Below are 57467 nucleotides of genomic sequence, written 5' to 3'. Positions count from 1 at the left end.
CGATGCGCTGTTCCGAGAACGAGAACACGTCATCCCAGAGCCGGGCTTCCTCGCTCGATTCGAGTTTGGCAAGGTAGAAGTACGGCCCACGGCCCGAGTCAATCAGCGCCTGTGCGTTGGAGAAGAAGTACAGGCCGAAGTCGACGAGGCTTCCGGATGCCGCCATCTCGGAACCTGCAGAATCGACGAACTTCAGGTGCTTCTCGACGAGGTGCCAGCCGCGCGGCCTCATGACGATCGTCGGCATCTCCCCCGTCGTGAGGGTGTACTCCTTGCCCTCCGGGCTGGTGAAGTCGATCTGGCGGCGGATCGCGTCGAACAGCGAGATCTGACCGCCGATCACGTTCGTCCAGGTGGGGCTCGTCGCGTCTTCCTGGTCGGCGAGCCACACCTTCGCGCCTGAGTTGAGGGCGTTGACGGTCATCTTGCGGTCGGTGGGTCCGGTGATCTCGACCCGGCGGTCTTCGAGGCCGGGGCCCGCCCCGGCGACCCGCCAGGAGGCATCCGCCCGGATCGACGCGGTGTCGTCGCGGAACTTCGGGTCGCGGCCGTTGCCGATCTCGAAGCGACGGCGCATCCGGTCGGCGAGCCGGTCGTGGCGGGGGCCGGCGAAACGCTGGTGCAGCTCGGCGAGGAACGTCAGCGCTTCGGGCGTGAGGATCTCGTCGAATCGGTCGTGCATGCGTCCGACGACCTCGATGCGCGGGCCGGCGTGCTGCTGGGTCTTGATGGGGGAGGTGGTCGGTGCCGAGGTGTGCTCGGCGAGCAGTGTGTTCATGATGGGATTCCTTTGAGTGCTGGTCTAGTGGAACTGGTCTTCTTCGGTCGAACCTACGAGCGCGAGGGTGGCGCTCCCGGGGTTCAGGGCCGTGGCGATCCGGTCGAAGTAGCCGGTGCCCACTTCGCGCTGGTGCCTGGTCGCGGTGTAGCCGTCCGCCTCTGACGCGAATTCGGCCTCCTGCAATTCGACGTATGCGCTCATGGCGCGGTTCTTGTAGTCCTGGGCGAGCGTGAACATGGAGTGGTTCAGCGCGTGGAAGCCGGCCAGCGTGATGAACTGGAAGGCGTAGCCCATGGCGGCGAGTTCCTTCTGGAACGTCGCGATCTGCGCGTCGTCGAGGTGGGATTTCCAGTTGAACGACGGTGAGCAGTTGTAGGCGAGTTTCTTGCCGGGGAAGTCCTGGTGGATGCGCTCCGCGAAACGGCGGGCGAGTTCGAGGTCCGGCTCGGCCGACTCGACCCAGAGCAGGTCGGCGTATTCGGCGTAGGCGAGGCCCCGGGAGATGACCGTGTCGATCCCGTTGCGGACCTCGTAGAACCCCTCAGCGGTGCGGGTGCCGGTGAGGAACGGGCGGTCACGCTCGTCGACGTCGCTGGTGAGCAGCGTCGCCGCGAGGGCGTCGGTGCGGGCGATGAGAACGCTCGGCACCCCGGCGACGTCGGCTGCGAGGCGGGCGGCGTTGAGGGTGCGGATGTGCTGGCTGGTCGGAATGAGAACCTTGCCGCCCATGTGCCCGCATTTCTTCTCACTGGCGAGCTGGTCCTCCCAGTGCACGCCTGCCGCCCCGGCCTGGATCATGGATGCCATCAGCTCGTAGGCGTTGAGCGGGCCGCCGAAGCCGGCCTCGGCGTCGGCGACGATCGGGGCGAGCCAGTCGGTGCTCGTTGAGCCGGTCTCGGCGAACTCGATCTGGTCGGCGCGGAGCAGCGCGTTGTTGATCCGGCGGACAACGGATGGCACGGAGTTGGCCGGGTACAGGGACTGGTCCGGGTAGGTCTGGCCGGAGAGGTTGGCGTCGGCGGCGACCTGCCAGCCCGAGAGGTAGATGGCCTTGAGGCCTGCGCGGACCTGCTGCACCGCCTGGTTGCCGGTGAGGGCGCCGAGGGCCGGCACCCACTCCTCGGAGTGGATCAGGTTCCAGAGGTTCTCGGAACCACGGCGGGCGAGCGTCGAGTCCTCGCGAACACTCCCGCGGAGAGCGACGACCTCGGCGGCGGTGTAGTCGCGACGGACGCCTTCCCAGCGGGGGTTCGCATCCCACTCGAGCTGCAGCTCTGCTGCGGTCTGGGTCTGGTCACCGGGGCGGGTGTTCTGAGTGCTCATCGTTGTGCTCCTTCTGGTTGCGTGAAACCGAGTCTGTGGGCTCCGCAAGCACTCCCGACCGAATTCATTGGCAGAAGAAGCCGGGTTCTTCTGTTTGGTGAAAAGAGTGCCGAATGCGACGATTGCACCATGACCAGCACCGCAGCTGACCCTGGGTCCCTCGATCTCGCCGAGCCGGACGAGCACGTCGTCGACGCGCTGACGCTCGGCCGTCGCATCCGCCAGCTGCGCGTCTCACGCGGAATGACGCTCGAACAGCTCGGTGCCGCGATCGACCGGGCGCCGTCGCAGGTCTCCACGATCGAGAACGGCAAGCGCGAACCGCGACTGTCGATGCTCCGCCAGATCGCCGTCGCCCTCGGCACAACAACCGACGATCTTCTGAGCGCTGAGGCACCGTCCGAACGAGCCGCTCTGGAGATCGCCGTGGAACGGGCGCAGCGCGGTCCGGTGTTCTCAGCCCTCGGCATCCGTCCGGTACGGGTGTCAAAGGGGCACAGCGACGAGACCCTCCGCGCGCTTCTCGCCTTGCACTCGGAGGTCGAGCGCCTGCACCGTGAGCGGGCGGCCACCCCGGAGGAGGCCCGCCGCGCGAACGCTCAGCTCCGCGCCACCATGCGGGCGAAGGACAACTACTTTCCGGAACTTGAGGAGGAGGCGACCAGGCTCCTCGCCGCGGTGGGGCACACCGGGGGCCCGGTGTCTCAGCAGCTCGTCGGCGACATGGCCAACCACCTGGGCTTCACCCTGCACTACGTCGGTGACCTGCCGCACTCGACGCGGTCGGTGACCGACTCCAGGAACGGTCGCATCTATCTGCCGACCCAGCAGTCGGCATCCCGCGACTCGCGCTCGCCGGTGGTGCAGGCGTTCGCCAGCCACGTGCTCGGTCACCAGGAACCCACCAACTACGCCGACTTCCTGCGCCAGCGGGTGGAGACCAACTACCTGACCGCCGCCATCCTGCTTCCGGAGGCCGGGGCTGTGCGGTTCCTCACCGAAGCGAAGAACTTCCGCCGCATCTCGATGGAGGATCTCCGTGACGCCTTTGCGGTGTCGTACGAGACCGCCGCGCACCGATTCTGCAACCTGGCCACCGCGCGGCTCGGCATTCCCGTGCACTTCACGAAGGTGCACGAGTCGGGCACGATCGTGAAGGCATACTCCAACGACGGCGTGAAGCACCCGACGGATGCCCTCGGCGCGGTCGAGGGGACGACGGTCTGCCGCAAATGGACGGCCTTCACCGTGTTCGCGGCCGAGGACCGGTTCAGTCCCTGGTACCAGTACACCGACAACCCGAACGGCACGTACTGGTGCACGTCGAGGATCGAGAAGGCGAAGGAGGGTGACTATTCGGTGACGGTCGGCGTGCCGTTCGAGCACGTCAAATGGTTCCGGGGGCGCGAGACGGCGAACCGTTCGTTGTCGACCTGCCCGGATGAGGGATGCTGCAAGAGCGCCCCGAGCGCCCTCTCCGAGAAGTGGGCCCGCCACTCCTGGCCGGCGGCGAGGACGCCGACGAGCCTGCTCGCCGCTCTCCCGACCGGAACGTTCCCCGGTGTGGACGAGGTCGAGGTGTATTCGTTCCTCGAGGCGCACGAGCCGCGCTGAGCGAACCCAGGCGGCCTCAGGTCGGGCGGCCGTACGTTTCGAGCAGCCTCAGCCAGATCTCGTTCATCGTCGGGTATGCGGGGACGGCGTGCCACAGCCGGTCGATCGGCACCTCGCCGACAACGGCGACGGTTGCTCCCTGCAGGAGTTCGCTGACGTCGGGGCCGACGAAAGTCACACCGAGCACGACCTTGCGCTTTTCATCCACGACCATGCGCGCTGTTCCCCGGTATCCGTCTGCGTGGACACTGGCGCCGGCGATGTGGCCGATCTTGTAGTCGACGGAGCGGACGTCGTAACCGGCGGCGCGTGCCGCTTTGTCGGTGAGCCCGACGGACGCGACCTCGGGTTCGGTGAAGGTCACCTGTGGCACAGCTTCGTGGTCGGCGGTGGCGACGTGAGCACCCCACGGGCCGTCCGAGACGGGCTCGCCGGCGGCGCGGGCGGCGATGACATCACCGGCTGCCCGCGCCTGGTACTTGCCCTGGTGGGTGAGAAGGGCGCGGTGGGTGACGTCGCCTGCCGCGTAGAGCCAGTCGAATCCGCGGACGAGCAGAGTGTCGTCCGTGTTCATCCACTCGCCAGGGGTCAGCCCGATCGAGTCGAGCCCGATGTCGTCGGTGCGTGGTGTTCGCCCGGTCGCCACGAGTACCTCCTCGGCGGTGATCGACTGTCCGTCGGTCTCCACCGTCACGCCGGCATCCGAGCGGGTCACCTTCGTCGTTTTCGTGTCGAGCAGCACGGTCGCCCCCTGCTTGCGCAGTGCTTTCACAATGAGCTCGCCGGCGAACGGTTCCATGTTTCCGAGAAAACCGCTCCGTGAGATGACCGTGACCGCCGTGCCGAATCCCGCGAACGCAGTCGCCATTTCCGCGGCGACCACGCCACCGCCGAGAATGACGAGGCTGGCAGGAACGGTCTGTGTGCTCGTCGCCTCCCTGCTCGTCCACGGCGCCGCAGCGCGGAGCCCGTCGATGTTAGGGATGGTCGCGCGCGATCCGGTGGCGACGGCCACGGCATGCCTCGCCGTGAGTACGGTGGTGGTGCCGTCTGGGGCGGTCACGGTGACCTGTTTGGCCGCGGTGATCCGGCCGTGACCGCGGACGAGGTCGATGCCGGCGCCGTCCATCCATTTCACCTGGCCGTCGTCTGACCAGTTCGAGGTGAACGAGTCGCGGCGCGCGAGGACGGCAGCCACATCGAGGGTGCCGGTCACGGCCTCCGCGGCGCCTGGCACGCTCTGGGCTGCCCGGAGGGCCTGGGCGGAGCGGAGCAGCGCTTTGGATGGCATGCATGCCCAGTAGGAGCATTCTCCGCCGACGAGTTCGTTCTCGACGATCACAGCGGTCAGTCCGCCCTGCACGGCTCGCTCGGCGAGGTTCTCGCCGGTGGCGCCCGCGCCCAGAATGATGAGGTCGTATTCGGTGGTGGGCACGGTGCCGCCTTCCGTTTGTGGGATACGTTCCTCGGGTCTATCACGTCTGGGCCTCAACGGGCTGGCTTTGCGGTGCTCCGATCGTCGCGTACACTTATCGAGGTAGTTGAAATCTGCCAAGCTTTTTTGCGCCAATTTTCTTCTTTCCTCCCCGGAATTTCGATGAGCCAGCGAGAAGAAGTGCGTCAGATTTCAGTGTCCTGACCGGGAGAAACCCCGGTCCTAGGGCGGTGGCTCAATTGGTAGAGCAGCGGTCTCCAAAACCGCAGGTTGCAGGTTCGAGTCCTGTCCGCCCTGCGCGTCGGTAGGAAATTCTCAATGAAGTACCGACACACGAAAGGTGTAACCAGGTGGCCCGAAAAGTGATCGACGAACCGAACGAGGAGATCGTCGCAGCAGCAAAGAAGGATCGCGCGGCAAAGCGCGGACCCTTTGCCGGGATCATCCTGTTCCTGAAGCAGGTCATTGCTGAGCTCAAGAAGGTCGTCACTCCGACTCGAAAAGAGCTGTTCAGCTACACCGGCGTCGTTCTCGTGTTCGTTGTGATCATGATGGCCCTGGTGTACGGCCTCGACCAGTTGTTCGGCTGGCTCGTCGTCTTCGTCTTCGGGACGCCCGCCGCCTGACGGTGATGGCGGCATCCGATCGAAAGATCGACAACGCGAACGGTGGCCTCACGGGCCACACCACAAGCAAAAGGAATGAGATTTAGGTGTCTGAGAGAAATCTGGACGACGTCGACTGGGCAACTGCCGCAGAGCAGTCCAGCGAGGACGACGAAGCACAGGAAGGCAACGTGCTGGCCGCCGAGCAACACTCGGTCGAGCCCGCTGAGCACCAGGCCCTGCACGTCGAAGATTCGAATGACGTCGTAGACCTGGACGCCGTACTCGACGCCCTCGCCGAGGCGAACGATCCCGAAGCTGACGCCGTTGTCGACGACGCACTCGAGATCGACCAGGCCGATGAGGTCGAGGCTGCTGCAGAGGCCATCGAAGACGAAGAAGAGATCGACGGGGACGAGGACGCCGAGCCGTCCGACATCGACCCGTACGACGCCTTCCGCGCCGAGCTGCGCACCCTGCCGGGCAAGTGGTTCGTCATTCACTCCTACGCCGGGTTCGAGCGCAAGGTCAAGGCCAACATCGAGCAGCGCAAGGGCTCGCTCGACGTCGCCGACTTCATCTACCAGGTCGAAGTTCCGATGGAAGATGTCGTCGAGATCAAGAACGGCCAGCGCAAGATGGTCACCCGCGTGCGGATCCCCGGCTACGTTCTCGTGCGCATGGACCTCAACGAGGATTCCTGGTCGGTCGTTCGCCACACCCCCGGTGTCACCGGGTTCGTGGGTAACGCCCACAACCCGACCCCGCTTCGCGCCGAAGAGGCCTTCAACATGCTGAAGAGCCTCGTCGAGGTCAAGGACACTGCTCCGGCAAAGTCCGGCGCAGGCAAGGGCGGCCAGACGGCTCGTTCGATCCCCGCCGAGGTCGACTTCGAGATCGGCGAGACGATCACGATCAAGGAAGGCTCGTTCGCGGGCCTCCCCGGCTCGATCAGCGAGATCAAGCCGGAGAGCGGCAAGCTCACCGTCCTCGTCTCCCTGTTCGAGCGCGAGACCCCGGTCGAGCTCAGCTTCGACCAGGTCACCAAGCTTTAGATTTCCCATCCCACCGCGGCCCAACCGGGTCGGCGGGAGAGCATCCGTCATTCGGCGGGAGTTCGAAACCCAATAAGAAGGAAGAAACATGGCACCGAAGAAGAAGGTTACTGGTCTGATCAAACTTCAGATCAAGGCCGGCGCCGCCAACCCCGCCCCGCCCATCGGCCCGGCACTGGGTCAGCACGGCGTGAACATCATGGAATTCTGCAAGGCGTACAACGCCCAGACCGAAGCCCAGCGCGGAAACGTCATCCCGGTGGAGATCACCGTTTATGAGGACCGTTCGTTCACGTTCATCCTCAAGACCCCGCCGGCCGCTGAGCTCATCAAGAAGGCTGCAGGCGTTGCCAAGGGTTCAGGAACCCCCCACACCGTCAAGGTTGCAAAGCTCACCAAGGACCAGGTCCGCGAGATCGCGGAAGTCAAGATGGCCGACCTCAACGCGAACGACATCGAGGCTGCCTCGAAGATCATCGCCGGGACCGCCCGTTCCATGGGAATCACCACCGAGGCGTAAAGCCCTCGGGTGAACGGATGCTCCGCCTTGCGCGGCCGCACCCCTCACCGCCCCGGGTGATGCATCGCGTTCCTCGGTAACAAAATTTCAGTGGCAGCGCCGGCCAGGCGCAGATGACCACATTCTCGAATTGGAGAAATTCACATGGCACAGAAGTCAAAGGCCTACCGGGCCGCCGCCGAGAAAATCGGCACCGACAAGGTCTACACCGCACAGGAAGCCGTCTCTCTCGCAAAAGAGACCGGCTCCGCCAAGTTCGACTCCACCGTTGAGGTCGCCCTCAAGCTCGGCGTCGACCCCCGCAAGGCAGACCAGATGGTCCGCGGCACCGTGATTCTTCCTCACGGCACCGGTAAGACCGCCCGCGTCATCGTCTTCGCAACGGGCCCCGCAGCAGAAGCCGCACTCGCGGCCGGCGCTGACGAGGTCGGTGGCGACGAGCTCATCGAGAAGGTGGCCGCCGGCTACACCTCGTTCGACTCCGCCGTCTCGACCCCGGAGCTCATGGGCAAGGTCGGTCGTCTCGGTAAGGTCCTCGGACCCCGCGGCCTCATGCCGAACCCGAAGACGGGCACCGTGACGCCTGACGTCGCGAAGGCCGTCTCCGAGATCAAGGGTGGAAAGATCGAGTTCCGCGTCGACAAGCACTCCAACGTGCACTTCGTCGTCGGCAAGGCCTCCTTCGCTCCCGAGCAGCTGACCGAGAACATCCACTCGGCTCTTGAAGAGGTCAACCGCCTCAAGCCGTCCTCCTCGAAGGGCCGCTACATCCTCAAGGGCACCGTCTCGACCACGTTCGGTCCTGGCATCCCGATGGACATCAACTCCATCTAGTTCTCCCTTCTGAAACGAAAGGCCCCGCGGTTTTTGAACTGCGGGGCCTTTCGCGTTCGCCTGGTCATCCGTTCCGGTCGGAGTCACCCGGTGCGCCGGCTGACCGGGTCCGGAACGGGTGACCTCGGGCACGCGCGGCAACACCGATAAACTCGTCGACGTGACGGTAACTGTGCGACGAGCGACGACGACGGATGCCACGGGGCTGGCCGACCTGGCGGAGGTCACCTTCCCGCTGGCCTGCCCACCCGGCAGCGCGCCGGAGGCGATCGCCGACTACATCGCGACCCACCTCACCGCCGAGCGCTTCGGGGACTACCTCGCGGATGCCGGTCGCATCCTCACCGTGGCCGAGGACGACGCCGGGCTGTGCGGTTACACGATGCTTCTCACAGCGGATACCGCCGACGAGGATGTGGCTGCGGCTCTCGGCATCCGCCCCACGATCGAACTGAGCAAGGTGTACGTGCTTCCGGGCTCGCACGGGCTCGGTGTGGCCGCGCCGCTCATGCAGGCGACCCTCGATGCGGCCCGCAGCACCGGTGCGGCAGGGATCTGGCTCGGCGTGAACCAGCGAAACCCGCGCGCGTTGCGCTTCTACGAGAAGAGCGGGTTCTCGATCGTGGGGGAGAAGACCTTCAGCCTCGGCCCCGAACTGCACCACGACTTCGTCATGGAGCGGGCCCTGTAACTCAGCGGAGTGCCGAGCGCAGGCCAGCCGCCGCTCGCTCGCGCCGTTCGACAGGACACATCGAGTGTGGTGAACGCCCAACAGGAGAAACCGGGCAGTTTACCGAGTGACGTCCTGTTGAACGTCGCCTCTCACCTCACGTTCGTGCGGGCGAGGCTGGGTGGGACCCGGTTAGCGGCTCGGCACGGTGAGGACGATCTTGCCCCTGGTGTGGCCGGACTCGAGGGCGCGGTGCGCGGCCGAGACGTCCGCGAGGTCGAAGACCTGGTCAACGAATACCCGCACATCGCCGGACTCGAGCAGCCGGCTGATGGTCGACAGCGTGTCGCCGTCGGGAGCGACCTTGTAGGTGGTCGCCCGGACGCCGGCGGTGGCTGCCTCGTCGATAAACGTCGGCCAGCTGCCGGTCGGTGCGTTGACGATGAGTCCGCCGGGGTTCAGCACAGACAGGGAGCGGCTCCCGGTGTCGTCCTGCACGTTGCCGATGAGGTCGATGACGACGTCGATGTTCGTGGCCACATCCTCGAACCGGGTCGTGGTGTAGTCGACGACCTCGGCGGCCCCGAGTTTGCGGAGCCAGTCCTGGTTGCGACCGGAGCCCGTCGCGATCACATGGGCGCCGAAATAGCGGGCGAACTGGACGGCGAAGTGGCCCACGCCGCCGCTTCCCGCGTGGATCAGCATCCGCTGTCCCTGGTGCGCCTTCGCGACGTCGACGACCATGCCCCACGCGGTGAGCGCGGCGAGGGGCACGCCAGCTGCTTCGACGTGGGAGAGCGTGGAGGGTTTGCGCGCGACCGAGAGGCTCGACACGGCGATGTACTGGGCGTACGTGCCGGGGAGCCGGGGCACGCCGACCATGCCGTAGACCTCGGTGCCGGGCGACAGGGGGTGAGCCTCGTACGGCGCCTTCACGACGATGCCGCTGAAGTCGTTGCCGAGAACGGCCGGGTAGGTGAGGCCGGCGGCTGCGCCCTTGCCCGAACGGGTCTTCGCGTCGATGGGGTTGATGCCTGCGGCGATCACCTTGACCACGAACTCCGAGGTGAACGAGGCAGGCACCGGAACGGTATCGAGACGGAACGTGTCGGCATCCCCCGGCGCGTCGATTACCGCTGCGAGCATAGTCTCGGGCACCGTGAGGTCGTCGGCGGCGCCGTCAGGGAATGCGTTCGTCGTCATATCCCGAGTCTGCCACGCCATCCACACACCTTCACGCATGGGTTCCCCCTGTTGCCGTTACCATGGCCCCAGCTAACGCCAGCAATGAGTCGACCGTGTTACAGCGCGGTTCCGCGTCGCAAACAGATCTGGTTAGGGGATGTCGTACGGGTCGTCGTGAACGAGATACCGTGACGGCCGGGTCGTGCGCCGGTGCAGTTCGTCGATGAGGTTGTTGGCCAGGCCGACGAGCTTGCTGATCTCACGGTCGTCGCGATCGATCCAGCGGCAGCGAGGCTCGTCGTCGATCGGAACGAAGTTGGTGTGTTCCTCCCACACCACGAGGGTGCGCTCGGCGCCGAGAACGTACTGCTGCCACCAGATCTGCCGGAGGTAGTTGCGCGGAACCGATCGCCAGGGCTTCGTCGTCGTCTTGATCTCGGCAAGTACAAGGGCGCCGGATGCCGTCAGCGCGAGGCCGTCAGGGGTGGCGAGGTGCCGTCGCTCGATCTCGGCGTGGAACAGCGCAGATGACGGGGCGATCCCATGGGTCGCCGCCACCCAGCTGGCGATCTCCGGTTCACGAATGCGCCCGTGGTCGGTGTACCTGTTGCCCGAAAACCCGTTGCCGCCGCCGAGTTTCTCGGTCGCTACCGCGTCGATCGCCGCGGGGCCGGAGAGCCGGGCGACATCCGTTGCGGTGATCCCGCGGGACCGCGCGCGGAGCCAGGCCACCCGGTCCGTCGAGTCGGCGACGAGACGGTCGAGGTAGGTGGAAGGCACCCCTCCATTCTGCCTCGCCGGCGGCGACACGCCCGCCAGTCACTCGGCTCGGCGCGTTCTCGCGAGCGGATGCCGTCAGCACGGGAGAAGGAGATAGCCCCCGGATAAGGACCCGGTGGCCACGGCATCCTTATCCCGGGGCCATCTCCTTATGCGGTGTCGTCCTGCGACGCGGCGTCGATCCGGATCACAACGGGGAAATGCTCAGAGCGCCTGCGCCGCCGCCGTGAGCATCTGGTTGAGAGTGGGAACACCGACCGCACGGAACACCTCGGTGCCGGCGTCGTCGAGCACGACGACCGTGGGGGTCATCCGGATGCCGTCGTCGGCGGCCACCACGTTCTCACGTGCCACGTCGCGTTCGATCACCGTCGCCTGCGGAACCAGCCGGGCGGCATCCGCCAGCACGGAACGCGCCTGTGCGCACGGGGCGCAGAATGCGGAGGTGTAGAGGACGAGCTGCATACTCCAAGCCAACCACGCCCGGCGCAATCCCATTCCCCTCGGATCGCCGGATGGACCAGACTGGCGCCATGAGAATTGCAGTCACCGGAGGATCAGGCAAGCTCGGACGAACCGTCGTGAGCCAGTTGCGCGACACGGGGCACGAGGTGATCAACCTGGATGTGGCCGGCGAGCGGGGGCGAGGCTTCGTGCGCGTGGACCTCACCGATTACGGGCAGGTCATCGACGCCCTCCTCGGGGTCGACGACCAGCACGACGGCTTCGACGCCGTCGTGCACCTCGCCGCCATTCCCGCGCCCGGGATTACGAGCGACGTGGCGACGTTCTCGAACAACATGCAGGCCACCTACAACGTCTTCGCCGCAGCGATCCGCGCCGGCATCCGCAACGTCGTGTACGCGTCGAGCGAGACCGTGCTCGGGTTGCCGTTCGATGTGCCGCCGCCGTACATCCCTGTCGATGAGGAGTATCCGGCCCGACCCGAGAGCACGTACTCCCTCGTGAAGCACCTCGAGGAGCAGATGGCGATCGAACTCGTGCGGTGGCATCCGGACCTCAAGATCGTCGCTCTGCGCTTCTCGAACGTCATGGACCCGGAAGACTACGCAGACTTCCCCTCGTACGACGAGGATGCCCGGAACCGCAAGTGGAATCTGTGGGGGTACATCGACGCGAGGGACGGCGCCCAGGCCGTTCTGCGTGCGCTCGAACTGGAGAGCGTCGGCTTCGACCGGTTCATCATCGCCGCTGCAGACACGGTGTCGGACCGACCGAACGCCGAACTCCTTGCCGCGGTGTTCCCAGACGTGCCGGTGACCCGGGAGGTGGGTCCGAACGAGACGCTGCTCTCGATCGACAAGGCGCGCCGCATCCTGGACTATTCACCGAAGCACTCCTGGCGCGACTGACCCCCCCCCCCGCGAGTTGCTCCGGTAAACACAGCATTTCGCGAGTGTTGTAGCGCGAGGGGCAGATGTCAGGAAAGCCGCCCGGCTGTTCGCCATCCTCAACGCCTTCGTGGGGCGAAATCTGGACCCGGCCCGGACTCGACCGGCGCACCCGCAGCTTTCTCAGCATCGCGTCGCTCGTGACCGGCGGGCACGAGCATGAGCTGGCCATGCACGTTCGCGCGGCTGGATGCCGCCGGGTCCTGACCCTGGCTGCCTCGGCGCGGGATAAGGAAAAAGCCCTGAGATAAGGACGCCACAGCGGTGGCGTCCTTATCTGGTGCTGTTTTCCTTATGTCGGGCTGATGACCAGAACGGTGATCAGGATGCTGTGCGGGGGTCCAGCCAGCCGGTGACCCCCGCAAACGCAGCACCTCGCGGAGGTCAGAGGACCTTGACGCGCCCGTTCTTGAGATGCAGACGCCGCTGCGCCCTCCGGGCCACGGCCGAGTCGTGGGTCACCACGATCAGGGTCAGGCCGAGCTCGGCCCACATCGTCTCCAGCAGGTCCATGATCTCGTCGCGTGTGCTCTCGTCGAGGGCCCCGGTCGGTTCGTCAGCGAGGAGCACCGATGGGTTCTTGACGAGGGCGCGGGCGATGGCCACGCGCTGCTGCTGGCCGCCCGAGAGTTCGCTCGGCCGGTGGGACCGCCGCTCGGCGAGACCGACAGACTCAAGCGCTTCGGTTGCCCGCCGGGCGCGATCGTCGCCGGCGACCCCGAGCGGAACCAGGGCCATTTCGACGTTCTCCTGGGCGGTGAGCGTCGGCAGCAGGTTGAAACCCTGGAACACGATACCGACCTCCTGGGCGCGCACGCCGGTGAGTCTCCTGTCCGGGAGCGTGGCCAGGTCGTCCTTCCCGAGGACGACGCTGCCGGTCGTCGGCCGGTCGAGCGCTCCGAGCATCTGCAGCAGGGTCGATTTGCCCCCGCCGGTCGGACCCTGGATGGCCACCATTTCGCCATCCGGAATCTCGAGGCTGACAGAGTCGAGGGCGACGACGGTGCGTTTGCCCTGGCGGTACGTCTTGGTGACGTCGGTGAGTGTGTACATGGGTTGTCCTTTGCGTGAGCGAGGTGAGATCAGGAGAGCGAACGAAGCGCTTCGGCGGGGCGCAGCCGGGCGGCACGCCACCCGCCGAGCGCTCCGGCGAGGAGTCCGCCGAGGATAGCGATGCCTGCGGCCAGCCCGATCACCACGCCGGTGATCGGTGCGCTGAGAACGACGTAGGTCGTCTCGGCGAGTGCAGCACCAGCGCCTCCGAAGCCGGGCCCGCCCGGGCCGCCCGCACCGCCCTGCGTGGACTCGGACGCGCCGAGGGTGATGCCCGCCGCGTTGATGACGAGGATCGTCGCAAGCCCGACGACCACACCGACGGCGCCGCCGAGGAGCGCCTGCGGCAGATCTCTCTGCGCGATGTCGCACAGCAGGCGGAGAGATACCTCATAGGTTCTTCATAGGCGAATGGCGATACTGGGAAGGTGAGCTCATTCGTATCGTCTTCCCGACCCGCAGCATCCGTGCCCCTGAAGCGCGCCGACGGCAATCCCATCCGCGTGCTCGTGGTCGACGATGAGCGGAGCCTCACCGACCTGCTGAAGATGGCCCTCAAGTACGAGGGATGGGAGATCCGGACCGCGGCGACCGGCAGGCAGGCGCTCGACACCGCTCGCGAGTTCCGCCCAGACGCCGTCGTGCTCGACATCATGCTCCCCGACATCGACGGGATGAGTGTGCTCCATCGGTTGCGGGCGGAGGGCGACGACGTGCCCGTCCTCTTCCTCACCGCCAAGGACGCGCTCGACGACCGGATCGCCGGCCTGACCGCGGGGGGTGACGACTACGTCACCAAACCGTTCAGCCTCGAAGAGGTGGTCGCTCGCCTGCGCGGCCTGATCCGGCGCTCGACCCTCACCGGGGCAACCGACGGGCCGGTCATCTCGGTCGGCGACCTCAGCCTCAACGAAGACAGTCACGAAGTCTCACGGGCTGGTTCCCCCATCGAACTGACCGCGACCGAATACGAACTGCTGCGCTTTCTCATGCGCAACCCGCGCCGGGTGCTCTCGAAGTCCCAGATCCTCGACCGGGTCTGGAGTTACGAATTCGAGGGCAAGGCGAGCGTCGTCGAAATCTACATTTCGTACCTGCGCAAAAAGATCGACGCTGGGCGCTCGCCGATGATCCACACCGTGCGCGGCGCGGGATACCTCTTGAAGGCCGCCGAGGCGTCGGTGTGAGGCGGATGTCACGATGGACGCTGCGCAAACAGCTCGTCCTCGCCGTCGTGGCCCTGCTCGCCCTCGCCGCCGTGGTGATCGGAACAGCCAGTGTCCTCAGTGTCCAGGCGGTGCTGCTGGAGCGTGTCGACAACCAACTGACCGCCGCCACATCGCGGTCGTCCGGCGCAGCAGACGAACCGTCGCGCGGCTCGTTTCCGCAGCCTGACCGGCCTCCGGTCCCTGATTTCATCGGCGCCCCCGGGCAGTCCGCCGGCACGCTCGGGGCCATCATCGACGGCGGAGCGGTCCGCTACGCCGGGTACACCGACGAGGCCGGCACACTCCTTCCGCTGACCGAGGCGCAGGTCGAGGCCCTGCTCCCGCTCGAGATCGGCGCCGACCCGGTCACGATCGACCTGCCGGGCGACCTCGGCAGTTACCGGCTCGCCGCCGTGGAGACCCGGGGCGGCGCCCTCATCGTCGGGCTGCCCCTGGCCGACCTCCAGTTCACCGTCAGTCAACTGGTCATCGGGATCGCGGGCATCTCGCTCGTGGTGCTCGCCCTCGCCGGCGGTGCCGCCTACCTCATCGTCCGGCTCGCCCTGCGTCCGCTGGAGCGGGTCGCGAAGACGGCATCCGATGTGTCCGAACTGCCGCTCGACCGCGGTGAGGTGGCGCTCGCCGTGCGGGTCTCCGACGACGATGCCGACCCGCACACCGAGGTCGGCCAGGTCGGGGCATCGATCAACCGCATGCTCGGGCACGTCGCCGCCGCCCTCGGCGCGCGCCAGGCGTCGGAGAACAAGGTGCGGACTTTCGTGTCGGATGCCAGCCACGAACTTCGCACGCCGCTCTCATCGATTCGCGGATACGCCGAGCTGACCCGTCGATCGGGGGAGGAGCTCCCGGAGGACGCCACGTACGCCCTCGGGCGGATCGAGTCAGAGGCCGTGCGGATGACGGCGATCGTCGAGGACCTGCTCCTGCTCGCGCGGCTGGACGAAGGACGCGAGCTGGCGAAGGACCCGGTGGAACTCTCCGCCCTGCTCACCGCCGCGGTGAGCGACGCGCAGGCAGCGTCACCCGACCACGAATGGCAGCTCGACCTGCAGGACGCTCCGGTCATGGTCGAGGGCGATTCGCAACGGCTGATGCAGGTCGTCGCGAACCTGCTCGGCAACGCGCGGGTGCACACGCCGGCCGGCACGCGGGTGGTCGCGGGCCTGCGCGTGATCGACGGCCAGGCCCGGATCACGGTGACCGACAACGGCCCGGGCATCGATCCGGCTGTGCTCGATTCGGTATTCGAACGGTTCGTTCGGGGCGACGTGTCGCGCCAGCGCGCCTCGGGCGGAACCGGGCTTGGGCTTGCGATTGTCGCCGGAGTCGTGGACGCTCATGGGGGAACCGTGAGCGTGGAGTCCGGGCCCGGACGCACCGAGTTCCGCATCACGCTGCCACTCGTGACGGTCCCTTGAGGAATGCCGCGCCAGCGGCAGACCGAAGGGCAGGAGGAGATCCCCATGACTGAAACACCTCGCGCCGTCCTCTTCGACGTCGACGGGACCCTCGTCGACTCGAACTACCTTCACGTGGAGGCCTGGAGCCACGCCTTCGACGAGCTGGGCGTGTCCGTGGAGTCGTGGCGCGTGCACCGCGCGATCGGCCAGGACTCGGCGAAACTCCTCGACGCTCTGCTCGGCGATCGGGCAGACGAGCTGGGCGAACGCGCCAAGGAACTCCACTCGACCTTCTACAAAGCCCTTGCCTCCCGGCTGCGACCGCTCACCGGCGCACGGGAATTGTTGAGCGCGCTGAAACGGCAGGGTCGAACCGTCGTCCTGGCGACATCCGCGCCGGAGGACGAACTCGCACTCCTCACCGACGCCCTCGACGCCAACGACTCGATCGACGCCAGCACGAACGCCGACGATGTCGACGTGGCCAAACCCGACCCGTCGATCGTGAACGTCGCGCTCGACAAAGCCGGAGTCGGGCCGGACGACGCCGTCTTCGTGGGCGACACCGTCTGGGACTGCATCGCGGCGTCCCGCGCCGGGGTCCGCACCATCGGCCTCCTCTGCGGCGGCTCGTCGTCCGCTGAACTCCGCTCCGCCGGCGCCATCGCGGTGTACGACAACCCGGCGGCGCTCCTCGCCGAGATCCACCTCAGCCCGCTGGCGTGAGAACCAGGCGCCTGCCCGATTTGTCCGGCGGCGACGGATGCCATAAGCTAAGGCAAAACCAAAGACCGCAGGTTTTCGGCGTGCGCGCGTAAGCGAGCATCCGATCGAAGGTTCTCAACTGAGACGACCCGCGCAGGTGGACGAAACATTTCTGAGATTCTCTCTGACTGCTCCGTGCGCTTGCGCCGGAGCTTTTCTTATTTCTGAGCCGACTGCCCCTTTGGCTCGTGCCGCTTCCGCGGTACGAGGAAGACTAATCAAGGAGTGGCTATGGCGAACAAGGAAGCCTCGGTTGCCGAACTCACGGAGAAATTCCAGAGCTCGACTGCCGTTCTGCTGACCGAGTACCGCGGCCTCACTGTTGCCCAGCTCAAGACGCTGCGCAAGTCCATCAGTGCGGACGCAACCTACGCCGTGGTGAAGAACACGCTGACCAAGATTGCCGCGAACAACGCGGGCATTTCGTCGTTTGACGAAGAGCTCGTCGGTCCGTCGGCCGTCGCATTCGTGCACGGAGACCCTGTCACCGTTGCAAAGAGCCTGCGCGACTTTTCCAAGGCAAACCCTCTCCTGGTGATCAAGGGCGGTTACTTTGACGGTAACCCCCTGACCGCCGCAGAGGTAGGCAAGCTCGCCGACCTCGAGTCCCGCGAAGTTCTGCTCGGCAAGCTTGCCGGCGCCTTCAAGGCCTCGCTGTTCGGAGCCGCATATCTGTTCAACGCACCGCTGTCGAAGGCCGTTCGCACGGTCGACGCGCTGCGTGAGAAGCAGGAGTCCGCTTCCTAGGTTCGTCCTGGGCAAGCGGTGAGTAGACCAAAGAAATCTAAGGGAGAAAATCATGGCAAAGCTGTCAACTGAAGAACTGCTTGAGCAGTTCAAGGGACTCACGCTCATCGAACTCAGCGAGTTCGTGAAGGCATTCGAGGAGACCTTCGAGGTCACCGCCGCAGCACCCGTTGCTGTTGCCGGACCGGCTGCTGCCGGCGGCGCTGTCGAAGAGGTCGAAGAGAAGGACTCCTTCGACGTCGTTCTCGAGACTGTCGGCGACAAGAAGATCCAGGTCATCAAGACCGTGCGCGAGCTCACCTCGCTGGGTCTCGGCGAGGCCAAGGCCGTCGTCGATGGTGCTCCGAAGGCCGTCCTCGAGGGCGCCAACAAGGAGACCGCCGAGAAGGCAAAGGCTGCACTCGAAGAGGCTGGCGCAACCGTTACCCTCAAGTAGTCTGCGCCCTTCGGGGCTCCTGCTTGAAGCGTGACCGCGCTACCGATTCGGTAGTCGAACGTGGGCGTCATCCCTTTCCGGGGATGGCGCCCTTCGGCGTTGACGGATGCTGTCGCCCGCGGTCAGACGGCATCCGCTCTGATCCTGGCGGGTGCCGTGCTCGCCCGCACCACCAGGCGCGCCGGCATCTCCACGACCTCTACGGCGGCGGGTTCTCCGCTCACGGCCTCGAGAAGGTCGGTCACCGCCGACTGGCCCTGCAACCGCGGTTTCTGCTCGATGGTGGTGAGTGAGAACATCTCGGCGTAGTCGTGGCCGTCGATGCCGATCACCGACAGGTCGTCAGGCACGCGGATGCCGATTCGACGCGCCGCGATCATCACACCGATCGCGACTTCGTCACAGGCGGCGAACACCGCCGTCGGTCTCAGTGTGGGGTCGCTGAGCGCATGCGTTCCCGCATCGTAGCCACCCGGCACGCTCATTACGGCCTGGGCGGCGCGCATCTCCCCACCCAGGCCGGCGGCCACCATTGCCTGTCGGTAGCCGGTGAGGCGCTGGCCGTTGACGGTCTGGTCGTCGTCGCCCGTGATCACCCCGCCGATGTGCATGATGTTGCGGTGCCCCAGCCCCAGCAGGTGTTCGGTGGCCAGGCGTGCGGCCCGAACGTCGTCGATGGTCAGGGAACGGATGCCGGCGACCGGTGCGCCGATGCTGATCATCGGGATTCCCAGTCGCAGCAGGCGACCCGCCTCCTCGGCTGTGGGTTCGACTCCGATCGCGATGACGCCATCGAACCGCTTGCGGGCGAGGAAGAAGTCGAAAACTCGATCGCGGTCGACCGAGCCGGGTCGGAGGTTGTAGAGGGTCATGTCGTAGCCGCGCCCCAACAGGGCTTCTTCGATGCCCTCGAGGATTGCGCCGAAGAACCAGTGGCTGATGAACGGGATGACGACGCCGATGTTCTTCGTTCGCCCGGTGACGAGGCTGGCCGCGTTGGGCGAGGCCACGAAACCGATCTCCTTCGCCGCATCCACAACCCGCTGGCGTGTGGCTGTGGCGACATATCCCTTGCCGGAAAGGGCTCTCGACGCTGTCGCTTTGGACACACCCGCCCGCGCAGCGACGTCTGCGATTGCACTGCCCACGGTTGGCCTCCCGACACTGGGGGCGAGCCCGGCCTGCTGTGCCGGGCATCTCTGGACAGAAGGATAGCGCCAAGACCGGTCCGTATGGAACCGATTACACAATTCGTGCCGCGCGGGGGAGTTCATGCGCCAGTCCACTGTTGAAGACCGACGCCATTGGGTACCTTAGTGGGCCGCATTCGTTATGTCCGCGCGCTTGTGCATCTTGGTGGCGTGCCGTAACTTTTGCATGGAACCGGTTCCCTACGGGCCCGGAACGCACCTGCAGCGCTGAGGCGAACACCACGCCTCGCGATCACACTCAACGAGGAGACACACAGATGAGCTTTAAAACCCATCGCCGGGTGCTCGTGCCGCTGGCAGCGGCGAGCATGCTCGGCCTGGTCCTCACCGGTTGCACCGGTGACATCGCCGCAGAGGACAAAGCAGACACGGACTGCTCGGACTACGAGGCGTACGGCACCTTCGACGACAACCCGGAGGTCACGATCGGAGGAACGATCGTGGACGCCGAAGCTGACCGGCTCGTCGAGTCGTTCGCGGACTTCGAAACCTGCACGGGCATCGACGCGACCTATCAAGGCACGAAAGAGTTCGAGGCACAGATCGCCGTTCTCGCCGAAGCGGGCAACGCGCCGGATGTCGGTCTCGTCTCCCAGCCTGGCCTGCTTGCTCGTCTCGCCGAGGGGGGCTGGCTCAAGCCGGCCTCAGAGGCCGTCGAGGCCAACGCCGATGAGTTCTTCTCCGAGGACTGGAAGGCGTACGGCACCTATGACGGAACGTTCTACGCGGCCCCCATGGAAGGCAGCGTCAAGGGTTTCATCTGGTATTCGCCGGCCGAGTTCGAGGAAAAGGGCTACGAAGTGCCTGCCACCCTCGCAGAACTGAACGAGCTGTCGGAGACCATCGCGGCAGAGGGCGACCACAAGCCCTGGTGCGTCGGCCTGGGATCCGGAGACGCAACGGGTTGGCCGGGAACTGACTGGATCGAGGACTACGTGCTCCGCCAGGGCGGACCCGAGGTCTACGACCAGTGGGTCACTCACCAGATCCCCTTCAACGACCCTCAGATCGTCGAAGCCTTCGACGCTGTAGGCGACATCATCAAGAACCCTGACTATGTCAACGGTGGTCTTGGCGACGTGTCCAGCGAGATCTCCACCGAGTTCGGCGACGGAGGCCTGCCGATTCTCGACGGTGAGTGCTCACTCCACCACCAGGCGTCGTTCTACGAAGGCTTCTTCCCGGAGGGCACCGAGGTGAGCCCCGACGGTGACGTCTTCGCGTTCATCCTCCCGCCCGTCGAAGAAGGTGGAGAACTCCAGGTCACCGGTGCTGGAAACTTCCCCGTTGCCTTCACCGAGGCTGAAGAAGTCGAAGCCCTGCGTGCGTTCTTCTCGAGCGACACGTGGGCCAACGCCCGCGCCAAGCTCGGCGGCGTCATCAGCGCGAACAAGGGCCTCGACCCCGAGAACGGATCGAGTGAGGTGCTCAAGCAGAGCATTGAACTCCTGCAGGCCGAAGACACGGTCTTCCGATTCGACGGCTCGGACCTCATGCCGGCTGCAGTGGGATCCGATTCCTTCTGGAAGGGCATCGTTGCCTGGGTCTCCGGCGACAGCACGCAGGAGACTGTGGATGCTATCGAATCCAGCTGGCCCGCAAGCTAGCTGACCCGACGAGGGCGGGGCAGCCTTCAGCGGCTGCCCCGCCTTTCCCACTCCCGAAAGGCGTAGTTCCATGACGACCGCTGACCTCATCGGCAAAATAATCCAGGTAGTGGGTGGCCTCGCGATCTTCGCCGCCGTCATCGGCCTCCTGTTCTTCTTCCTCGACCGGGCGCCCAAACGCGGAAAAGACTGGGCCCAGCTCCTTGTCTTCCTCGCTCCGGCATTTCTCCTCGTCTTCCTCGGGCTGATCTACCCGGCCATTCGCACGAGCCTCCTTGCCTTCACGAACAACAAGGGCGACTTCAACGGGATCGACAACTTTGTGTGGATGTTCACACAACCGGCCATCCTGAATACGCTTCTCAACACGGTCATCTGGGTCCTTCTGGTTCCTGCAATCTCCACCGTGGTGGGACTCGCGTACGCCGTCTTCATCGACAAGTCCAGAGGCGAGAAGTTCTACAAGGCACTCGTCTTCATGCCCATGGCAATCTCCATGGTCGGCGCCGGAATCATCTGGAAGTTCATCTACGACTACCGGCAGTCCGGCGACGAACAGATCGGTTTGCTCAACCAGATCGTGGTCTGGTTCGGTGGCGAGCCTGTGCAGTGGTTGCAGACCTCGCCCATCAACACCTTCCTCCTCATCGTCGTGATGATCTGGATCCAGACCGGATTCGCGATGGTCGTTCTCTCCGCGGCGATCAAGGCGATCCCGACGGAACAACTCGAAGCGGCGGAGATCGACGGGACCAATGCGTGGGAGAGGTTCACCAACGTTACGCTTCCCGGCATCCGCGGTTCACTCGTCGTGGTGATCACCACGATCTCCATCGCAACGCTCAAAGTCTTCGACATCGTTCGAACGATGACCGCGGGAAACTTCGACACGAGCGTCATTGCCAACGAGATGTACACCCAGGCGTTCCGGGCGGCTGAACCAGGGCGCGGCTCCGCGCTCGCACTCGTGCTGTTCATCCTCGTCCTGCCCATCGTCATCTACAACATCCGGGTCATGCGGAAGCAGAGGGAAATCCGATGAGCACGACACCAATCGTTCCAACAACAGTCGACACCGCCACCGGCGATCGTCTTGCGCAGGGTGCCGGTGCCGAAACCGGTACCAAGGCGAAACGCGTCAAGCGCCGGCTGACCTCTCGAGGCGCCACCATCGCCGCCCTGATCATCGCGGTGATCTGGACGATCCCCACCTTCGGTCTGTTCGTTTCGTCATTCCGGCCGGCTGAGCTCATTCAGTCGAGCGGGTGGTGGACCATCTTCCAGAACCCGGGTTTCACGCTGGATAACTACCGGGACGTGCTGCTGTCGAGTTCGCAGTCCTCGCCGCAGCTGGGCGCGTACTTCGTCAACTCGCTGGCGATCGCGATTCCGGCCACGCTGTTCCCGCTGATCCTCGGGGCGATGGCGGCGTACGCCTTCGCCTGGATGAAGTTCAAGGGATCGAGCGTGTTGTTCATCCTCATCTTCGCCCTCCAGATCGTGCCGTTGCAGATGGCGCTGCTGCCCGTTCTGCAGATGTTCACCACGTTCCTGCGCCCGCTGCAGGACACCATGCACGATGTCATCCCGATGATCCCCGAGCAGAACTACCTCCCGGTCTGGATCGCCCACACGATGTTCGGGCTTCCGCTCATCATCTTCCTGCTGCACAACTTCATCTCGGAGATCCCGGGTGAGGTCATTGAAGCGGCTCGAGTGGACGGCGCCAGCCCCGGGCAGATCTTCTTCCGGATCGTGCTGCCGCTGGCACTTCCCGCGATCGCGTCGGTGGCCATCTTCCAGTTCCTGTGGGTCTGGAACGACCTCCTCGTCGCGTTGATCTTCTCGGGCGGCACGCAGGATGTCGCGCCGCTGACCCAGAGGCTGGCTGAACTCACCGGTACCCGGGGCCAGGACTGGGAGCGACTGACGGCGGCGGCGTTCGTGTCGCTCGTCATTCCGCTGATCGTGTTCTTCAGCCTGCAGCGCTACTTCGTGCGAGGACTCCTCGCCGGGGCCACGAAGGGGTAGGTGTTCGCTGGGGGCGTGCGTACGTGCCCGACCCCCGGCATCCTCGGTTGGATGCCGGGGTTAGGGTGAATCCATGAGTATGCATGGGGGCGGCGGTGGCCGCGGTGGTGGCGGCGGCGGGCGGATGCGCGGCGGCGGCGACGAGGAAGCCCAGCGCGCCGTCAACGCTGAAGCGCCGCGAATCCCTCACCTCTTCGGCCGGATTGCCGCCCTGTTCCAGCCGCACCGCGCGAAGATCAGCCTGACGGTCGCGCTCGTGCTGATCGGGGCGGCACTGAGTGTCATCCCGCCCCTGCTCGTCGAGCGGGCGTTCGACGTTGGTCTGTTCCCGGAGAGCGGCGGCCCGAACCTTCCTGCCCTCGCGCAGATCGTCGGCGTGATGATCCTGATCTACGTGCTCGCCACCGGCCTCGGTGTCTGGCAGACCTGGCTCACGGCGACCGTCGGCAACACGGTGATGGGGCAGCTGCGGGTGGCGTTGTTCCGCCGGTTGCAGGCGATGGAGCTGAGTTTCTTCACCCGGACCAAGACGGGGGTGATCCAGTCACGGCTGCAGAACGATGTCGGCGGCGTCGCCGGGGCGCTGAGCAACACCATCGCGAGTGTGCTCGGCAACACGGTGACGGTGCTCGCGGCGTTCGTCGCCATGGTGCTCATCAACTGGCAGCTGACGATCGTCGCCCTCGTGCTGATGCCGATCCTCGTGATTGCGCAGCGCCGTGTCGGGCAGGTGCGTGCGAGAATCGCGACGAAGACGCAGGAATCGCTCTCGGACATGACCGCGATCACCCAGGAGACGCTGAGCGTCTCCGGCGTGCTCCTGTCGAAGAGCTTCAACCAGCAGCCGGCCGAGATCGACCGCTACTCCGACGCCAACACCGAGCAGGTCGGGCTGCAGGTCAAACAGACGATGAGCGGCCAGTGGTTCTTCGCGATGGTGAACATCTTCCTCTCGTCGATCCCCGCCATCGTCTACCTCGTTGCCGGGTTCCTCATGGTCGGCGGCGCCCCCGACATCACGGCCGGCGCCATCGTCGCCTTCACCACTGTGCAGTCGCGGCTGCTCTTCCCGCTGATGGCGCTGATGCGCGTGGGTCTGGACCTGCAGACATCCGGTGCTCTCTTCGCCCGCATCTTCGAGTACCTCGACCTGAAGCCGTCGATCGCGGATCGCCCCGGCGCCGTGCCCGTGACCGAGGCCCGGGGTCGCCTCGGCAGTGTCACCTTCGACGAGGTCTCGTTCCGGTACCCCGACGCGACCGAGGAGTCACGGCCGACCCTGGACCGCGTGTCGTTCTCGATCGAGCCCGGCCAGTTCGCGGCGTTCGTCGGCCCGAGCGGGGCGGGAAAGACCACGGTCTCGTACCTCGTTCCCCGGTTCTACGATGCGACCGGCGGGCGGGTGCTCTTCGCGGGCACCGACGTGCGCGACCTGGAGGCGGAGTCGCTCGTCTCGCACATCGGGATCGTGAGCCAGGAGACCTATCTCTTTCACGCGACGATTGCCGACAACCTCCGGTACGCGAAACCGGATGCCACTGACTCCGAACTCGAGGCGGCGGCGCGCGGGGCGAACATCCACGACACCATCATGACGTTCGAGCAGGGCTACGAGACCGTCGTCGGCGAACGGGGCTACCGCCTGTCCGGTGGCGAGAAGCAGCGCATCGCGATCGCCCGCGTGCTGCTCAAGGACCCCGCCGTGCTCGTGCTCGACGAGGCGACGAGCGCTCTCGACACGATCTCGGAGCGGGTCGTCCAGCGGGCGCTGGAGGCGGCATCCGCTGGCCGGACCACCATCGCGATCGCGCACCGGCTCTCGACGATCGTGCAGGCCGATGTGATCTTCGTGATCGAGGGAGGCCGGATCGCGGAGCAGGGCACGCACACGGAACTGCTCGCCCTGGACGGGACCTATACGCGGATGTTCGAGGAGCAGGTGGGGAGCCGGCCGCTCGTCGACTGAGCGACGCGTCGCATCCGTCGCCGGGTTTTAGCGGTGTGCCTTGCTGAGGTTGAGCACATCGCCGGCCTGCAGCATGTGCGAGCCGGCGATGGTCGTCGGGTTGAGGTAGAAGAGGTCGTCGATGGTGATGCCCAGCCGCGCCGTGACTTCGGCGATGAGATCGTTCGGGGCGACGGTGTAGTTGCGGGGTTCGCCGTCGACGATCGTCACGATGCCGGATGCCCCACCGGTGCGGCCGGAATCCTCCACGACGAGTCCCGGGCGCATGTCGGGCAGGGTCCAGGTGAGGACGGCGCTCGACAGCACCGAGATGTAGCAGCCTTTCGCGAAAGCGACTTCGTCGTAGAGCGTGATGAGCACGGTGCGGAGAAAGCTCGGGTCGCCGCGGGTGAAGTCGCTCATGACGGGAAATACGAGTGAGGGGTGCTCCGAGATGTTGCCGTAGTCCAGAGTCATGATCGAACTCGTGCACGGTGTGCCTGGTTCGACCACACGTGGCGACCAACCCACGGAGATCTCGCCGCTATGGTCGGCGCGGAAGTCGATCAGGTGGAGTTCGAACGTCCCCACCTCGGTGACCCTCACCTCCGCTTCACCGGAAACCCGGTCGTCGCCGGCAAGCGCTCCGGTTGCGACGACCGTTCCTTCTGCCAGTTCGGGTGCTTCGACAGTGGGGGTGGGAGTGGCTGACGCTGTCGGTGTCGCCGACGGCGTGGGAGTGGAGGCTGCGGTGGTACCGGTGAGGGTGCATCCGCTGAGCACCATCGACAGGGCGACGACGGCGGTCCATCCGCGCCGGTGTCGTCGTGCTGTCAGTGCCACGCCGCCCCTTCGGGCCGCGGGAGATCCGCTGTCGCCGTGAGCCCGAGGCTAACCCAGCGGGCCGCGGCTCGCGAGCACGCGATCGGGGGGTGGTGCGCCCCCGGGGCGGTTCGCGGTGATTGTTCATGTGACGCGGATGCCGGTTTTCGCGCCGGGAAGTCGGCATCCGCGTCATACGAACCTGGAATGGGCCCGGCGGTGATTGTTCGTGTGACGCGGATGCCGGTTTCCGCGCCGGGAAGTCGGCGTTTGCGTCATACGAACCTGGAATGGGCCCGGCGGTGATTGTTCGTGTGACCCGGGTGCCGGTTTCCGCGCCGGGAAGTCGCCGTTTGCGTCATACGAACCTGGAATGGGCCCGGCGGTGATTGTTCGTGTGACCCGGGTGCCGGTTTCCGCGCCGGGAAGTCGGCATCCGCGTCAGATGAGCGGTCGGGTGGACCCCGTTAGCGGGCGGTCTCCCGCTGCGCGCGTGCCACCGACACGCGCCGCACCACCTCGGTCGGGTTCGTGAAGACGTGGCCCTTGGTGATCCGGACGATGCGCCACCCGGCCTCGACGAGCCTGTTGAGCCGATCGATATCGTGCTGGAACTGTTCCGCGGTCATCCAGTGGTGGTCGCCCTCGTATTCGATCGCGATCTTGAGGTCCGGGTAGGCGAGGTCGATACATCCGAGGAACCGGCCGGCGGTGTCGTAGGCGTCGAAGTTGAGGACCGGCTCCGGAAGCCCCGCGTCGATGAGAATGAGCCGTACCCACGTTTCGAGCCGAGACCAGGAGCCGGTACGAATGCGCCCGAATGCATCCCGGAGGGCGCCGACACCCGGGCGCCGTCCGGCGTCGATCGCGGCGCGGAGTTGGTTCAGTGTCGCCAATGGCGGTGGTGCTGGACTCCCGTTTCCGCCGCTCGACGCGCGCACGCAAACGATCGCGTCACCGACAGCGACGAGGTCGTACGGGCTGAGCACGGTACCGAGGCACGCCCACGTGGACGCCGGCGTCGTCACCCGAAGGCTGTTGCGGGTCGTGACACGGACGAGGCGCGGGTCGATCTGCCGCCCACGTACGCCTGCGCCGCGTGATGCGCGTTCCGGTCGGCAGATCGATGCGTCGACGAGTTCATCGACCAGGAGGGGAAGTGGCAGGCCCCAGAGAAGCGCTGCAGTGGTGTGGCTGAAGAACTCGGTGGGACGCATCCGCGCGGCATATGCATTCGCTCGACGGATCGCTTCTTCGCGAAGCGCCTCGGCACGAGGTGTCAGTGTCGGATCGAGGCGGGTCTGCCGCTGCATGCGCACACCGGTGAACGGACGCTCAAGGTCTGCTCCGTCGAGCCGAGATCGCCCGACGCCCAGGCGGCGTGCTTCGCCGACCCGGAATGCAGGTGGAAGTTGTTCGGGGAGCGGGCGAGGAGTGCGCATCCGTAAACCGTTCCACTGGCCGGGTGCCCGCGAGTCTCTTTCCGTGCTTCTGTGGACAGTTCCGACCCTGTGGAGAAGCAGGCAGCAGCACGTGTCCGCGGCCGCGGTGTGCTGCCGCAGTTCGTATGACCCGGATGCCTGGTGGGCGCCGGGCGATTTGTATGACGCGGATGCCGCTTTCGGTGCCCGAAAGTCGGCATCAGCGTCAAACGAAGGCACCGGATGCACGCGAGGCGCGCCCGGAACGCGGCTACGCGGCCGGGCGCTCCGCCAGCATGTCGTTCATCAGGTCGATCTCGGATTCCTGGGCCGCCACCACGCCCTCGGCGAAGGTGCGCACCGTCTCGTTCGTGCTGCGGTCGAGCACGGCGTTGGCCATGTCGATGGCCCCGAGGTGGTGGGCGATCATGAGCTCGAGGAACATCCGCTCGGCGGCCACGCCGGTCAGGCTCTGCAGCTCGGCGATCTGCTCCGGAGTCGCAAGCCCGGGCATCGGATCGCCCGGCTGGTGAGCTTCCTCACCCGACCCGTGGTTGTGGCCGGAGCCCTCGAGGGTGGGTTGCATCATCCAGGTCATCGACGGTTCCGGCGAATACGCGTCCAGGCCCCAGATGTCCAGCCAGCCGCTCATCCTGCCGGACTGTCCACCCTGCGTCGTCGCGATGTCGTACGCCAGAAGCCGCACAGCCTCGTCGTCGGTGAGGTCGCGGACGATCATCGACAGCTCCACACCCTGGTCGTGGTGCACCTGCATGTCGCGCGCGAAGCCGGCTTCAGCACTCGTCGCCGTCGGCGTCGGATCGCCCAGCGTCGACAGGCGACCCACCGAGAACGCGATGATCCCGACGGCGACCACGGCGACCAGTGCCAGCAGGATCAGCGCGAGCGGCGACCGGCGCCGCGAATCGGGTGCCGACTCGTCGACGGATGCCGCGGCATCAGTCTCGAAATCAGCGCGCGTCAATTTAGGCCTTGCCCGGTCCGTCGACAGCGCCGGTGCAGGAGGCGTTGGGCTCGGGAACGTCGTTGCTCTTCCAGTACTCCTCGAAGAACTCACCGATGCGTTCGTCGGAGGCCTCATCGACCTGGAGCTGGACATCCCAGCCGGAGAGGACGATCGGGGACGGCAGGCCCTCGAACGGTGACAGGATCATGTGCGTCGACGGCAGCTTGGTCTTGAGGAGGTCGAGTTCCTCGTCAGAGATCGACGGGTCGTAGGTGACCCAGATCGCGCCGTGCTCGAGCGAGTGCACGGCGTTCTCGTTCGCCTGCGGCTCGGTGTAGATGCCACAGTTCAGCCACGCCGGGTTGTGGTCGCCACCGGCGGGAGGAGTCTGCGCGTACTCGACGGCGGTCTCCACGTGGTTGTTCGTGTTCGTGAATGTCTCGACACCCTCGATCTCGGCACCGGAGCCACCCGCGCTGTAGCTCGCATTCTTCGGCGTCGTCAGCACGAGGGCGGTCACCAGCAGGGCGACGATCGCGACACCGGCGACGATGGCCGAGATGATGCCGATCCTCTTGTTGCGACGCTTGCGCGCCTGCTCCTTCTTGAACGCCTCGACCTTGAGGGCGCGCTGCTCCGCGCGCTGCTCCTTGATGGTCAACTGCTTCGCAGGGTTGCCGCTCTTGCTGGCAGGGGTCTCGCTTCGCGGGGTCACAGTGGCCTCTCGTGTTCTGGGGGCACCGGCAGAACGTCTATGCGCGCGCATGCGTTACGGGTGTTCCTCCAGTTTAGGACCCGGAATTCCTGTTTGCTGAGAGCACGCGGTGAACGGATGCCGCGGGCCGCCTCCCCGGACGGCCCCCGTTCGGCCGCGCCGGCGACGCCCGCTGCGGCAGGGCGCGACCTGTAACAGAACGGGGCCAGCGGCTAGGCTCGAACGGACGGCCACGAGCCGCGGGCAGCGCCTGAATCTCGCGCCCGACGCACACCATCACCGAACGGACGAACGTGAAGTACGCAGAGAGCATTGTCGACCTGGTGGGGAACACCCCGCTGGTCAAACTCAACCGGGTGACCGACGGCATCCGCGCCACGGTGCTGGCCAAGGTCGAATACCTCAACCCGGGCGGAAGCGTGAAGGACCGCATCGCCGTCCGCATCCTCGACGCGGCGGAGGCGTCCGGCCAGTTGAAGCCCGGCGGCACCATCGTCGAACCCACGAGCGGCAACACCGGCGTGGGGCTCGCGCTCGTCGCCCAGCAGCGCGGTTACCGCTGCGTCTTCGTCGTGCCGGACAAGGTCGGCGAAGAGAAGAGGAACGTGCTCACCGCGTACGGCGCCGAAGTGGTGGTCACTCCCACATCGGTCGCCCCCGAGGACCCGGAGTCCTATTACAGCGTCTCCGACCGTCTCGCCGCCGAGATTCCCGGCGGCTACAAGCCCGACCAGTACTTCAACCAGAACGGTCCGCTCAGCCACTACGAGACCACGGGGCCTGAGATCTGGAACGACACCGACGGCCGCATCACGCACTTCGTCACCGGCGTCGGCACCGGAGGAACGATCACCGGCACCGGCCGGTACCTGCGCGAGGTCTCCAACGGAGCGATCCGCATCATCGGCGCCGACCCCGAAGGCTCGGTCTACTCCGGCGGCACCGGCCGGCCGTACATGGTCGAGGGTGTCGGTGAAGACATGTGGCCGGGCGCGTACGACCCGGGCGTGGTGCACGAGGTCATCGCGGTGACCGATGCCGAATCCTTCGCCATGACGCGCAGGCTCGCCCTCGAAGAGGGACTCCTCGTCGGCGGATCGAGCGGCATGGCCGTGGTCGCCGCGCTCAAGGCAGCCCGTGACCTCGGACCGGACGACGTCGTCGTCGTTCTGCTGCCCGACGGCGGTCGCGGTTACCTCGCCAAGGTCTTCAACGACCGGTGGATGCTCTCCAACGGGTACATCGAGGACTCGACCGTCGAGCAGACCGTCGGAGACGTCGTGAGCGCCAGGGGCGGCGACCTTCCCGCGCTCCTGCACGTCGGCCCGAACGACACCATCCACGACGCGATCAGTGCCATGGCCGCGAACGGCGTCTCGCAACTGCCGGTGCTCAGCGCCGAACCGCCCGTCGTCATGGGCGAGGTCGTCGGAGCGGTGACGGAGAGTTCCCTGCTCGACAGTGTGTTCTCCGGTGATGCGAAGCTGACGGATGCCGTCGCGAGCGTCACCCAGCCCCCGCTGCCGATCATCGGATCCGGGGAATCCCTGGCCGCAGCGCGAACCGCGCTGAAGGCATCCGACGCCCTGATGGTGGCGCGGGATGGCAAACCGACCGCCGTGCTCACGCGGCAGGATCTGCTGACGTTCCTCGACCGCTAGCCCCGCACACGACGATGAGAGAGACAGCATGAGCGCCCAGAAGAAGAACTCAGGATTCGCCACCAGGGCGATCCACGCCGGGCAGGACTTCGACCCGACGACCGGTGCGGTGATCCCGCCGATCCACCAATCGTCGACCTTCGTGCAGACGCACATCGGTGGGCTGCGGAACGGTTACGAGTACGGCCGGGGCACCAACCCCACCCGCAACGCGCTCGAGGTGCAACTCGCGGCGCTCGAGGGCGGCAAACACGGCCTCTCGTTCTCGTCGGGCCTCGCCGCCGAGGACGCGCTGCTGCGCGGCATCCTCCTGCCCGGCGACCACATCGTGCTCGGCAACGACGCGTACGGCGGAACCTACCGCCTGATCGACCGCATCTTCGGTGCCTGGGGTGTCACCCACAGCATCGTCGACATGTCGAACCTGCGGTCGGTGCAGTCGGCGATCACCGAGAAAACCAAGGTGCTCTGGGTCGAGACGCCGTCGAACCCGCTGATGAAGATCACCGACATCGCGGAGCTGTCCGAGATCGGACACGCCGCCGGGCTCACCGTCGTCGTCGACAACACCTTCGCCTCCCCGGCGCTGCAGAACCCGCTCGCCCTCGGCGCCGACGTCGTCGTGCACTCGACCACGAAGTACCTCGGCGGTCACTCCGACGTCATCGGCGGCGCCCTCGTACTCGACGACGATGAGATGCACGAGAAGGTGCGGTTCATGCAGTTCGCCGCCGGGGCGGTCTCGGCTCCGATGGACGCGTTCCTGACCAGCCGCGGCATCAAGACCCTCGACGTGCGTATGCAGCGGCACAGCGAGAACGCCGCCGCGATCGCAGCGTACTTCGCCGAGCACTCGGCGATCGAGACCGTGTTCTATCCCGGGCTCGAATCGCACCCGGGCTACACGCTCGCCGCCAGCCAGATGTCGCGCTTCGGCGGGATGCTGTCGCTCGGCTTCGCGGGGGGCGAGAAGATGGCGCGCCGATTCGCTGAGTCGACGCAGCTGTTCCAGCTGGCCGAGTCCCTCGGCGGCATCGAGTCGCTCGTGAACTACCCGGCCGAGATGACCCACGCGTCCGTCGCGGGCACCGAACTCGCCGTTCCTGCGAACGTCGTGCGCCTCTCGGTGGGGCTCGAGAACGTCGACGACCTGCTCGCCGACGTGGACCGGGCGATCGGCAAGGCCGCCAAGAAGCGGTAGCGCGGATAACTCCGCCTCGGCGGGGTCGGTCGCGGCCGGCGGACCCGCAGATGCGGGGGAGCTGGCCTGGGGCCCGGTCGTGCAGGCGGAGTTATGCGCACCCGACCGGGACGCCTGGACGGAAAATTCGTTAGGCTCGGGAGGGTGACTTCCGACGCCAGGCTCGGTGCGGCATCCGGAACCCGGTCTCCCGATGCGCCACCCGGGATTTTTTCGCCCCGCTACCTGTGGGTGACGATCGGCGCGTGTGCGCTCGTCTTCCTCGCTGCGTTCGAGTCGCTCGCCGTGACCACGATCATGCCGCTGGTCAGCGACGACCTCGACGGCGCGGCGCTATACGCGCTCGCGTTCGCCGGCCCGCTCGCCACCGGGGTCATCGGAATGGTCGTCGCCGGCAACTGGTCTGACCGCAACGGCCCGATCGCGCCCCTGCTCACGTCGGTCGCGGTCTTCATCGTCGGCCTGCTCGTCGCCGGGCTGGCAACGGACATGACGATGTTCCTCCTCGGGCGCCTCGTGCAGGGCCTTGGCTCCGGCGCGATGAACGTCGCGCTGTACGTCGTCGTTGCGCGGATCTACCCGCCGGTCCTCCACGCCCGGATCTTCGCCGGGTTCGCCGCGGCCTGGGTCGTGCCCTCGCTGATCGGGCCTTTCGCCGCGGGAGTGGTCGCCGAGGCCACGAGCTGGCACTGGGTGTTCCTCGGCGTCGTCGTGCTGGTTCTCGGCGCCATGCTCATGGTCGTTCCGGCGATCCGGATGCTCCGCGCCGGCCCGGGACCGGACCGCGCGACGCGACCAGCGTGGGCCTTCGGCAAGATCGGGTGGGCCCTCCTCGCCGCCGTCGCCGTGCTGGGCCTCAACCTCTCCGCCCGGCTCGACGGCGCCCTCGTGGGAGTGATCGCCGGTGCAGCGATCGCCGTCGCGCTGCTCGCGGTGCGACCGCTGATCCCCGCCGGTACCCTCCGTGCCGTGCGCGGGCTCCCGACCGTGATCCTGGTCCGCGGGCTCATCTCAGCGGCCTTCTTCGGCGCCGAGGTGTACATCCCCTACTTCCTCACCGAACGCTACGGGTTCTCGGCGTCGCTCGCCGGCCTCGCGCTGACCGGTGCCGCGCTCACCTGGGCGGCGGCATCCTGGCTGCAGGGCAGGCTCGATGGCGCCCTCAGCCACGTATCCGCGATGCGGATCGGAACGGCCCTCGTGCTCGCGTCGATCGTCCTCGCCGTGGTCACGGCGGCCGCCGGGCTCTCGCCCGCCGTGATCATCGGCGGCTGGCTCCTCGGCGGCGCGGGAATGGGACTCATGTATCCGCGGCTGAGCGTGATGACGCTCTCGTACTCCAGTGACAGCGACCAGGGGTTCAACAGCTCGGCGCTCTCGATCTCGGACTCGCTCGGGGCCGCGCTTGCCCTGGCGTCGACGGGTATCGTCTTCTCCGGCCTGGTCGGGCTCGGCGGATCGTGGCCGTTTGCCGGATGCTTCGTCCTCGCCGCCGTTTTGTCGTGTGTCGCGCTCGGCATCGGTGCGAGGGTGGGGACCGGGCGGCGGATCGACGGCGCGGGTATATAGCTTTTCCGGAATGCGGTGGGGCGAATCGCCTTCCTGGCGATGTGACAGGCGTGTGACACGCTCCGGAGCCCGTCACATCGTCGTCACATCGGGTTCCCGCGGAGCATCCGGGCGTGCATAATTGACGTAATCGCGCGGATGTGACCGTGCACATGTGGGGAGACGGTGTGCTGTGAGCGAGAACGTCGATTCCGGCCGCGCGCCGAACATCCGCGACGTCGCCCGCCTCGCGGGGGTGAGTCACCAGACGGTATCGCGTGTGCTCAACAACCACCCCAGCATCCGGGAGTCGACGAAGCAGCGTGTGCTCGAGGTGATGAGCGAGCTGCAGTACCGGCCGAACCGGGCAGCGCGCGCACTGGTCACGAGTCATTCCCGGACGATCGGCGTACTCGCGTCGCAACGGTCGCATTACGGTCCGTCCAGCATCATCCAGAGCATCGAGGCGGCTGCGCAGGATGCCGGTTACTTCGTTTCGACCGCGAACATGACCAAGACGGATGAGGACTCGATCGTCACGGCGCTCGACCACCTCAACGCCCTGGCCGTCGAGGGGCTCGTCATCATCGCACCGCAGGTTCGGGTGCTGCGCGCAATCTCCAAGCTGGACCTCCGGGTCCCGTTCGTCACCATCAGCTCGACGGACGACACCGACGAGCACGCCGTCGCCGTCGACCAGGTTGCCGGGGCACGGCTCGCGACTCGCCACCTGATCGAACGCGGCCACCGGAGCATCTATCACCTCGCCGGCCCCCAGGACTGGATCGAAGCGGAGGCGAGGATGCTCGGGTTCCTGCAGGAGATGAACGCCCAGGACGTTCCGACGACGGCTCCGATCCTCGGCGACTGGTCCGCCGAGTTCGGCTACTACGCCGGCCGTGAGCTCATGCGCGTTCGTGACTTCACCGCGATCTTCTCGTCGAACGACCAGATGGCGCTCGGCCTGATCCACGCGATCCGCGACGCCGGGCAGGATGTGCCGCAGGATGTGTCGATCGTCGGGTTCGACGACATCCCCGAGGCCGCGCATTTCTGGCCGCCGCTCACGACGGTGCGCCAGGACTTTCCCGAGCTCGGCAGGCGCTGCGTCGCCCATCTTCTGGGAACGATGGGGAACGCCCCGGAGGGATTTCCCGGCCGGATCCAACCCGAGCTCATCGTGCGGGCATCCACCGGGCCGCCTTCGTTCTGAGCCGCGCCCTCATTGCCGCCCGCGCGGGTCACTCTCGGCGCCTGCGCGGGTGTTCTGGCCCGCCGCGGGTGTTTTTGCGCCCGCGCAGCGCCGTTAGACCCGCGCAGGGAGAAGACCGACCAACGCAGCCGTGCCCCTACCTCGGGCGGTGCGCGGGTCACCTTCGGGCGCCTGCGCGGGTGTTCTGGCCCGCCGCGGGTGTTTTTGCGCCCGCGCAGGGCCGTTAGACTCGCGCAGGGAGAAGACAGACCAACGCAGCGGTGCGCGAGCGGCGGGACGGCGGCGGATGCCGCGGGGCGCCAGCGGGGACGGCTCGCGTGCACGGATGCCCGCGTCGCCGGCGGTTCGGAGCGGGGCGCGGGCGTTCTTGCCCAGCGCGGGTGCAAATGCACCCGCGCGGCACTGATACACCCGCGCGAGCGATCTAACCCGGGCGGATGCAGCGACGGAATGCGATGAACTCCGACGGATGCCGCGGGGCGCCCGCCCGGAAGGCTCGCGTGCACGGATGCCCGCGCCGCCGGCGGTTCGGAGCGGGGGCGCGGGCGTTCTTGCCCGGCGCGGGTGCAAATGCACACGCGCACGGCCGTTAGACCCGCGCGAGCGATCTAACCCGGGCGGATGCAGCGACGGAATGCGATGAACTCCGACGGATGCCGCGGGGCGCCAGCCCGGAAGGCTCGCGTGCACGGATGCCCGCGTCGCCGGCCGTTCGGAGCGGGGCGCGGGCGTTTTTGCCCAGCGCGGGTGCAAATGCACCCGCGCGGCACCGATCGACCCGCGCGAGCGATCGGCTCACGCAAACGGGGCTCCGCCGACCACTCCGCCGACCGCTCCGCAGACCGTACCGACGGCATCCGGATTCGGCGGTTATCAAATCGAGACATTCAGACTTGACAGCGTTGCGGGTGATCTGCGTAACATGTGACACACAATGTGAACGGTCACATTGCGCCACCGAAATCGACAGCGTCGAGTTCGACCGTGTCGAAGTTCAGTGACGAAGGAGTCCCCCCACACTTTCGCGGTTACCCGCCCCGGCATGCTTCGGCTGCCGACTCGAGCACGCTCTCATGGACGCGGCCTGCTCGTGCGGTGCACCCCCATGTCTGCAGTTCAGACGACAACGACGTCCATGGCACCGATTACAGAGAGGTAAACACAGTGAAGAAGATTCTCATCGCAACACTCGCGGCCGGCGCAATGGTCGTGTCGCTCGCAGCGTGCTCACAGGGCGGGGCAGCCAGCGGCGACGGAGCAGGCGGAGGCGCCCTCGTCGGCGTCGCCATGCCGACCAAGTCGAGCGAGCGCTGGATCCAGGACGGCAAGGCCGTCAAGGAACAGCTCGAAGCCGAAGGCTACAAGGTCGACCTGCAGTACGCCGAGGACGACATCCCCACCCAGGTCTCGCAGATCGAGAACATGATCACCAAGGGCGCAGAAGCCCTGATCATCGCTTCGATCGACGGAACCACGCTGACCCAGGTCCTTCAGGACGCGGCTGACGCCGACATCCCCGTCGTCGCCTACGACCGCCTCATCCGCGACACCCCGAACGTCAGCTACTACGCGTCGTTCGACAACTACAAGGTCGGCCAGCAGCAGGCCAACTCCGTGCTCAACGGCCTCGGTCTCGTCGACCTCGAAGGTGCTCCGATCGACGGCGCACCCGCCGGTCCGTTCAACATCGAACTGTTCGCCGGATCGCCCGACGACAACAACGCAACCTTCTTCTGGGACGGCGCACAGGACACCCTGAAGCCGTTCATCGAGGCGGGCACGCTCGTCGTCAAGAGCGAGCAGACCGACTTCGAGCAGGCCGCCACCCTCCGCTGGGACGGCGAAACCGCCCAGAAGCGGATGGAGAACATCCTGACGTCGACCTACTCCGACGGAACCAAGGTCAACGGTGTGCTGTCGCCGTACGACGGCATCTCGCGAGGCATCATCTCGGCACTGACCGACGCCGGTTACACCACCGGTGACGAATGGCCGATCATCTCCGGCCAGGACGCTGAGATCGACTCCGTGAAGGCGATTGCCAACACGGGCGAGCAGTTCGCGACCATCTTCAAGGACACCCGCAAGCTCGCGACGGCTGCCGTCGAGATGACGGTTGCCGTTCTCAACGACGAAGAGCCCGAGGTCAACAACGAGGAAGACTACGACAACGGCGAGTTCGTCGTGCCGTCGTACCTCCTCGACTCGCAGATCGTCGTCAAGGACAACGTCACCGAGGTCCTCGTCGAGTCCGGCTACTGGACCGAAGAAGAAATCGGCTAACAGCCGAATCCCCAGCTCGGCGCCGGTGGGGGAGTACTCTTCCCCCACCGGCCGTCGGGTGCAATGAAGCAGGTTTTCGGTATGGAAAAGGTGCGAAAGTGACCACAAACATCCTCGAGATGCGCAGCATCACCAAAACGTTCCCCGGCGTCAAGGCGCTGTCGGATGTCACCCTCGACGTGGAGCGCGGCACCGTCCACGCCATCTGCGGAGAGAACGGTGCAGGCAAGTCCACGCTCATGAAGGTGCTCTCGGGTGTGTATCCGCACGGCACCTATGCAGGAGACATCGTCTTCGAAGACGAGACCGTCGAGTTCAAGGACATCCGCGACTCGGAGGCCAGGGGCATCGTCATCATCCACCAGGAACTGGCGCTGAGCCCGTACCTGTCGATCGCCGAGAACATCTTCCTCAACAACGAGCAGACCGGCGCATTCGGTCTGATCGACTGGAACAAAACCAACCACGAGGCGGCCACCCTGCTCGCCCGGGTGGGGCTGAAGGAAAACCCCACCACCAAGATCCTCGACATCGGCGTCGGCAAGCAGCAGCTCGTCGAGATTGCAAAGGCACTGTCGAAGCGCGTCAAGCTGCTCATCCTCGATGAACCGACCGCCGCCCTCAACGACGAGGACTCCGACCACCTGCTCGACCTGATCCTGCACCTCAAGGAGCAGGGCATCACGTCGATCATCATCAGCCACAAGCTCAACGAGATCAAGAAAGTCGCCGACACGGTCACCGTCATCCGCGACGGCAAGACGATCGAGACCATCCAGAAGACGGATGTCACCGAGGAGCGGATCATCAAGGACATGGTCGGCCGCGACCTCGAACACCGTTACCCCGACCACACACCGAACATCGGCGAGGAGATCCTCCGGGTCGAGGACTGGACCGCCCACCACCCGCAGGACCCCACCCGCGTGATGGTCGACGAAGTGAGCATCGACGTGCGTGCCGGTGAGATCGTGGGGATCGCCGGGCTGATGGGCGCCGGGCGCACGGAGTTCGCGATGAGCCTGTTCGGGCACAGCTACGGCACCCGGATCTCCGGGAAGGTCTTCAAGCGCGGCGTCGAGATCAAGACCCGCACCGTCTCGGAGGCGATCAAGAACGGCCTCGCCTACGCCACCGAGGACCGCAAGCACTACGGCCTGAACCTGCTCGAGGACATCAAGCGCAACATCGCGCTCGCCTCGCTCGACAAGCTGTCGAGCAACGGCCTCGTCAACGACAACGAGGAATACAAGGTCGCCAACGGCTACCGCACGAGCATGAACATCAAGGCGCCGAACGTGCTCGCCAAGACCGGCAAACTCTCCGGCGGCAACCAGCAGAAGGTTGTGCTGTCGAAGTGGATCTACGCCGACCCCGACGTGCTCATCCTCGATGAGCCCACCCGAGGCATCGACGTCGGCGCCAAGTACGAGATCTACGCGATCATCAACGCCCTCGCTGCCGAGGGCAAGGGCATCATCGTGATCTCAAGCGAACTGCCCGAACTCCTCGGTATCTGCGACCGCATCTACGCCCTCAGCGAGGGACGCATCACCGGCCAGCTCCCGATCGAGGACGCCAACCCGGAATCCCTTCTCAAGCTCATGACCATGGAAAAGCCGCGCTGACGCGGGCACCAAGGAGAATCGCGACAATGACAAACACACAGTCACCGGTGACCGAGGAAACCGCTGCAGGCGGCGGAATCCATCCCACCGAGAACAAGTTCACCAGCTGGCTCAGCCACCTCGTCTCCGACCTCGGCAAGAACGGCATCTTCCTCGCCCTGCTTGCCGTGGTGCTCTTCTTCGCCATCGTCACCGACGGCATCCTGCTTCGTCCCCAGAACATCTCGAACCTCATCGTCCAGAACGGGTACATCCTCGTCCTGGCCATCGGCATGGTGATGATCATCATCGCCGGTCACATCGACCTCTCGGTCGGATCGGTGGCCGCATTCGTCGGCGCCTGCTCGGGTGTGTTCGCCGTGTCGTGGGGGCTGCCCTGGTGGCTCTCCGTCATCCTGTCGCTCGGGATCGGCGCCCTCGTCGGTGTCTGGCAGGGATTCTGGGTCGCCTATGTCGGCATCCCGGCGTTCATCGTGACGCTCGCGGGGATGCTGATCTTCCGCGGCCTCGCGCTTGTCGTTCTCGGCAACGCCAACATCGGCTCGTTCCCGACCGAGTACCGCGCCCTCGGCAACGGCTTCCTCAGCAACGTGTTCGGTGACCTCGAGCTCGACCCGCTCACCCTCATCGTCGCGGCCGTCGCGGTCGTGGCCCTGATCGTCGGTCAGGTCCGCACCCGCACGGCCCGCCAGAAGTACGGCCAGGACGTCGAGCCGTTCGTCTGGTTCGTCGCCAAGCTCGTGCTCATCACCGTCGCCATCGGATTCTTCGCCTACGCGCTTGCCAGCTACAAGGGCATCCCGGTCACGCTCATCGTCCTGGCCGTGCTCGTGCTCATCTACGGCATCATCATGAACCGCAGCGTCTTCGGCCGCCACGTCTACGCGATCGGCGGCAATCGCCACGCCGCAGAGCTGTCCGGCATCAAGACCCGCAAGACGGACTTCCTCCTCTTCGTCAACATGGGCGTGCTCGCCGCGCTCGCCGGCCTCATCTTCACCGCGCGCCTCAACCTGGCGGGTCCGAAGGCCGGAGACGGTTTCGAGCTCGAAGCCATCTCGGCCGCGTTCATCGGTGGAGCGGCTGTGCAGGGTGGTGTGGGAACCATCGGCGGTGCGATCATCGGTGGCCTGATCATCGGTGTCCTCAACAACGGCATGTCGATCCTCGGCCTCGGCATCGAATGGCAGCAGGCGGTCAAGGGCCTCGTCCTGCTCCTCGCCGTCGCCTTCGACGTCTACAACAAGCGCCGCGCAGGCGGGAAGTAAGGTTCTCCCGGGCCGCCGGCCTCCGGCGGCCCGGGAGACTTCCAGGAAAGAGAGCGGATGCCCCTCCTCGGCGCGATCCCGGACGGCGCGCGGCTGATCGCCGTGCTCGGCGACCTGCCCGCGGTCGCCGGCGTGCCCGTTCTCGGCGTCGAGTCCCTGGTGCTCCCCTTCCAGACGGTCGGCGACAACGTGCTCCTCGGCGCCGAGGCGAGCGGCCGGTTCTTCGAGAGCAAGCAGAACCGGGAGCGACGAGCCGTCGACGCGCTCGACCGGGTGGGACTTCTTGTGTCGCCGACAGTGCCGGTCCTCGACCTGAACCCCGTCGACCAGCGCATCGTCGAACTGGCCGGCGTGCTGGGCCGGACGCCGGACATCGTCTTCGTCGACGACCGATCGAGCAGCTTCGACGACCGCGAAGCTGCGCGCTGGCAGGCCGCACTCGCTCGCGCGGCCGAGGTCGCGCCCGTGCTGGTCGCCGTGGACACCCTCTCCGACCTCCGGTTCAGCCCTCGCGCGATCGACGCCGTCGCGGTGACCCGTGACGGTGTCGTCGTGGGAACCGCCGAGCCCGGAGACGCCGGCCGCCTTCGGGGACTGCTCATCGACGAGTCGACCGCCCCGGCCGGGAACCGCCCGCTCGGACCCGTCGTGCTCGAACTGAACGACCTCTCCGTCTCTCACCCGGTCCGCCGCGAACGGATGCTCGTCGAAGGGGTCTCCCTGACGGTGCAAGCGGGAGAGATCCTCGGCCTCGCGCACGCGCAGTCCCTGGTGATGGGTGTCTTCGGGGAGTCCTCGGGAGGCAAAGTGACCGGGACCATCCTGCTCGACGGCGTGCCGGCCGACCTTTCCACGGTGGAACGAGCCATCTCCGCCCGGGTGCTGTTCATCACCGAGCATCCCCCCACCTACGACATCGGACTGATCGGTGGTGTCCCCACGAACGTGTCCGGTGAATCCCTGGCACGGCTCGCCCGCATGGGAATCGTCGATCGGCGCCGGGAGTACACGCCGAGGCGCGCGCCGTCGATGCTTCTCGACGTGATCTCCGGCGGGCGGTCCCGGCCGTCGACCGCCGCTATGAACGAGGTGCTGGCGGGCTGGGCGGCGGACGCGCCGCGAGTGGCCTTGATCACCGAACCGTTCGCCGGTCTTTCGCCGACCGACCGGGCGGAGCGCCGGACCCTGATCGAGCGCATCGCAGCCGCCGGTGCAGCGGTGGTTCTCGAGGCGGCCGACCCCGCCCAGCTCGTCGGGCTCTCCGACCGCATCCTGCTGCAGCACGGGCGACGCCTCGCCACCGAACTCCGGGGCGAGGCAGCGACCCCGCACGGTCTCGCTGCCTTCCGTGTCCGTACCGATGACCACCCCGAGACGTGAGGAACACGTGACGACCATGCGCCAACCGAAGAGAGAGGCTCTCGCGTGAGCACCTATTCCCCCGAAATCGAGGTCGCCGTCGCCCGGGTGCGCGCCGACGTCGCCCGTCTGCACGGCGAGCTCGTGCGCTATGGACTCGTCGTCTGGACCGGCGGCAACGTCTCCGGTCGGGTGCCCGGCGCGGACCTGTTCGTGATCAAACCGTCGGGTGTGTCCTACGACGACCTGGCGCCGGAGAACATGATTCTCTGCGATCTTGACGGCGCCGTGATCCCGGGCACGCCGGGCTCGGACCGGTCGCCGTCGAGCGACACGGCCGCCCACGCGTACGTGTACCGGCACATGCCCGAGGTCGGCGGTGTGGTGCACACCCACTCCACCTACGCGGTGGCGTGGGCGGCGCGGAACGAGCCGATCCCGTGTGTGATCACGGCGATGGCTGACGAGTTCGGTGACGAGATCCCGGTCGGACCGTTCGCCATCATCGGCGACGACTCGATCGGCCGCGGCATCGTCGAAACGTTGACCGGGCACCGCAGTCGCGCCGTGCTGATGGCCAACCACGGTCCGTTCACCATCGGCAAGAACGCGAAGGATGCCGTGAAGGCCGCCGTGATGGTGGAGGACGTCGCCCGCACCGTGCACATCTCCCGCCAGCTCGGCGAGCCGGTGCCGATCCCCCAGCCCGCCATCGATTCCCTGTTCGACCGCTACCAGAACGTCTACGGGCAGGCGCCGCAGGGTGCCCTCGCCGACTCGCAAGGAGAAACCATTGCCTAAGCTCATCACCTCGCTCGACGCCTATGAGGTCTGGTTCCTCACCGGAAGCCAGAACCTCTACGGTGAGGAAACCCTGAAGCAGGTCGCCGAGCAGTCGCAGGAGATCGCGCGGACGCTGGGCGCGGCATCCGATGTTCCGGTGAAGGTCGTCTGGAAGAGCGTGCTGAAGGACTCCGAGTCGATCCGGCGGGCGGCGCTCGACGCGAACGCGAACGACTCGGTGATCGGTCTGATCGCGTGGATGCACACGTTCAGCCCGGCGAAGATGTGGATCGCGGGTCTCGACGCGTTGCGGAAGCCGCTGCTGCACCTGCACACGCAGGCGAATGTGGCGCTGCCGTGGGGCGAGATCGACTTCGACTTCATGAACCTCAACCAGGCCGCGCACGGTGACCGGGAGTTCGGCTACATCCAGACCCGGCTCGGCGTCTCGCGCAAGACCGTCGTCGGCCACGTGTCGAACCCGGCGGTCACGGCACAGGTCGGCACCTGGATGCGCGCCGCCGCGGGCTGGGCAGCGACCCACGAGCTCAAACTCGCCCGGTTCGGCGACAACATGCGCTTCGTCGCCGTGACCGAGGGCGACAAGACCGAGGCCGAACTGCGGTTCGGCGTGCAGGTCAACACCTGGGGTGTGAACGAGCTGGCGGATGCTGTCGCCGCGGCATCCGAGAGTGACATCGACGCCCTCGTGGCCGAGTACGAAGAGCTCTACGACGTGGTCCCCGAGCTGCGGAAGGGCGGCGACCGCCACTCGTCGCTCCGGGACGGCGCCGCGATCGAGATCGGGTTGCGGTCGTTCCTCGAGGCCGGCGGCTTCGGCGCGTTCACGACCTCGTTCGAGGACCTCGGTGCGCTCACCCAGCTTCCGGGCCTCGCCGTGCAGCGGCTCATGGCCGAGGGCTACGGCTTCGGCGCCGAGGGGGACTGGAAGACCGCGATCCTCGTGCGGGCGGCATCGGTCATGGGAGCCGGCCTGCCCGGCGGCGCGTCACTGATGGAGGACTACACCTACCACCTCGTGCCCGGCGAGGAGCAGATCCTCGGCGCCCACATGCTCGAGGTCAGCCCCGGGCTCAGCTCGGCGAAGCCGACGCTCGAGATCCACCCGCTCGGCATCGGCGGCAAGGACGACCCGGTCCGCCTGGTGTTCAACGCCGACCCCGGCCCCGCCGTCGTCGTCGCGATGAGCGACATGCGCGACCGGTTCCGGCTCGTCGCGAACGTCGTCGACGTGATCGAACCGGCTGAGGCGCTGCCGAACCTCCCGGTCGGCCGCGCTGTCTGGAAGCCGCAGCCGTCGTTCGCGGTGTCGGCAGCAGCCTGGCTGACCGCGGGCGCCGCCCACCACACGGTCATGTCCACCGCGGTGGGGATCGACGTGTTCCGCGACTTCGCCGAGATCGCCGGCACCGAACTGCTCGTCATCGACAACGACACCACCCTCGGCGGGTTCGCCCGGGAAGTGCGCTGGAACAACGCCTACTACCGGCTCGCCCAGGGCTTCTAGAGGATTTCGCCCGGTGCCCTGAGGGGGCACGAGACACAGCGGATGCTGCCTGCCGGCGGCATCCGCTGTCTTCGTTCCCCGTCAGCAGGGGAAAGGAATGGTAACGAAGTGGCTACTGGGCGTTGACTGCACCTCACTGATGTCGTTTACTCGGAAGCCAGCGGCGCGAGCCGGGAGCACGAAGGAGTGTTCGGTGACAAGGAGTGTTCGGTGACGACGGGCCCAACGATCCTCGAAATGAGGTCGATCACCAAGGAATTTCCGGGAGTGAAGGCGCTCTCCGATGTGTCCATCGAGGTGAAGGCCGGTGAGATCCACGCTATCTGCGGGGAGAACGGCGCAGGAAAGTCGACCCTGATGAAAGTGCTTTCCGGCGTTTACCCGTACGGCACCTACACCGGAGAGATCATCTTCCAGGGTCAGGAGATGCGGTTCAAGGACATTCGCTCGAGCGAACATGCGGGCATCGTCATCATCCACCAGGAACTGGCGCTGATCCCCGAACTGTCGATCACCGAGAACATCTTCCTCGGCAATGAGCCGGGTCGCGGCGGAGTCATCGACTGGGTGGAGGCGAAGACGGAAGCCATCGGTCTTCTGGCCAGGGTGGGTCTTTCGGATGACCCGGACACACAGATCAAGAACATCGGCGTCGGTAAGCAGCAACTCGTCGAGATCGCCAAGGCCCTCAACAAATCGGTGAAGCTCCTCATTCTCGACGAGCCGACCGCGGCACTCAACGAAGCCGACTCGCGGCACCTGCTCGACCTCATCCTCGGTCTGAAGGGCAAGGGCATCAGTTCGATCATGATCTCGCACAAGCTCAACGAGATCGAGGCGATCGCGGACTCGATCACCATCATCCGTGACGGCAAGACCATCGAGACCATCGACGTCACCGCTACCGGCGTGAACGAAGACCGGATCATCCAGGGCATGGTCGGCCGGGTGCTCGAGAATCGTTTCCCCGACCACGAGCACACGATCGGCGACGTGTTCTTCGAAGTGCGCAACTGGACGGTGCAGCATCCGCTGACGAGCGAGCGTCTCGTGGTCAAGAACTCCAGCTTCACGGTCAGACGCGGTGAAGTGGTGGGCTTCGCCGGGCTCATGGGCGCGGGGAGAACGGAACTGGCGATGAGCGTCTTCGGCCGGTCGTACGGCATTTACCTGTCTGGCCAGGTATTCAAGGATGGCGTCGAAATCCAGTTGCGGAATGTCAGCGAAGCGATCGAGCACGGCATCGCCTATGTCAGCGAAGACCGAAAGTCGCTCGGACTCAATCTTCTCGACGACATCAAACGCTCCATCGTTTCGGCCAAACTGTCGAAGATCTCGCGTGCATCGGTCGTCGACAAGGTTGCTGAACACACGGTCGCCGAGCGGTTCCGTAAGAGCCTGCGGATCAAGACGCCAACGGTTGACGAGGGTGTCAACAAACTGTCGGGCGGAAACCAGCAAAAGGTGGTCCTGGCCAAGTGGATGTTCACGGACCCCGACCTGCTCATTCTCGACGAACCGACACGGGGCATCGACGTCGGTGCAAAAACGGAGATCTACGGCATCATCCGTGATCTCGCCGCGCAGGGCAAAGGAATCATCATGATTTCATCGGAACTGCCTGAGCTCCTGGGTGTATCTGACCGGATCTACACGATCTTCGAGGGCACCATCACCGCCGACCTGCCCAGCGCGGAGGCGGATCCCGAAACCCTGATGAAGAACATGACGTCCGTGAGGTCAGTGGGTCGATGAGCACTACAACAGAGACAAAGTCGTCAACAGGAACAAAGGCGTCTGGTGGCATCCGGGAACTCGGCAAGATGTTCGGCGGCGGGCAGTCGAGTGGACGCCAGGTCGGCATCCTCGGCGCGCTCGTCGTCATCATCGTGATCTTCCAGATCGCCACGGGTGGTCTGACCCTGGATCCCACGAACCTCATCAACCTCGTCAACCAGAACGCCTACGTTCTGATCCTCGCCATCGGCATGGTCATGGTGATCATCGCGGGACACATCGACCTGTCGGTCGGGTCGGTGGCCGCCTTCACCGGGATCATCGTTGCGACGTCCATGGAAGAGTGGAAGCTTCCGTGGCCGCTCGCCATTCTGCTCGGGCTCGTCATCGGTGCTCTCATCGGAATGTGGCATGGGTGGTGGGTGGCCTACATCGGCGTGCCCGCGTTCATCGTGACCCTGGCCGGCATGCTCATCTTCCGAGGGGGGAACCAGCTCATCGGAAGCTCGGCGACTGTCCCGGTCCCTGAAGCCTTCACCATCATCGGTGGAGGCTTTCTTCCTGACTTCGGTCCCGATATCGGTTACAGCAACCCGACCCTGCTGCTTGGACTCGTCGTCGCGGTCGTCGTCGTCATCCAGGAAATCCGGCTTCGGCGCACCCAGACGCGGATGGGGTCGGAGAAGGCGCCACTCTGGGTGAGCGTCGTCAAGGTGATCATCCTCCTGGCCATCGTCGTCTATGCCACCCTCTTGTTCGCTGGCGGTCGTATCGGCACGAGCTTCCCGGTTTCCGGGATCATCCTGGGCCTCCTGGTGCTGGCGTACTCGTTCATGACTCGGAACACGACCCTCGGCAGACACATCTACGCTGTCGGCGGCAACTGGCACGCGGCGGAACTGTCCGGTGTGAAGATCAAGCGAGTCAACTTCTTTGTCATGATGAACATGTCGATCCTGGCGTCGCTCGCCGGGATGATCGCGGTCGCCCGATCCGTCGCATCCGGTCCCGGTGACGGTGTCGGGTGGGAACTCGACGCGATCGCCGCCGTCTTCATCGGTGGTGCTGCGGTGTCGGGCGGCATCGGGACGATCGTCGGGTCGATCGTCGGAGGCCTCGTGATCGCCGTGCTCAACAACGGACTCCAGCTGCTCGGCGTCGGGGTCGACCGGGTGCAGATCATCAAAGGCCTGGTCCTGCTGCTGGCCGTGGGCATCGACGTCTACAGCAAGCGCACCGACCGGCCGACGTTCCGTGGGTTGATGAGACGCAACCGCAGGGACGCCGGCCCGGGGGACCAGAACGCGACACCGATCGAGCGGCCGTCTGTGGCACCCTCGACCAGCGCAGAGGCCACGTCGCGCCCACAGTCCACTTCCCCGAACTGAGGTCCGGGATAGTCCCGAATGCGCACACCACCCGAATATCCACCAAGCACAGAGAGAGTGAATTCATGCGTAAATTAGCGCTTACCGCGTCGGCGATCGCCGTCACCGCGGCCCTGGCTCTGACGGGTTGTTCGACCCGTGGCTCCAGTTCCGGATCAGGCTCGACGGAGGAGGCATCCGGTTTCCCGGCGGACTCCGTCATCGGCGTGGCCCTTCCTGACAAGACCTCGGAGAACTGGGTTCTCGCAGGCCAACTGTTCGAGGACGGCCTCAAGGAGGCCGGCTTCAAAGGTGACGTCCAGTACGCCGCTGCAACCAACACGGTGCCCGACCAGCAGAACCAGATCTCGTCCATGGTCACGAAGGGTGCGAAGGTCATCATCATCGGCGCGAAGGACGGGGGACAGCTGTCGGGCCAGGTGAAAGCGGCGAAAGACGCGGGCGCGATCGTGATCGCCTACGACCGGCTGATCCTCAACACTGAGGACGTCGATTACTACGTCGCCTATGACAACGAGAAAGTCGGCGAATTGCAGGGGCAGGCGCTGCTCGACGGAATGGCAGCGAAGAAGCCGGAGGGACCGTACAACATCGAACTCTTCTCCGGTTCGCCCGACGACGCGAACTCGGCTGTCTTCTTCGGCGGTGCGATGAAAGTGCTGCAGCCGAAGATCGATGACGGAACGCTCGTCGTCGTGTCTGGACAGACCGACATCAAGCAGACGTCGACAGCCGGGTGGCTCGCAAAGAACGCGCAGGACCGGATGGACACGCTCCTCGCCGCGCATTACACCAACACTGAACTCGATGGTGTGCTCTCGCCGAACGACAACCTCGCACGCGCGATCATCACGAGCGTGAAGGCAGCGGGGAAGCCGATCCCGATCGTCACCGGCCAGGACTCCGAGGTGGAGTCGGTCAAGTCGATCATGGCCGGCGAACAGTACTCGACGATCAACAAAGACACCCGCGCACTGGTCGACCAGGCGATCGCGATGGTTGAGCAGGCCCAGAAGGGTGAGACGATCGAGACGAACGATGACGAGTCGTACGACAACGGCGTCAAGGTCGTTCCGGCGTACCTCTTGCCCCCGCTGATCGTGACCAAGGAGAACGCGGCTGAGGCATACGCGAATGATCCGAACCTGGCGCCGCTGACGCAGCAGTAGTCGCTCGCGGCACAAGCACAAGGCCGGCGGTGTGGGACCCCGCCGGCTTTGTCGCGTGTCATCCGCTTCTCCGGGTCAGCCACGCACCGGGTCTGGCAGTGTTAAGGGCATGACTGACCTTCGCGTGGCGATCACCCCAGACTCCTTCAAAGGTACGGCGACCGCCATCGAGGTGACGACGGCGCTCGCCGAAGGGTGGCTCTCGGTTCGCCCCGGTGACACCCTGATCCGGATGCCGCTGGCCGACGGCGGCGAAGGAACCCTCGACGCGTTCGAACTGGCCGTGCCCGGCGCCCGGCGGATGCCGGTGACGGTGTCCGGACCGGACGGGCGGCAGGTCGAGGCGAGCTGGATCCTTCTCCCTGACAACTCGGGCGTCGTCGAACTCGCGGTCACGAGCGGCATCACGCTCCTCCACCCGCTGCAGCCGATGGAGGCACACACCCTCGGCTTCGGCCAGGCCATCGCCGCCGCCATCGACTCCGGTGTGGACAGGCTCTACCTCGCCCTCGGCGGAAGCTCCTCCACCGACGGCGGCGTCGGCGCCCTCACCGCCCTCGGTGCCGAGTTCGCCGACGCGGAGGGTCGCCCGGTCCCCCCCGGCGGACGGGGCCTCGGCGCCGTGGCGTCGATCGACACAACCCACCTCCGCGCCGTGCCCGCCGGCGGCGCCACCATCCTCAGCGACGTAACGAACCCGCTCCTCGGCCCGAACGGTGCGGCAACGGTGTTCGGTCCGCAGAAGGGGGCCGCCGCAGAGCAGGTCGCTGAACTCGACGCCGGCCTTCGCCGGCTGGCGGCTCTCCTCGGCACCGACCCCGAGACACCGGGCGCGGGCGCGGCCGGGGGAACCGGGTACGGCCTGATCGCCTGGGGCGCCGTGATGGCATCCGGAGCCGAGGCGGTCGGTGAGGTGATGCACGCGCCGGACGCCGTGGCATCCGCGACCGTCGTCATCACCGGTGAGGGCCGCTTCGACGGTCAGTCCGACGCGGGAAAAGTGCCGTCATACGTCCGCGCGCTCGCAGAAGCGGCCGGTGCGACGCCGCTGCTCGTCGCCGGGGCGATCACCGCCGAGCCCACGGGATTCGCCGCGGCCGTGTCGCTGACCGAGCTCGCCGGCAGTGCGGATGCCGCGATGACCGACACCGTGCACTGGTTGCGGGAGGCGGGCGCGCGGCTGGCGCGAACCGTGTAGCACCTGGTCACCCGCTTCGGACGGAAGCATCCGGCGTACCGGATGACCCGGTCCGCAACGGGTGACTGCGGCTCAGCGGAGCGGCACGCCGGACGAGCGGCTCACAGTCCAAGCGTCGGGTTGGCGGTGCGGTGCGCCTCGAGTGCGGCGTTCGCCACCGCCCCCGTTGTGCTGAGATCGTTCGAGTTGGCCATGATCCAGAGCGGGCCGGAGAACAGGTGGGTTGCTGCGATCGGGGAGACCTCGGTCTCACCGCTCTTCTCGAAGCTCGTTGCCGTGCCGGTTGACACGTCTGTGAACCCCTCGTCAGCCAGCGCGGCCTCCAGACTGGAGCGCTGCTCGGCCGTCACCTCCACGGCATGAATCGTGAAGACGCCGTCCGAATTCGGCACGCCCCAGGTGCACGCCTTCGCCTGAGCCGCATCGGCGAGTGTGCTGTCGATTTCTGCGAGGGGGAACCATCCGCCGGACTCGGTGGGCGGTCGCTCGCCGAGGAACTCGGTGTCCTCGGCGAATATCGCACGCGCTTGGTCGATCGGCAGCATGACCTCGCACTCGACGATCGTCAGCGATTCGGGAGTCGGTGTGGGACTCGCGGTCGCCGAGGGCGTCGGGGAGGCCGAAGGGTCGGTCGGGCTGGGCTCCGCCCCGGGCGCGGCGCAGCCCGCGAGGGCGAGCCCTACCGCGGCGCACACAACGACGAACTGAAGCCTCATGTGCGGAATATTAGACCACGACATCCTCGCTCGATAGGGGTCTGCGCCCGCCTGGTGTGAACCCGGTGACACCGCGCCTGGTCACCCGCTCCGGACGAAAGCATCCGGCGCGCCGGATGACCTGGTCCGCAACGGGTGACTACGTGCGTGCTCAGCGCAGCGGCACCGCCGCCGGCCGTTCGACCGTGCTTGCCGCCAGGTACTGCGCCGAGATGGCACCGACACCGATGATGCCGACGGTCAGCGGCTCGCCCACAACAGCCCCCGCTCGATGATCGTCCGCACGTTCGCGTGCTGCAGCACGTCCATGCTGTGCCCCGGCGTCGCCACGAAGATCCGCCCGTCCCCCCACTGCCGCGTCCAGACCGCCGGGGAGGTCACCTCCCGGTGCCACGGGTCGCCGGCGCGCACCCGCTGGGTCGTCGTGGCGAGCACATCGTTGAGGTCGTCGGAGAGCACCCAGTACTGCTCGGTTTCCAGATCGAAGTCCGCGATTCCCTCGGTGATCGGATGCTGCCGGCCGAGTTCCGTCATCGCCACCGTGTACGGGACGAAATTGTCACGCTCGCTCCCGTCGCGCTCCTCGCTCGCCGGCTTGCCGGGGTGGCTCGCGAACTGGCCGCCGACGAGGTGGAAGTAGTCGCTCGACGCCCGGAACGAGTCGGCGATGCCGCCGTGCCAGCCGGCCAGCCCCGTCCCGGCGCGCACCGCGGCGGTCAGCCCTGAGAGTTCGTCCGGCTCGATCGTCGACATCGTCACGCACTGCATGATGAGGTCGACGGATGCCAGCCCCGCGGCATCCGCGTACACCGACGTCGACTCCTCCACCCGCACCTCGAACCCGGAAGCGACGAGGTGGGGCACGAAGAGGTCGGTGGCGGCGACGGGGGAGTGGCCTTCCCAGCCCGCGCGGACGATGAGTGCTGATCGTGAGTGCGTCATCGCGGGGTCTCCTCAGTGGTCGGACGGTCCATCGATGCTATCGGCGCAGTCTCAGCAGGCGCGAGTGAGGCCGCGTCAAGTGCCTTTTCGGCTCTGGTCGGCCGGTCCATACTTGCGGGATGAATTCCTCGCTGCTGTTCGGCGTGATCGCGTCGAGCGCTCTCGTCCTCGGTGCCGTGATCGGCGTGCGCTTCGAGCTGCCCAAGCGGGTGCTGGCCATCCTGCTCTCCTTCGCCGCGGGCGCCCTGATCACGGCGCTGAGCTTCGAACTGTTCGAGGACGCCTACGAGCGCGGCGGGATCTGGCGTGCGGTGATCGGCCTGCTCGTCGGGGCGGTCGTGTTCACGATGCTCAGCGCGCTGCTCGACCGCCTGGCACAGCCGGGGTCGCGCACGAAGTCGGCGGACGAGTTCGAGGGCAGCGCGAAACTCGACACGGATGCCGCGGCCACCGACCGCCCGGATCCCGCGACCTCGACGCGCGGTGCGGCGGGCATGGCGCTGCTGGCCGCCGTCACCCTCGACGGCGTGCCGGAGAACGTGGCGCTGGGGGTGTCGCTCGGCGAAGGTACCGGCGGTCTCGCCCTGCTGGCGGCGATCTTCGTGTCGAACTTTCCCGAGGCGCTGGTCGGAGCCTCATCGATGCGCAGCCAGGGCCGTTCGCGCCGCTCGATCGTCCTGCTCTGGACGGCGTGCGCCGTGCTGCTCGTGATCGCCGTCGTGGTCGGTGCCGGACCGTTCTCGAACACCGACCCGGAGACGATCTCGCTCCCGCTCGCCTTCGCCGCGGGCGCCGTGATCGCGTCGCTCGCCGACACCCTGATGCCCGAGGCGTACGAGCACGGCGGCCCGGCCGTGGCGATAAGCACTGCGGCGGGTTTCGTGCTGTCTTTTGCCCTGTCCCTGGCCTGAGCACGAACGACGTCGCCGGCGGGGTCAGCGCAGCGCCGCCAACGACCGGGTGATGCGCTCGAAGATCACAACGTCGACCGCGATGCCGGCCGAACGCAGGGCGAGCACCGCCGCCCCGACCACGCCGTCCTCCACCGGCTGCGTGTGCGACACGAGGCCGGAGGCGGCTGCGGCCGCGGTGACGGCATCCGCGACCATGCTGTCCTGCGCCAGGATGCTCCCGCCGAGCACGAGGGGGCCGGTCAGCTCCGGCGACGCCACCGCCCCGAACAGGCGGGCGAGGGCTTCGGCGGCATCCGCGAGGATCGCCCGGGCCGTCTCGTCGCCGGGCGCGGCGAAAGCGAGCGGGGCGAACCGCGCGAGTTCCACCGGGCGGAGCCGGTAGACGGCATCCGTCACCTGGTTGACGGCCACCGGCCGCCCGTCGGCGGAAAGCGCCGTCGACGCGCGGATCGCCAGGGCGTCCAGCAGCAGGGAGGTGAGCGCGGTGGGCGCCGCCCGGCCGTCGAGAGCCGCAACGGCGTCGCGCACGACCCGGTGCCCGATCCAGAAGCCCGAGCCCACGTCGCCGATCAGCCAGCCCAGTCCGTCGGCGGTGAGGTCGACGACCCCGTTCCGGACCCGGATGCCGGCCGCCCCCGTCCCGGCGACGAGGGCATAGCCGTCGGGCTCGAAGGTTCCGGCGAAGAAGGTGGCCAGGAGGTCCGACCGCAGCTCGACGTGGCCCGCGAATCCCGCGGCGGCGAGCGCGTCGCGGATCCACGCCGCGTCGGGGTTCACTCCGGAGCCCGCCATGGCGAGGATGGCTGGGCCGACGTCCGATGCCGTCAGGCCGGCCCTGTCGGTGGCGGCGTGCGCCGCTGTGACGATGGCGGATGCCGCGCGTTCCGTTCCCGAGGAGATCGGATTGCCCCCGCCGGCACGCCCGAACCCGAGGCAGTGGCCGTCGACGTCGACGAGGACGGCACGGGTGCTCGTCCCGCCGGCGTCAACGGCGAGGACGGCGGCCATCGTCATCCTGGGGTTCCGGGAAGAAATGCATTCGTTACCTAATTTCCACACAGGGTCATTGACGACACGACGATACAAGAATAGTTTTCACCCAAGCGATAAACCAGTGAAACGGATTTTCAGCTATGACGACGACGTCGAGAGCTCACACCACCGAAGGGGGTGTTCGTGCCTCCCACCGCATTCAGGCCAACCTGCCACAGATGTCGAGCGTCATGGTGAAAATTGCCGAGCTTCTGCTTGAGAACCCGACGGCCCCGCTGGAGCTGTCGATCACCGAACTCGCCGAGCGAGCGGGGACGTCCGCGGCCACCGTCACCCGGTTCTGCCGGCTGATCGGATACTCGGGCTACGTCCAGTTCCGGGTCGGTGTCGCCAGCGACGTCGGCCGGGGGAACGCGCACGAGTCCTGGCGTGCCGACATCGGCCGGGAGTTCGACCCGGACGACTCCCCCCGCGACGTGCTCGGAACACTGCTGAACTCGCACATGCACTCGCTCCAGTCGACGGCAGACCGAATCGACCTCGACAGCGTGGCGGACATCGCCCGCCGGATCAGTGAATGCAGCCACCTCGACATCTACGGCATCGGCGGCAGCGGAGGCATGGCCGCCGAAATGCAGAGCCGCCTCTACCGGATCGGCATCAACGCCCACTGCTGGGGCGAAGTTCACGGCGGGCTCACGAGCGCGGCGATCCTCGACGAGGGGGCAGTGGCACTCGGCATCTCCAACACGGGGCGCACCGAGGAGACGATCCAGATGCTCTCCCAGGCGAAGTCGTCCGGAGCCTTCACCATCGCCCTCACCAACAACGCCGACTCCCCGCTCGCCGAACTCGCCGACGTCACAGTGATCACCGCCGCGCCCGAGCTCTACCTCCAGCCGGATGACCTCTCGGCCAAGCACAGCCAGCTCTTCGTCCTCGACCTGCTCTACCTGCTCGTGGCGCAGTTGAATTTCACCGACATCGCCACCCGGCTCGCGGCATCCGCCATGGCCGTCTCCGAGCACCGCCGTCCCGCGCGTGGATCCCGTCCCGCTCAGCCTCTCACCGCATCCGGGAGTACCGCCCATGTCTGACCTCATCCCGGAATTCCTCGCCCAGGCAACCAGCCGGCTCGAAGCCATCGCCGAGACCGCTGCCGAGGGTGGGTACGACGAGGCGATCGACCTGATCACCACCTCCCTCGACAACGGCGGAGTCCTCCAGGCGTTCGGAACCGGTCACTCGCAGGCCTTCGCGATGGAGATCGCCGGCCGTGCAGGCGGCTTGATCCCGACCAACAACCTTGCGCTCCGCGACGTGGTGCTGCACGGCAGCCGCGATGTCGCCGACCTCGGCGGGTCGAGCCTCGAGCGTGATCCGTCTGTCGTTGACGAGCTGTTCAGTGTGTCGCCGATCAACCCGGCCGACGTGTTTCTCATCGCCTCGAACTCGGGAGTGAACGGGTCGATCGTCGGCGTCGCGCTGCGGGCGAAGGAGCTGGGACACAAGGTCATCGGCGTCACGAGCCTCGAACACACCAACGCCGTCGAGCCGAAGCACCCGAGCGGAAAACGACTGAGCGAGATCGCCGACGTCGTGATCGACAACCGGGCACCGTTCGGCGACACCACCCTGTCGCTGCCCGGCGACGTCGGGGTGGGAGCCATCTCGTCCATCACGTCGGCGTTCATCGCCCAGCTTCTCACCATCGAGGTGTCCCGTCGGATCGCGGAGAGCGGCGCTGTTCCCCCGCTCTACATCTCCGCGAACATCCCGGGAGGAGACGAACACAACCTCGCGCTCGAGAACCTCTATCGAGACCGGATCCGACGCACCGCCTGACCCGCATCCAGAGCCCCAATCACACGGAAGGTACACAATCACCATGATGAACATCCAGAACGTCACGATGGATCGAAGGAATGTCCTCCGCGGCGCCGTCGCCGCTGCGATTCTCATTCCGCTCGGCTCATCCCTCGCGTCCTGTGCCACCGGAGGCCCGAGCGCTCCCGCTCCCGGGGGAACGGTTTCAGCGGCGAACCCGTTCGGCCTGGCATCAGACTCAACGATTGACTCCGTGATCTTCAAGGGAGGTTACGGCGTCGACTACGTCGAGTACGCCGCGAAGCTGCTCGAGAAGAACCACGAAGGCGTGACGGCCAAGGTCGCCCCTTCAACGCAGATCGCGCAGGAACTACAGCCGCGCTTCGTCGGTGGCAACCCGCCAGACCTGATCGACAACTCCGGAGCACAGGCGATCGGGTTCAACACCATCCTCGAACAGCTCGAGGACCTGACTGACGTCATCGACGCCGACAACCTCGAGGGCGAGACAATTCGCGACACCCTCTATGGTGGGGTTCTCGCCCCAGGTACGTTCGAGGGCAAGCTTGCCGCGATCAACTATGTGCTCACGGTCTTCGGCGTGTGGTACTCGTCGAGCCTTTTCGAAGAGAACGGCTGGACCCCGCCGGCGACGTGGGCGGAGGTCATCGACCTCGGCGCAAAGGCGAAAGAAAAGGGCAAGTATCTCTTCCTTTTCGGGAAGGAAGCTGCAACCTACTACCAGACGCTGTCGATCGACTCCGCGATCAAGGAAGGCGGGGACGAGGTTCGCCTTGCCCTGGAGAACCTCGAGGAGGGTTGCTGGTCACTGCCCGCCGTGCAGAGCGTGTTCGAAGCCCTTCACGAGATCATCGCGGCCGGCTACATGAAGCCGGGCGGATCGGGAACACAGTTCACCGAAGCCCAGGCGCAGTGGAGCAACGACATGGAAGCCGTTCTGTACCCGTCCGGGTCGTGGATCGAGAACGAGATGAAAGGCAACACTGCGGAAGGCTTTGCCATGAAGGGGTTCGCTGCTCCGGTCGTCTCGTCCAGCCCGAAGATGGCGCCGGAATCATTGCACTCCGCCGCGGGCGAGCCGTTCATCGTCCCCTCTCAGGCAAAGAACGTCGCCGGTGGCAAGGAGCTGCTCCGCACCATGCTGTCGAAGGAGGCAGCGACGAACTTCGCCAAGGAGAAGCTCGCCCCGACCGTGGTCAAGGGTCTCGTTCCCGCCGACGGCTTCGGCTCGACCGCCCTGGTCGCCCAGACCGACATGCTCGACGCCGCCGGTGAGAACATTTACACCCACGGCTTCGTCGACCTGTACGGCATGAATCCCGACCAGCTCGTCGTATGGAACACCTTCCTCGAAGGCAAGTCTGACGTCGGAACCCTCACCTCGGGCCTGCAGGCCATCACCGACAAGGTGAGGGACGACGACTCGGTCAACAAAATCGAGGTCAAATGACAGCGGCCGGCGCCGACCCAGGGCGCGCCATAGCAACCCTGGCACCCTCCGGCGGTCGAAAGACCGCCGGAGGGCGCCGGCGCAAGCTCACGGTCGACTACGTGACATTCATGCTGGTCTTCCTCGGGCTGCCGCTGGCCATCTTCCTGATCTTCGTGATCTGGCCGTTCATCCAGGCTGTGTTCTACTCGCTGACCGACTGGTCGGGCTTCAGCCCCGAGATGAATATCATCGGAATCGAGAACTACGTCCGGCTCTTCAACGACGACATCTTCATGACGGCGCTCGGGAATAACATCCTCCTGGCAATCGTCGTGCCACTGGTGACGATCGTGCTCTCCCTCGCGCTCGCCACGATGGTCACTGTTGGCGGCCCGAGCCATGGTCCGATTCGCGGCCTGCGCAATTCGAGCTTCTACCGCGTTGTCTCGTTCTTCCCGTACGTCATTCCCGCGATCATCATCGGCATCCTCTGGAGTCAGATCTACACTCCCGGCGGGCTGCTGAACGGCATTCTCGGGGCGTTCGGTCTGGACATGTTTGAGTCGTTCCCTTGGCTCGGTGACGAGCGCACCGCCATGGGGGCCTCGATCTTCGTGATCGTCTGGGGTTTCGTGGGTTTCTACATGGTGCTCTTCGTCGCCGCTATCAAGGGCGTTCCTGCCGAGACCTACGAGGCGGCCCGCATCGACGGCGCCGGACGTGCCCGCACAGCGTTCTCCATCACAATCCCGCTCATTCGCGACAACATCCAGACGGCGTACATCTACCTCGGGATCCTGGCTCTCGACGCTTTCGTCTACATGCAGGCCCTCAACCCCGGCGGTGGACCCAACAACTCCACGCTGGTGATGAGCCAGCAGTTGTTCCGTACCGCCTTCAACAAAGGCGAATTCGGGCAGGCCAGCGCGATGGGTGTCGTCCTCGCGGTCATCACGCTGCTCTTCGCGGCGATCGTCTTTCTCGTGAACCGCCTCACCGGCGGCAAGGAAGAGGGAGGTCGGGCATGACCACTCAGGCCATCACCACGCGGGGTGCGACCCGCGGCGGCTCCAAACCCGCTTTCACGCGCAAGCCGAAGACCACACCGGGAGACAAAGCTGTCGGGGCGATCTCGCACACCGCGTTGGTCATCTGGTCGCTCATCGTCATCCTTCCGCTCGTCTGGACGCTGATCACGAGCTTCAAGACGACGAAGGAGATCTTCGCGTCACCGTTCGGGCTGCCGGCCAACTGGAACTTCAACAACTACGTCTCGGCCTGGACGCAGGAGGGCATCGGCAACTACTTCCTCAACACGGTCATCGTCGTCGGCTTCGCCCTCGTCATCGTGATGGTGCTCGGGGCGATGTGTGCCTACGTGCTCGCGCGGTTCAAGTTCTTCGGCAGCCGCGCGATCTACTACCTCATGCTCGCCGGCCTCACCTTCCCGGTGTTCCTGGCGATCGTGCCGCTGTTCTTCGTGCTCCGCAACATCGGGCTGCTCAACACGCTGCCCGGCCTGATCCTCACCTACGTCGCCTTCGCGCTCCCGTTCACGGTGTTCTTCCTGTACTCCTTCTTCAAGGGGCTGCCGGACGAGATCGCCGAAGCGGCCGCGATCGACGGTGCCGGGGAGTGGCGCACCTTCTTCCAGGTGATGTTGCCGATGGCGAAGCCGGGCATGGCATCCGTCGCGATCTTCAACTTCCTCGGCCTCTGGAACCAGTTCCTGCTGCCCGTCGCGCTCAACACGAACAAGGACAACTACGTGCTGTCGCAGGGGATGGCGTCGTTCGCGTCGTCGGCGGGTTACGCGGTGGACTTCGGCGCGCTCTTCGCCGCCGTCGTCATCACGATCGTGCCGGTGCTTATTGCCTACGTCATCTTCCAGCGCCAGCTGCAGGGTTCCGTCAGTCAGGGGACGATGAAGTAGCGGATGCCACGGTGCCCGTCCCGGCGGCATCCGGCCGTTCCGGTGACGCAAAAGCACCGTTTCGACTCGCGGGTTCTAACGGTTAGAGCAACACCTGATTATTGAAGGGTGTTGATCGAGATGAGTCCGAGGTTCTCGGAGCGGATGCTGGGCGATGTCGTC

Annotated in this window: 53 protein-coding genes and 1 tRNA gene (1 of these 54 running past the window's edge); 38 read left to right on the top strand and 16 right to left on the bottom strand. The window is 66.2% G+C overall.

The annotated features are described in order from the left end of the window. Both aceB and aceA read right to left on the bottom strand, forming a co-directional pair. Nucleotides 1-778, bottom strand: partial view of a malate synthase A gene (gene aceB / locus ABIE24_RS14950; RefSeq protein ID WP_354501048.1) — the 5' end (the start) only. Its footprint begins 893 nt before the window's first position; 778 of the gene's 1671 nt are visible here — the first part of the coding sequence; it begins with the start codon at nt 776-778; its stop codon lies off the left edge, out of view. A 24-nt stretch (nt 779-802) separates the two neighbouring features. After that, complete coding sequence (gene aceA / locus ABIE24_RS14945; RefSeq protein WP_354501046.1) at nt 803-2104, bottom strand: isocitrate lyase; 1302 nt, start codon at nt 2102-2104, stop codon at nt 803-805. A 129-nt stretch (nt 2105-2233) separates the two neighbouring features. On the opposite strand from aceA, the gene ABIE24_RS14940 reads away from it, so the two are divergent. Beyond that, entirely contained in the window at nt 2234-3718 is a 1485-nt protein-coding gene (locus ABIE24_RS14940; RefSeq protein WP_354501044.1) for a helix-turn-helix domain-containing protein, read from the top strand. 16 nt (nt 3719-3734) lie between these two features. Here ABIE24_RS14940 and ABIE24_RS14935 read toward each other — a convergent pair whose 3' ends face one another. Next, the gene (locus ABIE24_RS14935; RefSeq protein WP_354501042.1) at nt 3735-5153 is read right to left on the bottom strand and encodes a dihydrolipoyl dehydrogenase family protein; all 1419 of its coding nucleotides are present in this window, start codon (nt 5151-5153) and stop codon (nt 3735-3737) included. A gap of 224 nt (nt 5154-5377) precedes the next feature. On the opposite strand from ABIE24_RS14935, the gene ABIE24_RS14930 reads away from it, so the two are divergent. The 6 genes from ABIE24_RS14930 to ABIE24_RS14905 all read left to right on the top strand — a co-directional run bounded on the left by ABIE24_RS14930 (nt 5378) and on the right by ABIE24_RS14905 (nt 8858). After that, nucleotides 5378-5450, top strand: a tRNA-Trp gene (locus ABIE24_RS14930). 53 nt (nt 5451-5503) lie between these two features. Then, nucleotides 5504-5779, top strand: coding sequence for a preprotein translocase subunit SecE (gene secE / locus ABIE24_RS14925; RefSeq protein ID WP_354501040.1), 276 nt, complete (start codon nt 5504-5506; stop codon nt 5777-5779). Nucleotides 5780-5865: 86 nt separating this feature from the next. Then, complete coding sequence (gene nusG, locus ABIE24_RS14920; protein WP_354501038.1) at nt 5866-6813, top strand: transcription termination/antitermination protein NusG; 948 nt, start codon at nt 5866-5868, stop codon at nt 6811-6813. 88 nt (nt 6814-6901) lie between these two features. Next, entirely contained in the window at nt 6902-7333 is a 432-nt protein-coding gene (rplK, locus tag ABIE24_RS14915) for a 50S ribosomal protein L11 (RefSeq protein WP_121674022.1), read from the top strand. Between the two features lie 144 nt (nt 7334-7477). Continuing rightward, nucleotides 7478-8167: a 50S ribosomal protein L1 gene (gene rplA / locus ABIE24_RS14910; RefSeq protein WP_354501035.1), complete on the top strand. Its 690-nt coding sequence runs from the start codon at nt 7478-7480 to the stop codon at nt 8165-8167. 160 nt (nt 8168-8327) lie between these two features. Further along, complete coding sequence (locus tag ABIE24_RS14905) at nt 8328-8858, top strand: GNAT family N-acetyltransferase (RefSeq protein ID WP_354501033.1); 531 nt, start codon at nt 8328-8330, stop codon at nt 8856-8858. Nucleotides 8859-9029: 171 nt separating this feature from the next. On the opposite strand, the gene ABIE24_RS14900 is transcribed toward ABIE24_RS14905, so the two are convergent. From ABIE24_RS14900 to ABIE24_RS14890, 3 genes are all read right to left on the bottom strand, one after another. Beyond that, entirely contained in the window at nt 9030-10040 is a 1011-nt protein-coding gene (locus ABIE24_RS14900) for an NADP-dependent oxidoreductase (RefSeq protein ID WP_354501031.1), read from the bottom strand. Nucleotides 10041-10172: 132 nt separating this feature from the next. Continuing rightward, the gene (locus ABIE24_RS14895; RefSeq protein ID WP_354501029.1) at nt 10173-10802 is read right to left on the bottom strand and encodes a YqaJ viral recombinase family protein; all 630 of its coding nucleotides are present in this window, start codon (nt 10800-10802) and stop codon (nt 10173-10175) included. A gap of 204 nt (nt 10803-11006) precedes the next feature. After that, a complete protein-coding gene (locus ABIE24_RS14890; protein ID WP_354501027.1) occupies nt 11007-11267 on the bottom strand; it encodes a thioredoxin family protein in 261 nt (86 codons plus the stop codon). Between the two features lie 68 nt (nt 11268-11335). On the opposite strand from ABIE24_RS14890, the gene ABIE24_RS14885 reads away from it, so the two are divergent. Together ABIE24_RS14885 and ABIE24_RS14880 are read left to right on the top strand one after the other, a co-directional pair. After that, nucleotides 11336-12175: an NAD-dependent epimerase/dehydratase family protein gene (locus ABIE24_RS14885; RefSeq protein WP_354501025.1), complete on the top strand. Its 840-nt coding sequence runs from the start codon at nt 11336-11338 to the stop codon at nt 12173-12175. A gap of 65 nt (nt 12176-12240) precedes the next feature. After that, complete coding sequence (locus ABIE24_RS14880) at nt 12241-12465, top strand: carboxymuconolactone decarboxylase family protein (RefSeq protein WP_354501023.1); 225 nt, start codon at nt 12241-12243, stop codon at nt 12463-12465. Nucleotides 12466-12598: 133 nt separating this feature from the next. Here ABIE24_RS14880 and ABIE24_RS14875 read toward each other — a convergent pair whose 3' ends face one another. Both ABIE24_RS14875 and ABIE24_RS14870 read right to left on the bottom strand, forming a co-directional pair. After that, nucleotides 12599-13267 (bottom strand): ABC transporter ATP-binding protein, encoded by a 669-nt coding sequence (locus tag ABIE24_RS14875; RefSeq protein ID WP_354501021.1) that lies wholly within the window; start codon nt 13265-13267, stop codon nt 12599-12601. Nucleotides 13268-13296: 29 nt separating this feature from the next. Beyond that, nucleotides 13297-13584, bottom strand: a complete 288-nt coding sequence (locus ABIE24_RS14870; protein WP_354501019.1) for a hypothetical protein — start codon at nt 13582-13584, stop codon at nt 13297-13299. Between the two features lie 111 nt (nt 13585-13695). On the opposite strand from ABIE24_RS14870, the gene ABIE24_RS14865 reads away from it, so the two are divergent. From ABIE24_RS14865 to rplL, 5 genes are all read left to right on the top strand, one after another. Continuing rightward, nucleotides 13696-14454, top strand: coding sequence for a response regulator transcription factor (locus tag ABIE24_RS14865; RefSeq protein WP_354501017.1), 759 nt, complete (start codon nt 13696-13698; stop codon nt 14452-14454). A gap of 5 nt (nt 14455-14459) precedes the next feature. Next, a complete protein-coding gene (locus ABIE24_RS14860; RefSeq protein ID WP_354501015.1) occupies nt 14460-15914 on the top strand; it encodes a sensor histidine kinase in 1455 nt (484 codons plus the stop codon). 45 nt (nt 15915-15959) lie between these two features. After that, entirely contained in the window at nt 15960-16622 is a 663-nt protein-coding gene (locus ABIE24_RS14855; protein ID WP_354501013.1) for an HAD family hydrolase, read from the top strand. Between the two features lie 270 nt (nt 16623-16892). After that, the gene (gene rplJ / locus ABIE24_RS14850; RefSeq protein ID WP_354501011.1) at nt 16893-17408 is read left to right on the top strand and encodes a 50S ribosomal protein L10; all 516 of its coding nucleotides are present in this window, start codon (nt 16893-16895) and stop codon (nt 17406-17408) included. A 52-nt stretch (nt 17409-17460) separates the two neighbouring features. Continuing rightward, nucleotides 17461-17844 (top strand): 50S ribosomal protein L7/L12, encoded by a 384-nt coding sequence (gene rplL / locus ABIE24_RS14845; protein ID WP_354501009.1) that lies wholly within the window; start codon nt 17461-17463, stop codon nt 17842-17844. Between the two features lie 122 nt (nt 17845-17966). Here rplL and ABIE24_RS14840 read toward each other — a convergent pair whose 3' ends face one another. Continuing rightward, nucleotides 17967-18992: a LacI family DNA-binding transcriptional regulator gene (locus tag ABIE24_RS14840; protein WP_354501007.1), complete on the bottom strand. Its 1026-nt coding sequence runs from the start codon at nt 18990-18992 to the stop codon at nt 17967-17969. A gap of 320 nt (nt 18993-19312) precedes the next feature. Between ABIE24_RS14840 and ABIE24_RS14835 the strand changes: the two genes are divergently transcribed. The 4 genes from ABIE24_RS14835 (at nt 19313) to ABIE24_RS14820 (ending at nt 24659) form a co-directional block, all read left to right on the top strand. Continuing rightward, the gene (locus tag ABIE24_RS14835; RefSeq protein ID WP_354501005.1) at nt 19313-20662 is read left to right on the top strand and encodes an ABC transporter substrate-binding protein; all 1350 of its coding nucleotides are present in this window, start codon (nt 19313-19315) and stop codon (nt 20660-20662) included. A 70-nt stretch (nt 20663-20732) separates the two neighbouring features. Continuing rightward, the gene (locus ABIE24_RS14830; RefSeq protein WP_354501003.1) at nt 20733-21704 is read left to right on the top strand and encodes a carbohydrate ABC transporter permease; all 972 of its coding nucleotides are present in this window, start codon (nt 20733-20735) and stop codon (nt 21702-21704) included. Next, nucleotides 21701-22693, top strand: a complete 993-nt coding sequence (locus tag ABIE24_RS14825; protein ID WP_354501001.1) for a carbohydrate ABC transporter permease — start codon at nt 21701-21703, stop codon at nt 22691-22693. The genes ABIE24_RS14830 and ABIE24_RS14825 overlap by 4 nt, the downstream gene beginning before the upstream one ends. Nucleotides 22694-22766: 73 nt before the next feature. Next, on the top strand, nt 22767-24659 hold the full coding sequence (locus tag ABIE24_RS14820) for an ABC transporter ATP-binding protein (protein ID WP_354500999.1): 1893 nt from the start codon (nt 22767-22769) through the stop codon (nt 24657-24659). A 27-nt stretch (nt 24660-24686) separates the two neighbouring features. Here ABIE24_RS14820 and ABIE24_RS14815 read toward each other — a convergent pair whose 3' ends face one another. The 4 genes from ABIE24_RS14815 to ABIE24_RS14800 all read right to left on the bottom strand — a co-directional run bounded on the left by ABIE24_RS14815 (nt 24687) and on the right by ABIE24_RS14800 (nt 28563). Next, nucleotides 24687-25481: a LysM peptidoglycan-binding domain-containing protein gene (locus ABIE24_RS14815; RefSeq protein WP_354500997.1), complete on the bottom strand. Its 795-nt coding sequence runs from the start codon at nt 25479-25481 to the stop codon at nt 24687-24689. A 446-nt stretch (nt 25482-25927) separates the two neighbouring features. Beyond that, nucleotides 25928-26902: an endonuclease domain-containing protein gene (locus ABIE24_RS14810; protein WP_354500995.1), complete on the bottom strand. Its 975-nt coding sequence runs from the start codon at nt 26900-26902 to the stop codon at nt 25928-25930. Nucleotides 26903-27152: 250 nt separating this feature from the next. Next, nucleotides 27153-27866, bottom strand: a complete 714-nt coding sequence (locus ABIE24_RS14805) for a DUF305 domain-containing protein (protein WP_354500993.1) — start codon at nt 27864-27866, stop codon at nt 27153-27155. A gap of 1 nt (nt 27867) precedes the next feature. Further along, nucleotides 27868-28563 carry a thioredoxin-like domain-containing protein gene (locus ABIE24_RS14800; RefSeq protein WP_354500991.1) on the bottom strand — a complete coding sequence of 232 codons (696 nt, stop codon included), beginning with the start codon at nt 28561-28563 and terminating at the stop codon, nt 27868-27870. Nucleotides 28564-28856: 293 nt separating this feature from the next. Here ABIE24_RS14800 and ABIE24_RS14795 point away from each other — a divergent pair, with 293 nt between their 5' ends. The 14 genes from ABIE24_RS14795 to ABIE24_RS14730 all read left to right on the top strand — a co-directional run bounded on the left by ABIE24_RS14795 (nt 28857) and on the right by ABIE24_RS14730 (nt 48527). After that, the gene (locus ABIE24_RS14795; protein WP_354500990.1) at nt 28857-30224 is read left to right on the top strand and encodes a cystathionine beta-synthase; all 1368 of its coding nucleotides are present in this window, start codon (nt 28857-28859) and stop codon (nt 30222-30224) included. A gap of 28 nt (nt 30225-30252) precedes the next feature. Then, nucleotides 30253-31425 (top strand): cystathionine gamma-synthase, encoded by a 1173-nt coding sequence (locus ABIE24_RS14790; RefSeq protein WP_354500988.1) that lies wholly within the window; start codon nt 30253-30255, stop codon nt 31423-31425. A gap of 144 nt (nt 31426-31569) precedes the next feature. Next, entirely contained in the window at nt 31570-32994 is a 1425-nt protein-coding gene (locus ABIE24_RS14785) for an MFS transporter (protein WP_502916287.1), read from the top strand. A gap of 172 nt (nt 32995-33166) precedes the next feature. Beyond that, complete coding sequence (locus ABIE24_RS14780) at nt 33167-34186, top strand: LacI family DNA-binding transcriptional regulator (protein WP_354500986.1); 1020 nt, start codon at nt 33167-33169, stop codon at nt 34184-34186. A gap of 1203 nt (nt 34187-35389) precedes the next feature. Next, the gene (chvE, locus tag ABIE24_RS14775; protein WP_354501096.1) at nt 35390-36469 is read left to right on the top strand and encodes a multiple monosaccharide ABC transporter substrate-binding protein; all 1080 of its coding nucleotides are present in this window, start codon (nt 35390-35392) and stop codon (nt 36467-36469) included. A gap of 98 nt (nt 36470-36567) precedes the next feature. Then, entirely contained in the window at nt 36568-38097 is a 1530-nt protein-coding gene (mmsA, locus tag ABIE24_RS14770; protein WP_354500984.1) for a multiple monosaccharide ABC transporter ATP-binding protein, read from the top strand. Nucleotides 38098-38123: 26 nt separating this feature from the next. Beyond that, nucleotides 38124-39365: a multiple monosaccharide ABC transporter permease gene (gene mmsB / locus ABIE24_RS14765; protein ID WP_354500982.1), complete on the top strand. Its 1242-nt coding sequence runs from the start codon at nt 38124-38126 to the stop codon at nt 39363-39365. A gap of 57 nt (nt 39366-39422) precedes the next feature. Beyond that, entirely contained in the window at nt 39423-40745 is a 1323-nt protein-coding gene (locus ABIE24_RS14760) for a sugar ABC transporter ATP-binding protein (RefSeq protein ID WP_354500980.1), read from the top strand. 45 nt (nt 40746-40790) lie between these two features. Beyond that, the gene (locus ABIE24_RS14755; protein ID WP_354500979.1) at nt 40791-41525 is read left to right on the top strand and encodes an L-ribulose-5-phosphate 4-epimerase; all 735 of its coding nucleotides are present in this window, start codon (nt 40791-40793) and stop codon (nt 41523-41525) included. Then, on the top strand, nt 41518-43035 hold the full coding sequence (araA, locus tag ABIE24_RS14750) for an L-arabinose isomerase (RefSeq protein WP_354500977.1): 1518 nt from the start codon (nt 41518-41520) through the stop codon (nt 43033-43035). Before ABIE24_RS14755 ends, araA begins: the two co-directional genes overlap by 8 nt. A 237-nt stretch (nt 43036-43272) precedes the next feature. Further along, the gene (gene mmsA, locus ABIE24_RS14745; RefSeq protein WP_354501094.1) at nt 43273-44790 is read left to right on the top strand and encodes a multiple monosaccharide ABC transporter ATP-binding protein; all 1518 of its coding nucleotides are present in this window, start codon (nt 43273-43275) and stop codon (nt 44788-44790) included. Next, a complete protein-coding gene (mmsB, locus tag ABIE24_RS14740) occupies nt 44787-46160 on the top strand; it encodes a multiple monosaccharide ABC transporter permease (RefSeq protein ID WP_354500975.1) in 1374 nt (457 codons plus the stop codon). The genes mmsA (ABIE24_RS14745) and mmsB (ABIE24_RS14740) overlap by 4 nt, the downstream gene beginning before the upstream one ends. A 65-nt stretch (nt 46161-46225) precedes the next feature. Beyond that, the gene (locus ABIE24_RS14735; RefSeq protein ID WP_354500973.1) at nt 46226-47329 is read left to right on the top strand and encodes a substrate-binding domain-containing protein; all 1104 of its coding nucleotides are present in this window, start codon (nt 46226-46228) and stop codon (nt 47327-47329) included. 109 nt (nt 47330-47438) lie between these two features. Further along, nucleotides 47439-48527 (top strand): glycerate kinase, encoded by a 1089-nt coding sequence (locus ABIE24_RS14730; protein WP_354500971.1) that lies wholly within the window; start codon nt 47439-47441, stop codon nt 48525-48527. A 101-nt stretch (nt 48528-48628) separates the two neighbouring features. Here the strand turns inward: ABIE24_RS14730 and ABIE24_RS14725 are convergent, their stop codons facing one another. After that, nucleotides 48629-49243: a hypothetical protein gene (locus ABIE24_RS14725; protein ID WP_354500969.1), complete on the bottom strand. Its 615-nt coding sequence runs from the start codon at nt 49241-49243 to the stop codon at nt 48629-48631. 240 nt (nt 49244-49483) lie between these two features. Continuing rightward, entirely contained in the window at nt 49484-50185 is a 702-nt protein-coding gene (locus tag ABIE24_RS14720) for a ThuA domain-containing protein (protein WP_354500967.1), read from the bottom strand. Nucleotides 50186-50304: 119 nt separating this feature from the next. On the opposite strand from ABIE24_RS14720, the gene ABIE24_RS14715 reads away from it, so the two are divergent. Further along, nucleotides 50305-51096, top strand: coding sequence for a ZIP family metal transporter (locus ABIE24_RS14715; RefSeq protein ID WP_354500965.1), 792 nt, complete (start codon nt 50305-50307; stop codon nt 51094-51096). A 24-nt stretch (nt 51097-51120) separates the two neighbouring features. Here ABIE24_RS14715 and ABIE24_RS14710 read toward each other — a convergent pair whose 3' ends face one another. Next, complete coding sequence (locus tag ABIE24_RS14710; RefSeq protein ID WP_354500963.1) at nt 51121-52107, bottom strand: N-acetylglucosamine kinase; 987 nt, start codon at nt 52105-52107, stop codon at nt 51121-51123. 125 nt (nt 52108-52232) lie between these two features. Here ABIE24_RS14710 and ABIE24_RS14705 point away from each other — a divergent pair, with 125 nt between their 5' ends. Genes ABIE24_RS14705 through ABIE24_RS14685 form a run of 5 tightly spaced genes read left to right on the top strand, consistent with a single transcriptional unit; the run spans nt 52233 to nt 57305 of the window. Then, nucleotides 52233-53189 carry a MurR/RpiR family transcriptional regulator gene (locus ABIE24_RS14705; RefSeq protein ID WP_354500961.1) on the top strand — a complete coding sequence of 319 codons (957 nt, stop codon included), beginning with the start codon at nt 52233-52235 and terminating at the stop codon, nt 53187-53189. Further along, nucleotides 53182-53937: a sugar isomerase domain-containing protein gene (locus tag ABIE24_RS14700; RefSeq protein WP_354500959.1), complete on the top strand. Its 756-nt coding sequence runs from the start codon at nt 53182-53184 to the stop codon at nt 53935-53937. Before ABIE24_RS14705 ends, ABIE24_RS14700 begins: the two co-directional genes overlap by 8 nt. A 46-nt stretch (nt 53938-53983) precedes the next feature. After that, the gene (gene ngcE / locus ABIE24_RS14695; RefSeq protein ID WP_354501092.1) at nt 53984-55390 is read left to right on the top strand and encodes an N-acetylglucosamine/diacetylchitobiose ABC transporter substrate-binding protein; all 1407 of its coding nucleotides are present in this window, start codon (nt 53984-53986) and stop codon (nt 55388-55390) included. After that, complete coding sequence (locus ABIE24_RS14690; protein WP_502916286.1) at nt 55387-56400, top strand: carbohydrate ABC transporter permease; 1014 nt, start codon at nt 55387-55389, stop codon at nt 56398-56400. The genes ngcE and ABIE24_RS14690 overlap by 4 nt, the downstream gene beginning before the upstream one ends. Continuing rightward, nucleotides 56397-57305, top strand: coding sequence for a carbohydrate ABC transporter permease (locus ABIE24_RS14685; RefSeq protein ID WP_354500957.1), 909 nt, complete (start codon nt 56397-56399; stop codon nt 57303-57305). Before ABIE24_RS14690 ends, ABIE24_RS14685 begins: the two co-directional genes overlap by 4 nt. The last annotated feature ends 162 nt before the right edge of the window (nt 57306-57467 follow it).

Source organism: Mycetocola sp. 2940 (assembly GCF_040548835.1).
In the GTDB taxonomy this organism is placed as follows: domain Bacteria; phylum Actinomycetota; class Actinomycetes; order Actinomycetales; family Microbacteriaceae; genus Mycetocola_A.
The sequence above is the reverse complement of the archived record's forward strand: the minus strand, read 5'-3'. Positions and strand labels throughout refer to the sequence as shown.

Bases quoted from the DNA above. Each gene is read 5' to 3' on its own strand.
- mmsB (WP_354500975.1), top strand. From the start codon at position 44,787: ATGAGCACTACAACAGAGACAAAGTCGTCAACAGGAACAAAGGCGTCT.
- ABIE24_RS14830 (WP_354501003.1), top strand. From the start codon at position 20,733: ATGACGACCGCTGACCTCATCGGCAAAATAATCCAGGTAGTGGGTGGC.
- ABIE24_RS14860 (WP_354501015.1), top strand. From the start codon at position 14,460: ATGTCACGATGGACGCTGCGCAAACAGCTCGTCCTCGCCGTCGTGGCC.
- ABIE24_RS14720 (WP_354500967.1), bottom strand. From the start codon at position 50,185: ATGACGCACTCACGATCAGCACTCATCGTCCGCGCGGGCTGGGAAGGC.
- mmsB (WP_354500982.1), top strand. From the start codon at position 38,124: ATGACAAACACACAGTCACCGGTGACCGAGGAAACCGCTGCAGGCGGC.
- ABIE24_RS14835 (WP_354501005.1), top strand. From the start codon at position 19,313: ATGAGCTTTAAAACCCATCGCCGGGTGCTCGTGCCGCTGGCAGCGGCG.
- ABIE24_RS14820 (WP_354500999.1), top strand. From the start codon at position 22,767: ATGAGTATGCATGGGGGCGGCGGTGGCCGCGGTGGTGGCGGCGGCGGG.
- ABIE24_RS14710 (WP_354500963.1), bottom strand. From the start codon at position 52,107: ATGGCCGCCGTCCTCGCCGTTGACGCCGGCGGGACGAGCACCCGTGCC.
- rplJ (WP_354501011.1), top strand. From the start codon at position 16,893: ATGGCGAACAAGGAAGCCTCGGTTGCCGAACTCACGGAGAAATTCCAG.
- ABIE24_RS14690 (WP_502916286.1), top strand. From the start codon at position 55,387: ATGACAGCGGCCGGCGCCGACCCAGGGCGCGCCATAGCAACCCTGGCA.
- ABIE24_RS14890 (WP_354501027.1), bottom strand. From the start codon at position 11,267: ATGCAGCTCGTCCTCTACACCTCCGCATTCTGCGCCCCGTGCGCACAG.
- ABIE24_RS14760 (WP_354500980.1), top strand. From the start codon at position 39,423: ATGCCCCTCCTCGGCGCGATCCCGGACGGCGCGCGGCTGATCGCCGTG.
- ABIE24_RS14790 (WP_354500988.1), top strand. From the start codon at position 30,253: ATGAGCGCCCAGAAGAAGAACTCAGGATTCGCCACCAGGGCGATCCAC.
- ABIE24_RS14855 (WP_354501013.1), top strand. From the start codon at position 15,960: ATGACTGAAACACCTCGCGCCGTCCTCTTCGACGTCGACGGGACCCTC.
- ngcE (WP_354501092.1), top strand. From the start codon at position 53,984: ATGAACATCCAGAACGTCACGATGGATCGAAGGAATGTCCTCCGCGGC.
- ABIE24_RS14730 (WP_354500971.1), top strand. From the start codon at position 47,439: ATGACTGACCTTCGCGTGGCGATCACCCCAGACTCCTTCAAAGGTACG.
- ABIE24_RS14700 (WP_354500959.1), top strand. From the start codon at position 53,182: ATGTCTGACCTCATCCCGGAATTCCTCGCCCAGGCAACCAGCCGGCTC.
- ABIE24_RS14885 (WP_354501025.1), top strand. From the start codon at position 11,336: ATGAGAATTGCAGTCACCGGAGGATCAGGCAAGCTCGGACGAACCGTC.
- rplL (WP_354501009.1), top strand. From the start codon at position 17,461: ATGGCAAAGCTGTCAACTGAAGAACTGCTTGAGCAGTTCAAGGGACTC.
- ABIE24_RS14705 (WP_354500961.1), top strand. From the start codon at position 52,233: ATGACGACGACGTCGAGAGCTCACACCACCGAAGGGGGTGTTCGTGCC.
- ABIE24_RS14810 (WP_354500995.1), bottom strand. From the start codon at position 26,902: ATGCGCACTCCTCGCCCGCTCCCCGAACAACTTCCACCTGCATTCCGG.
- rplA (WP_354501035.1), top strand. From the start codon at position 7,478: ATGGCACAGAAGTCAAAGGCCTACCGGGCCGCCGCCGAGAAAATCGGC.
- ABIE24_RS14880 (WP_354501023.1), top strand. From the start codon at position 12,241: ATGTCAGGAAAGCCGCCCGGCTGTTCGCCATCCTCAACGCCTTCGTGG.
- chvE (WP_354501096.1), top strand. From the start codon at position 35,390: ATGGTCGTGTCGCTCGCAGCGTGCTCACAGGGCGGGGCAGCCAGCGGC.
- ABIE24_RS14715 (WP_354500965.1), top strand. From the start codon at position 50,305: ATGAATTCCTCGCTGCTGTTCGGCGTGATCGCGTCGAGCGCTCTCGTC.
- ABIE24_RS14725 (WP_354500969.1), bottom strand. From the start codon at position 49,243: ATGAGGCTTCAGTTCGTCGTTGTGTGCGCCGCGGTAGGGCTCGCCCTC.
- ABIE24_RS14940 (WP_354501044.1), top strand. From the start codon at position 2,234: ATGACCAGCACCGCAGCTGACCCTGGGTCCCTCGATCTCGCCGAGCCG.
- ABIE24_RS14875 (WP_354501021.1), bottom strand. From the start codon at position 13,267: ATGTACACACTCACCGACGTCACCAAGACGTACCGCCAGGGCAAACGC.
- rplK (WP_121674022.1), top strand. From the start codon at position 6,902: ATGGCACCGAAGAAGAAGGTTACTGGTCTGATCAAACTTCAGATCAAG.
- ABIE24_RS14825 (WP_354501001.1), top strand. From the start codon at position 21,701: ATGAGCACGACACCAATCGTTCCAACAACAGTCGACACCGCCACCGGC.
- aceA (WP_354501046.1), bottom strand. From the start codon at position 2,104: ATGAGCACTCAGAACACCCGCCCCGGTGACCAGACCCAGACCGCAGCA.
- ABIE24_RS14735 (WP_354500973.1), top strand. From the start codon at position 46,226: ATGCGTAAATTAGCGCTTACCGCGTCGGCGATCGCCGTCACCGCGGCC.
- mmsA (WP_354501094.1), top strand. From the start codon at position 43,273: ATGAGGTCGATCACCAAGGAATTTCCGGGAGTGAAGGCGCTCTCCGAT.
- ABIE24_RS14900 (WP_354501031.1), bottom strand. From the start codon at position 10,040: ATGACGACGAACGCATTCCCTGACGGCGCCGCCGACGACCTCACGGTG.
- ABIE24_RS14685 (WP_354500957.1), top strand. From the start codon at position 56,397: ATGACCACTCAGGCCATCACCACGCGGGGTGCGACCCGCGGCGGCTCC.